Origin of the sequence: Flagellimonas profundi, from assembly GCF_017313275.1 — a bacterium.
In the GTDB taxonomy this organism is placed as follows: domain Bacteria; phylum Bacteroidota; class Bacteroidia; order Flavobacteriales; family Flavobacteriaceae; genus Flagellimonas; species Flagellimonas profundi.
Genome location: NZ_JAFLNM010000002.1, coordinates 708,812 through 766,482 on the forward strand (window position 1 = coordinate 708,812; position 57,671 = coordinate 766,482).

The 57,671-nt window shown below is 42.7% G+C and carries 42 protein-coding genes and 1 tRNA gene (1 of these 43 cut by a window edge); 24 read left to right on the top strand and 19 right to left on the bottom strand.

All coding sequences use genetic code 11. The features are described 5' to 3' along the window. Window positions 1-354 carry the beginning of a ribose-phosphate pyrophosphokinase gene (locus tag J0654_RS12155; RefSeq protein ID WP_207029328.1) on the bottom strand. It extends 588 nt beyond the left edge of the window, so only the first 354 of its 942 coding nucleotides appear in the window; its start codon is at window positions 352-354; the stop codon falls past the left edge of the window. Window positions 355-514: 160 nt separating this feature from the next. On the opposite strand from J0654_RS12155, the gene J0654_RS12160 reads away from it, so the two are divergent. The 10 genes from J0654_RS12160 to J0654_RS12205 all read left to right on the top strand — a co-directional run bounded on the left by J0654_RS12160 (window position 515) and on the right by J0654_RS12205 (window position 9,325). Next, window positions 515-596 (top strand) — tRNA-Leu (locus J0654_RS12160). A gap of 498 nt (window positions 597-1,094) precedes the next feature. Further along, window positions 1,095-1,379 carry a helix-turn-helix domain-containing protein gene (locus J0654_RS12165; protein WP_207029330.1) on the top strand — a complete coding sequence of 95 codons (285 nt, stop codon included), beginning with the start codon at window positions 1,095-1,097 and terminating at the stop codon, window positions 1,377-1,379. Continuing rightward, window positions 1,379-2,587 carry a virulence-associated E family protein gene (locus tag J0654_RS12170; RefSeq protein WP_207029331.1) on the top strand — a complete coding sequence of 403 codons (1,209 nt, stop codon included), beginning with the start codon at window positions 1,379-1,381 and terminating at the stop codon, window positions 2,585-2,587. Before J0654_RS12165 ends, J0654_RS12170 begins: the two co-directional genes overlap by 1 nt. Before the next feature lie 208 nt (window positions 2,588-2,795). After that, window positions 2,796-3,707, top strand: coding sequence for a CHC2 zinc finger domain-containing protein (locus J0654_RS12175; RefSeq protein ID WP_207029333.1), 912 nt, complete (start codon window positions 2,796-2,798; stop codon window positions 3,705-3,707). 12 nt (window positions 3,708-3,719) lie between these two features. Continuing rightward, window positions 3,720-4,049, top strand: a complete 330-nt coding sequence (gene mbpA / locus J0654_RS12180) for a mobilization protein MbpA (RefSeq protein ID WP_237685975.1) — start codon at window positions 3,720-3,722, stop codon at window positions 4,047-4,049. Window positions 4,050-4,054: 5 nt separating this feature from the next. After that, entirely contained in the window at window positions 4,055-4,915 is an 861-nt protein-coding gene (locus tag J0654_RS12185; RefSeq protein ID WP_237685976.1) for a relaxase/mobilization nuclease domain-containing protein, read from the top strand. 10 nt (window positions 4,916-4,925) lie between these two features. After that, window positions 4,926-5,381, top strand: coding sequence for a DUF6730 family protein (locus J0654_RS12190; RefSeq protein ID WP_207029337.1), 456 nt, complete (start codon window positions 4,926-4,928; stop codon window positions 5,379-5,381). Between the two features lie 277 nt (window positions 5,382-5,658). Beyond that, window positions 5,659-6,594: a TerC family protein gene (locus tag J0654_RS12195; protein ID WP_207029339.1), complete on the top strand. Its 936-nt coding sequence runs from the start codon at window positions 5,659-5,661 to the stop codon at window positions 6,592-6,594. A 156-nt stretch (window positions 6,595-6,750) separates the two neighbouring features. Further along, window positions 6,751-7,080 (top strand): hypothetical protein, encoded by a 330-nt coding sequence (locus J0654_RS12200; RefSeq protein WP_207029341.1) that lies wholly within the window; start codon window positions 6,751-6,753, stop codon window positions 7,078-7,080. A gap of 67 nt (window positions 7,081-7,147) precedes the next feature. Further along, window positions 7,148-9,325, top strand: a complete 2,178-nt coding sequence (locus J0654_RS12205; RefSeq protein WP_207029343.1) for a TonB-dependent receptor — start codon at window positions 7,148-7,150, stop codon at window positions 9,323-9,325. A 108-nt stretch (window positions 9,326-9,433) separates the two neighbouring features. Here J0654_RS12205 and J0654_RS12210 read toward each other — a convergent pair whose 3' ends face one another. From J0654_RS12210 to J0654_RS12225, 4 genes are all read right to left on the bottom strand, one after another. Beyond that, window positions 9,434-10,495, bottom strand: coding sequence for a site-specific integrase (locus tag J0654_RS12210; RefSeq protein ID WP_207029345.1), 1,062 nt, complete (start codon window positions 10,493-10,495; stop codon window positions 9,434-9,436). A 211-nt stretch (window positions 10,496-10,706) separates the two neighbouring features. Next, complete coding sequence (locus J0654_RS12215) at window positions 10,707-13,274, bottom strand: TonB-dependent receptor plug domain-containing protein (protein ID WP_207029347.1); 2,568 nt, start codon at window positions 13,272-13,274, stop codon at window positions 10,707-10,709. Window positions 13,275-13,277: 3 nt separating this feature from the next. Continuing rightward, complete coding sequence (locus J0654_RS12220) at window positions 13,278-14,198, bottom strand: FecR family protein (protein ID WP_207029349.1); 921 nt, start codon at window positions 14,196-14,198, stop codon at window positions 13,278-13,280. 43 nt (window positions 14,199-14,241) lie between these two features. Next, a complete protein-coding gene (locus J0654_RS12225) occupies window positions 14,242-14,763 on the bottom strand; it encodes an RNA polymerase sigma factor (protein WP_207029351.1) in 522 nt (173 codons plus the stop codon). A 113-nt stretch (window positions 14,764-14,876) separates the two neighbouring features. Between J0654_RS12225 and J0654_RS12230 the strand changes: the two genes are divergently transcribed. The 11 genes from J0654_RS12230 to J0654_RS12280 all read left to right on the top strand — a co-directional run bounded on the left by J0654_RS12230 (window position 14,877) and on the right by J0654_RS12280 (window position 30,390). After that, window positions 14,877-15,320 carry a thioredoxin family protein gene (locus J0654_RS12230; protein WP_207029353.1) on the top strand — a complete coding sequence of 148 codons (444 nt, stop codon included), beginning with the start codon at window positions 14,877-14,879 and terminating at the stop codon, window positions 15,318-15,320. A 37-nt stretch (window positions 15,321-15,357) separates the two neighbouring features. Beyond that, a complete protein-coding gene (locus tag J0654_RS12235) occupies window positions 15,358-16,374 on the top strand; it encodes an FAD:protein FMN transferase (RefSeq protein WP_237685978.1) in 1,017 nt (338 codons plus the stop codon). Window positions 16,375-16,382: 8 nt separating this feature from the next. Continuing rightward, complete coding sequence (locus J0654_RS12240; protein ID WP_207029357.1) at window positions 16,383-16,592, top strand: DUF4266 domain-containing protein; 210 nt, start codon at window positions 16,383-16,385, stop codon at window positions 16,590-16,592. A 7-nt stretch (window positions 16,593-16,599) separates the two neighbouring features. Next, window positions 16,600-18,093, top strand: coding sequence for a DUF3570 domain-containing protein (locus J0654_RS12245; protein WP_207029616.1), 1,494 nt, complete (start codon window positions 16,600-16,602; stop codon window positions 18,091-18,093). A 16-nt stretch (window positions 18,094-18,109) separates the two neighbouring features. Continuing rightward, window positions 18,110-20,077, top strand: a complete 1,968-nt coding sequence (locus tag J0654_RS12250; RefSeq protein ID WP_207029359.1) for an LTA synthase family protein — start codon at window positions 18,110-18,112, stop codon at window positions 20,075-20,077. Next, on the top strand, window positions 20,074-20,961 hold the full coding sequence (locus J0654_RS12255) for a diacylglycerol/lipid kinase family protein (protein WP_207029361.1): 888 nt from the start codon (window positions 20,074-20,076) through the stop codon (window positions 20,959-20,961). Before J0654_RS12250 ends, J0654_RS12255 begins: the two co-directional genes overlap by 4 nt. 399 nt (window positions 20,962-21,360) lie before the next feature. After that, complete coding sequence (locus tag J0654_RS12260; protein WP_207029363.1) at window positions 21,361-22,635, top strand: ribonucleotide-diphosphate reductase subunit beta; 1,275 nt, start codon at window positions 21,361-21,363, stop codon at window positions 22,633-22,635. Window positions 22,636-22,638: 3 nt separating this feature from the next. Next, complete coding sequence (locus J0654_RS12265; RefSeq protein WP_207029365.1) at window positions 22,639-24,429, top strand: ribonucleoside-diphosphate reductase subunit alpha; 1,791 nt, start codon at window positions 22,639-22,641, stop codon at window positions 24,427-24,429. A 217-nt stretch (window positions 24,430-24,646) separates the two neighbouring features. Further along, window positions 24,647-28,792: a T9SS type B sorting domain-containing protein gene (locus J0654_RS12270; RefSeq protein WP_207029367.1), complete on the top strand. Its 4,146-nt coding sequence runs from the start codon at window positions 24,647-24,649 to the stop codon at window positions 28,790-28,792. Window positions 28,793-28,825: 33 nt separating this feature from the next. Beyond that, a complete protein-coding gene (locus tag J0654_RS12275; protein ID WP_237685980.1) occupies window positions 28,826-29,737 on the top strand; it encodes a PorP/SprF family type IX secretion system membrane protein in 912 nt (303 codons plus the stop codon). A gap of 71 nt (window positions 29,738-29,808) precedes the next feature. Next, on the top strand, window positions 29,809-30,390 hold the full coding sequence (locus tag J0654_RS12280) for a precorrin-2 dehydrogenase/sirohydrochlorin ferrochelatase family protein (protein ID WP_207029371.1): 582 nt from the start codon (window positions 29,809-29,811) through the stop codon (window positions 30,388-30,390). A 3-nt stretch (window positions 30,391-30,393) separates the two neighbouring features. On the opposite strand, the gene J0654_RS12285 is transcribed toward J0654_RS12280, so the two are convergent. From J0654_RS12285 to J0654_RS12350, 14 genes are all read right to left on the bottom strand, one after another. Further along, the gene (locus J0654_RS12285; protein WP_207029373.1) at window positions 30,394-31,146 is read right to left on the bottom strand and encodes a LytR/AlgR family response regulator transcription factor; all 753 of its coding nucleotides are present in this window, start codon (window positions 31,144-31,146) and stop codon (window positions 30,394-30,396) included. A gap of 881 nt (window positions 31,147-32,027) precedes the next feature. Continuing rightward, window positions 32,028-32,693 (bottom strand): hypothetical protein, encoded by a 666-nt coding sequence (locus tag J0654_RS12290; protein ID WP_207029375.1) that lies wholly within the window; start codon window positions 32,691-32,693, stop codon window positions 32,028-32,030. A 220-nt stretch (window positions 32,694-32,913) separates the two neighbouring features. Next, complete coding sequence (locus tag J0654_RS12295; RefSeq protein ID WP_207029377.1) at window positions 32,914-33,285, bottom strand: hypothetical protein; 372 nt, start codon at window positions 33,283-33,285, stop codon at window positions 32,914-32,916. A gap of 230 nt (window positions 33,286-33,515) precedes the next feature. Then, window positions 33,516-34,523 carry a dienelactone hydrolase family protein gene (locus J0654_RS12300; RefSeq protein WP_207029379.1) on the bottom strand — a complete coding sequence of 336 codons (1,008 nt, stop codon included), beginning with the start codon at window positions 34,521-34,523 and terminating at the stop codon, window positions 33,516-33,518. Window positions 34,524-34,533: 10 nt separating this feature from the next. After that, window positions 34,534-35,478: a PorP/SprF family type IX secretion system membrane protein gene (locus J0654_RS12305; protein ID WP_207029382.1), complete on the bottom strand. Its 945-nt coding sequence runs from the start codon at window positions 35,476-35,478 to the stop codon at window positions 34,534-34,536. A gap of 14 nt (window positions 35,479-35,492) precedes the next feature. Further along, window positions 35,493-45,734 carry a T9SS type B sorting domain-containing protein gene (locus J0654_RS12310; RefSeq protein ID WP_207029384.1) on the bottom strand — a complete coding sequence of 3,414 codons (10,242 nt, stop codon included), beginning with the start codon at window positions 45,732-45,734 and terminating at the stop codon, window positions 35,493-35,495. 432 nt (window positions 45,735-46,166) lie between these two features. Next, entirely contained in the window at window positions 46,167-48,290 is a 2,124-nt protein-coding gene (locus tag J0654_RS12315) for a DUF5723 family protein (RefSeq protein ID WP_207029385.1), read from the bottom strand. A gap of 549 nt (window positions 48,291-48,839) precedes the next feature. Continuing rightward, window positions 48,840-49,169, bottom strand: coding sequence for a YegP family protein (locus J0654_RS12320; protein ID WP_207029387.1), 330 nt, complete (start codon window positions 49,167-49,169; stop codon window positions 48,840-48,842). 183 nt (window positions 49,170-49,352) lie between these two features. Further along, window positions 49,353-50,552 carry a glutamate-5-semialdehyde dehydrogenase gene (locus J0654_RS12325; protein WP_207029389.1) on the bottom strand — a complete coding sequence of 400 codons (1,200 nt, stop codon included), beginning with the start codon at window positions 50,550-50,552 and terminating at the stop codon, window positions 49,353-49,355. A 5-nt stretch (window positions 50,553-50,557) separates the two neighbouring features. After that, window positions 50,558-51,328, bottom strand: a complete 771-nt coding sequence (gene proB / locus J0654_RS12330; protein ID WP_207029391.1) for a glutamate 5-kinase — start codon at window positions 51,326-51,328, stop codon at window positions 50,558-50,560. Between the two features lie 3 nt (window positions 51,329-51,331). Beyond that, window positions 51,332-52,138 carry a pyrroline-5-carboxylate reductase gene (proC, locus tag J0654_RS12335; protein ID WP_207029393.1) on the bottom strand — a complete coding sequence of 269 codons (807 nt, stop codon included), beginning with the start codon at window positions 52,136-52,138 and terminating at the stop codon, window positions 51,332-51,334. A gap of 39 nt (window positions 52,139-52,177) precedes the next feature. Next, window positions 52,178-52,369, bottom strand: a complete 192-nt coding sequence (locus J0654_RS12340) for a hypothetical protein (RefSeq protein WP_207029394.1) — start codon at window positions 52,367-52,369, stop codon at window positions 52,178-52,180. Between the two features lie 30 nt (window positions 52,370-52,399). Next, window positions 52,400-52,597 carry a 30S ribosomal protein S21 gene (rpsU, locus tag J0654_RS12345; protein WP_207029395.1) on the bottom strand — a complete coding sequence of 66 codons (198 nt, stop codon included), beginning with the start codon at window positions 52,595-52,597 and terminating at the stop codon, window positions 52,400-52,402. Between the two features lie 8 nt (window positions 52,598-52,605). Then, window positions 52,606-53,049, bottom strand: coding sequence for a GNAT family N-acetyltransferase (locus J0654_RS12350; protein WP_207029396.1), 444 nt, complete (start codon window positions 53,047-53,049; stop codon window positions 52,606-52,608). Between the two features lie 724 nt (window positions 53,050-53,773). On the opposite strand from J0654_RS12350, the gene J0654_RS12355 reads away from it, so the two are divergent. The 3 genes from J0654_RS12355 (at window position 53,774) to J0654_RS12365 (ending at window position 57,462) form a co-directional block, all read left to right on the top strand. Next, the gene (locus tag J0654_RS12355) at window positions 53,774-54,577 is read left to right on the top strand and encodes a sulfite exporter TauE/SafE family protein (RefSeq protein WP_207029397.1); all 804 of its coding nucleotides are present in this window, start codon (window positions 53,774-53,776) and stop codon (window positions 54,575-54,577) included. A gap of 115 nt (window positions 54,578-54,692) precedes the next feature. Continuing rightward, entirely contained in the window at window positions 54,693-56,051 is a 1,359-nt protein-coding gene (locus J0654_RS12360; RefSeq protein ID WP_207029398.1) for a hypothetical protein, read from the top strand. A gap of 424 nt (window positions 56,052-56,475) precedes the next feature. Then, window positions 56,476-57,462 (top strand): S1 family peptidase, encoded by a 987-nt coding sequence (locus tag J0654_RS12365; RefSeq protein ID WP_207029399.1) that lies wholly within the window; start codon window positions 56,476-56,478, stop codon window positions 57,460-57,462. Window positions 57,463-57,671: the final 209 nt, after the last annotated feature.

The following is a 57,671-nucleotide window of genomic DNA, read 5'->3' on the forward strand; positions in this document are numbered from 1 at the left end:
CATTTTGGCCACCAATTTCGCGGCAATGGGAACACGGGGCTTATCCTTTCTGTCTTGTCTGGCCCAACCAAAGTAGGGCATAACGGCCGTAATGTGTCGTGCAGAAGCTCTTTTGGCGGCATCCAACATCAACAACATTTCCATCAGGTTTTCGGAGCTTGGGTTGGTAGAACCGATGATAAAAATCCTCGCTCCCCTTATAGATTCCTCGAACGATGGTTGAAATTCGCCATCACTATAACGTGAGAATTGGATTTTCCCCAATTCTGCACCATAGGAAGCTGCGATTTTCTTGCCCAGTTCAACACTTTGGGTACAAGCAAAAATTTTTGGTTCCGGAACTTGATAGGCCATTACAATCTCTTGTTAACTAGCGTTTTAAAGTACTTTTTAATAAGGAGGTGCAAATTTAAGAATTAATTCGGGTTGCTAAAGGATAAATCAAAGTATTTTTTGGTGATAAATAAAAAATATTTTTTAGCTTTGCACTCGCATTTGAAAATGTGGTGCCAATGCCTTGGTGGCGGAACTGGTAGACGCGCTGGATTCAAAATCCAGTTCCTTCGGGAGTGAGGGTTCGATTCCCTCCCAAGGTACTTTCAAACCCTGATAGTCAATTGATTGTCAGGGTTTTGTGTTTCTAGATGTGACGGTATAGTGACGGTTTTTATGAAAGAAACCGATAACTTTCGGAGTAACTTAACTAAGGGTGATTTACATAACTTTCCTGGCATATTCTTGACTCAATTTGGGTTTAGGTCAATCTAAACCTTGAAGTGTAAATTTGAGGTAATCACTTTTTATTTTTTCCGGTTGAACCCTTTTTCAATTGTTGATAACTCAAATCCAATCAATTTTTCAAAAAATAAATTGGTTGCAATTGATTCCAATTCCAACCGAATGGAATTTGCCAAATGAAAATTATTAGAGTTTAGCTCAAAATGATATAATCATCTGTTTATCAAATTATTGTGAATAATTAATGCTGCACGGCCAAGATCTGAGCTTCCCATATTTCTACCTTTATTCAAAGAATTCTACAATAGAAAACAAAAGTGCTTTTGTTCATTTTTTAATCTAAAAAAAGAAAACAAATGAACAATTTATTGATACTTGAACGACTCGATCGTTTGGAGCGGCTCATGATAGCCAACAAAGAAGTACTCACCTTTGATGAGACCTGTGACTATACCGGGATTTCAAGAAGCTATCTGTACAAACTGACATCTTCGGGAAATATCCCGCATTCCAAGCCCAATGGAAAAATGATATTCTTTGAAAGGAAGAAGCTGAATGATTGGCTTCTTCAAAATAGTAGGTTATCCCAGGACGAGATCAATGGGAAGGCATTGCAACACACATTCAAAAACAACAGGTAATGGGTTCGGCTAAGGATGGTAACAACCTGTACATTGTCAAGGATCCAAAGAAGAAAACGGTATATGATTATACGATGGAATATCTAGGAACCAAGTATGATATCATGTACAATGAGATTTCCCATGATTTCCAGATAGCATTTAAAGGTTCCAGGGAGTGGCAATATCTGAACCTGAACTCCCTTATCATAGAACTCGCTAAAGCGGGGGTGGATATCCCGACCGGAAAACTGGAAATTCTGATACGATCTGAGTGGATACCCAAATATAATCCCATCAAGGAGTACTTCAACAACCTCCCTAAATGGGACGGAGAGGACCATATCCTAAAATTAGCTTCCTATGTGCCGACCTATGAGAAAGAGGCCTTCAACTATCATTTCAAAAAATGGCTGGTCCGTGCCATTAGATGTGCCCTTGAACCCAATTATTTCAACAAGCAGGCATTTGTGCTTTCCCATCAGGGACAAAACTCGGGCAAGTCCACATGGTGCCGATTTCTGTGCCCGCCCGAACTTGCTGAATATATGGCCGAGGATATCAGTAACGACAAGGATGCACGGATACAGTTGTGCCGGAATTTTTTGTACAATCTGGACGAACTGGCCGTGCTGTCCAAAAAGGATGTGAATGCCCTAAAGTCATTTTTTTCCAAGACCTTTATAAATGAACGCCTGCCATATGATAGGAAAAACACCACCCTGTCACGGATATGTTCCTTTGTGGGATCCACCAATATGTCGTCCTTTTTGAACGATGAGACTGGGTCGGTCCGTTGGCTCTGTTTTGAGCTCAAGGCGAAAATAGATTTTTCGTATTCAAAAGAGGTCGATATCAACAAGGTTTGGTCACAGGCATATCATTTGGCCTACTCGGACCCCAGCTTTGACTCCGAACTTTCCATTGAGGACATTCAGGAGAACGAGGAAAGGAACAGGAAGTACACGAAATTGACCTCTGAACAGGAAGTGATTGCCAAGTACTATGAAAAGTCCAGTCATATGAAAGACTTCAGGACGGCTTCGGATATCATGGTAGAGATTGCATGTCTCAACCTTAGGTTGAACCACATCAATATCGGGAGAGCACTGGCCGGGTTTGATTTTCAAAAAGTAAAGCATCCCAAACGACAGGTATACGGCTATTTGTCCCGACCACTCTTTGGGGGGAGCCCATGGGAAATGGAATTTGCAAAGAAAGAAGAATAATACCTACCTAGTTACCTAAAGCAGGATAATGCCAATGGTCATGGGGCAAAACCTTAGGTAGGATATATAACTTCCATCTTACCTAAAGGTTACCTAACCTACCTAAAAGGTAAGATAGGTAAGTTGAAAAAACATCTAACCTAGCTTGTAAAACCCCGTCATCATTGGGCTAGGTAAGAAGGTAGGAGAAATAACAAAATTTGAGACAATGAGAGAAAAAAATATAAATACCATGGACTGCGAAAAAGCCCGCAACATTGACATCGTTTCCACGCTGGCCAAGTTGGGGCACTTTCCAGTCCGGAAAACGGAAAAAGAAGCTTGGTTCCTTAGCCCGTTCCGGAGCGAGACCCAAGCCTCTTTCAAGGTATCATTGAAGAAAAACTATTGGATAGACTTCGGGACCTTCGAAGGGGGCAGCACCATAGACCTGGTCATGAAAATGGAGAACTGTTCCGTTAAGGAGGCATTGGAACAACTGTCCGGGAACATGGGCCATTTTTCTTTTCACCGGCTGCCGAATCCAACCAAGAAGGAACACAGGGCCAATCCTATTGAAATCATCGAGGAAAAGGAAATCGAACACCTGGCCCTTCAAAACTATCTGATCTCCAGAAAGATATCGGCCGGAACTGCAAAGAAATTCTGCAAAGAAATCCATTATCGAATAGGAGGGCGGACATACTTTGCCATTGGACTCCAAAACAGGTCGGGAGGATGGGAGCTGCGGAACAGCTATTGGAAAGGGTCCACCTCACCAAAGGATGTTACGATTTTAGGAAACAAATCAAAGAAATTGGCCGTTACGGAAGGCATGTTCGATATGCTCACCCTAATGGAGCTGATGCCGTATATCGTAAACAGCCATGATCTACTGGTATTGAACACCACGGCCTTTGTAAAACGGATGATAAAAGAAATACGGGAATATGAAAATGTAGAACTATTTCTAGATAGGGATAAAACAGGATTGGGAATGACGGAACTTTTATTGGAAAAGCGCCCAAATAGTAGGGATATGTCCTCTCTCTATGGAGGATTCAAGGATATCAACGAATGGAAAGTAAAAAGCACTAAAGATGAAGTTCGGCAACGAATTCAAGATGTGTCATTGTCATGACAAATCTTGCTTTTGCTCCCGAAGGTCGCAAAAGATGATGAGAAAATGAAGAAAGAGTTCGTCCAGTTCCGCTGCTCGGTCTACGAGAAGAAACTGCTGAAGGTCAAGGCCCGAAAGAGCGGTCTTTCTATCAGTGAGTACTGCCGCCGTGCCGCTTTTGATGATAGGATAGTGGAGCGGATGACGGATGAACAGATAGAGGCCTATAAGCTATTGGTGAAATACCAACGGAACTTCAAGTTGATTACCAATATGTTCCGAAAACGGAACCCAAAGTTGGCAGAGGAAACGGCGCAGCTGGCCGAAGAGATACGACAACACCTTTTAAACTTCAGGAAATGATAGGCATGGGCAAATCCATATCGCACACCGCAGCCTCCATGAGCTACGGTATGAACCAGGAGAAAGAATCCGAGATCATCCACAGTCAATTTCTGGCCGGGGAGACCCCAAGAGAGATCACCGAGGAGTTCAAGGTCATCCAAGAGCAGAACGAACTGTGCCGAAAGAACACGCTCAGCTTTGTGCTGAGCCCCACCATAGAGGACGGAAGGAAACTTGAAAGGGAACGGCTGAAGGAAATGACCGAACGGTTCCTTAAGGAAATGAACCTCAAGCAGTACCAAGCGGTTGCCTTTGTCCACAGGGACAAGGAACATGTACACGTCCATCTGTATGCCAATCGGATAAACTTTCAGGGAAAGGCCTACAATGACAGTTTCATCGGGAAGCGGAGCCAACAAGTGGCGGAGCGGGTGGCCAAACAAATGGACCTTACCACGGTAAGGGAAGCACAGCAGGAAAAACTGTACCGGATGCAACATGTCCGCTCTGAAATACAGAAGATCCATGAAAAGGTCATGGCCAGGGACCGGCCAAGGGACTTTGACCAGTATATCAAATCGATGGAGCAGAACAATGTAAAGGTCATCCCGAGCATCAACAGACAGAACCAGTTACAGGGGTTTCGGTTCGAGTACAAGGGAACCAACCTAAAGGGAAGCGAGGTACATAGGTCCATGTCCATGGGCAGGATCGCCCGTCAAATGAACTTTGAAAGGAACATGGCACAACGGATCGCCAAGGACAAGAGCATGCAGCTTTTGGGCAGGACAGTGAATGTCCCGACAAGTCTGACCCAGACCATCATAAAGAAGACCATCAAGCTGGCCATAAAAGTGGTCAGGGATACGGGAATAGGAATCTAAATAGAACAACATGGCAAAACTGGACGAGATAGCGGAATTGTTGACCGAGGAGATCAATGGGTTTGAGAAGAGCATCGGCCGATTGGAAAAGGTGCATGAAAATTTACGGAACCTTCCGTTAAGGCCCGATACTTCTGAAATCAACACGCTTTTATCGGTATATGGCAGCAACCAAAAAAAGACCATTGACGAACAGCAAAGATTGATGCATAAAATCCTTTACAAGTTGGAGCGGTCAATCCTATTGCCCAGTTGGGCCATAAAACTGTCATGGGGATTGTTGGTCTGTATCCTTTTAGTTCTTGCTTTTTCGATCTATCAGGTGTCTAGGACATTCAAGAAGGAAGAGACTGCATATTCAAAAGGGCAGGAGCGCGCCATGGTTCATTACAGATTATTTTTTGATGAAAGCCCACAGGCAAAGGAACTCTATCAAGAATGGATGGAGGAAAAGGATAAAAAGTAGGGCGGCGCCCTAGCCTATTTTTGCTTGACGCTCATCTTCCCAAACGCTACAAAAATAGGCCAGGATCCCTGCGCTGAAGAAGTGGTAAGGTTTGGGACAATTATCAAATATGATTATGGAATTAATGCAACAGGAAATTGGACTAAATCAGTATCAGTTAGTAATGATTGTTCAATAATATTGTCAGGTCAAAATTGATATCGGTTCCATTTTATATCAAGGTTTTTTTACCCATCCGAGTACTTTAATTATTTTCGGCCTTTAAAATATAATCCATATGGCAGTCTGGGGCTTTTTTCTTCTGGGTATCTTTTTCTTCTTGGCATTGGATCTCGGAGTGTTCAATAAAAAAGCGCACATTATTAGCGTGCGTGAAGCATCGATCTGGACAGGAATTTGGGTAACGATGTCCATTTTGTTCTCGGTCGTCATTTACTGGCTGTATGGAAATGGAAGAATCGACAATGTTGATTCGCTGACTCCCATGGAAGCCAGTTTAAAATATATAACTGGGTACCTTATAGAGCTATCGTTGAGCGTGGACAATATCTTCATCATTGCAGTGATTTTCGGGTCGTTTCATATTCCACAGAAATATCAACACCGTGTACTCTTTTGGGGGATTTTGGGAGCTATCGTATTTAGGGCACTGATGATTTTCTTTGGAGTGGCACTGATCAAAAAGTTTAGTTTCATGACTTATCTTTTTGGTGCCTTTTTAATCTTTACCGCCATACGGATGTTGGTGTCCAAACAGAAGGCCTTCAACCCCAAAAGATCATTTGTCTATCGAAACTTAAGGAAGGTCATTCCTATTACCTCTCATATGCAAGGGCAGAAATTCTTTATCAAGCTGCGCCATATAACGGCGGCAACACCTTTGTTCGTAGCATTGGTGATCATCGAGTTTTCCGATATCCTGTTCGCCTTGGACAGTGTTCCGGCCATTTTGGCCATTACTTCCGACCCCTTTTTGGTGTTCAGCTCCAATATATTTGCCATTCTGGGCCTACGGTCGATGTATTTTTTTCTGGCCCATATGATTAATAGGTTTCATCACCTTAAATACAGTTTGGTGGCTATCCTCAGCTTTGTGGGGATTAAGCTTATACTGGCACATCACTATACTTTTCCGGAATGGTTTTCTTTGGGTTTCATTGCAGCGTCCTTACTAGTTGGAATTCTAGCCTCGATCAGGGACAAAGGGGAATAAATTGGCGATTAAATGGAGCTTGGAAGTGCCAAATTTTGGCTGTCAAAAGAAATGGTTTCGCTTATTAATCTTATTTTATATCGGGGGTTGAAAAACTTCAAAATATTCCCTGGACATATATTTACGAACGATTTTGGAATTTTATAACTTTGAAGTATGAGAGTGTTCGCAGTGATCTTGTCTTTGCTTACCATATTCCTTTCATCATATCCTTGTTGTTCGGAAACCGATACCCTTATGGGAATTTCCTCAATCCACGATTGCTTTGAGGACAGATCAAGTGAAGACCCAGATGAGGGCGAAACACCCTGTTCACCATTCTACACCTGTGGCAGATGTTCCGGCTTTACCTTGACCTATTATAGGGTAATGGATTTTGTTGAGTGTGAAATGATTATCAAATCCAATACAGATTATTATCAAGCATTAAACCCAAAAGAGGTCTATTTCCACGATTTGAAACCACCCCGAAGCCTTGAAGTATAGTTTACATTAACAAAATAAGCTTGGCCGTGGATTCGGCCAAGAAAATCATACTTCAAAAACCATAAAAATGAAATTCAAAGTATTTCTGGTACTCTCCCTTATGGGGATGTTACCTGTTCTAGCACAGAACACCCTTGACATTGTGGTCAAGGATTCCATTGATAAGGAACCATTGATCGGCGTGACCGCCGTTTTGCCCGCGTTGGATGTTGGGGCGATATCCAATGAGTCGGGTATAATTCATATTGAAAACATACCCAATGGAACGTTTCAATTGCAATTGAGTTATGTTGGATATGCAAAACTTGAGCGAAGTTTTCGTTTTCCCTTGGATTCTAAACAACAAAATCAGACCATTTATCTTGTTCCCCAGACCGAGGAAATGGAAGAGATCACCTTGGTATCCACTAGAAGTACCCGTACCATTGAGGACATCCCAACACGGGTGGAGGTCATTGCCGGGGAGGAGCTCTCAGAAAAGGGCAATATGAAACCAGGCGATATCCGTATGTTGCTCAACGAGAGTACCGGCATCCGAACACAGCAAACCTCGGCCACCAGTTATAATTCCAGTATCCGTATCCAAGGGCTGGATGGGAAGTATACACAATTGCTTCGGGATGGGTTCCCTTTGTATTCCGGGTTTGCCAGTGGGTTGAGCCTGATGCAAATAGCGCCTTTGGACCTCAAACAAGTAGAGGTGATCAAAGGGTCCAGTTCCACCCTCTACGGTGGTGGTGCAATAGCCGGCCTGGTCAATCTGATTTCCAAGACCCCTGAAGATGAGCCCGAACTCAGTTTCATGGCCAATGGTACTTCGGCCTTAGGCTTGGACCTGAGCGGCTTCTATTCCCAGAAATTCAAAAAGCTGGGAACCACTGTATTCGCCTCCTATAATTTGGGAACTCCCTATGACCCAGCCGATATTGGGCTTACGGCCATTCCAGAGTTCGACCGATTTACATTGAACCCCAAACTGTATTGGTACCTTGGGGAACAAACCGAACTGTTATTGGGAATCAATGCCATTTGGGAAGACCGTCTCGGCGGTAATATGGACTATGTAAAGGGAGAACCTGTGGACAATCCATATTTTGAGTCGAATCAAACCGAACGGGTTTCCACTCAATTGGGGTTCAAACATACATTTAACAAACAAAATCGATTGGAAGTCAAGAACAGCTTCAGTTTTTACGATCGTACAATCCAGATTCCGGATTTTAACTTTTCGGGTTATCAACGTTCTTCCTTTAGTGAAGTGAACTTTTCAACCAGTACAGAGGATGGTCCTGAATGGGTGTTCGGGACCAATCTATGGACGGAATATTTTAACGATACTAGGGAAGATCAGTCCATTGCATTGGACCAATCCTATCAAATCTTTGGATTATTTGCTCAAAATGTTTGGCAAATCAATGAAGAACTTGGTTTGGAAACCGGTCTTCGTACTGATTTTCATTCCGATTATGGTGCTATGGTCTTGCCCAGGTTATCCATACTCTACGAACCAAGTCAAACACTGACATTTCGATTGGGCGGTGGAATGGGCTATAAGACCCCGACGGTTTTTACGGAGGATGCAGAACGGTTACAATTTAGGAACGTACTCCCCATTGCTATCGATCAAACGGATTTGGAGCGATCCTTGGGTGGCAATTTTGATATGAATTACAAATGGGTGCCCATGCCGGGCATGACCATGTCCATCAATACGCTGTTATTTTATACCCGAATCGATGACCCTATGGTGTTGGAATCGGAAGGGAATGGTTTTTATTCCTTTCAACAACCTAATGGATATGTCGATACCCGCGGTGCAGAGGTCAATCTCAAAATCAAATACGGGGATTTTAAGTTGTTTACCGGATATACCCATGCCAATGTCAAGCAACATCAAAATGGAACAGTATCCGATTTTCCACTAGTAGCAAAGCATCGATTGAACAACGTGCTGATGTATGAGAAGGAAGGTGACTTATGGGTCGGGCTGGAAGGCTATTATTACAGTCCTCAAAAGCTCTCTTCCGGGGAGACAGGCCAATCCTATTGGATTGTGGGCTTGATGAGCGAAAAGAAACTGAGCGATAGTTTTTCCATTTTCCTCAATTTTGAAAACTTTCTGGATACCAGGCAAACAAGGTTTGATACTATTTATTCTGGCAATTTAAGCGACCCGCAATTTTCTGAGATATATGCTCCAGTGGATGGTTTCGTGGTTAACGGCGGATTCAAGATCAAAATTTGAAAGGATTAGGGGCAATTAAAAGTAGGGTGTATATATTAATAAAGGATGTCAAGACACTGTTATCTTGACGTCCTTTATTTTTTGGTTCCTCAATATTTAATAGAGTTATCAAAGAATTTGTAATTCAGGGAGCTTATCAATTGCTTCATCTTGTAATCTTTGCACATGGTTAAGATATTTCAAAGTACTTCTAGTTGAACTATGGCCCATAGCGTCAGCTACAGTTTTTAGGTTGGCCCCACTAATCAATAGTTGACAAGCAAAGGTATGTCTGGCACAATAAAATGTGATATGTTTATCAATTTTGGCCCGTTTTACCCAATATCGAATGGCTTTGTTGGCACCATTGTCACTAAGGGACTGTAAGTCAAAGATATAATCGTCTTTGTTTTTGGGTTTTCCAAGAATTTTTATGGCGGTTTGGCTGAGTCTGTTGTTAATCAGTTCACCTGTTTTGTTCCTATGGGTAATCAAACGGCCTTTGTTGATATTGTTCCATTTGAGATTACGGATTTCAGCAAGACCAAGGGAAGTGAAGCATGCAAACAAGAAGGCTTTTTTAACAGCGACATTTCCACAATTAGTATCTACAAGCTTTTGTAATTCATCTTTATCCAAAACTTGCTTTTTTAATGTGTCGTCTTTGTTGGGGTTCGAAAACTTAATGTCTGATGTCGGCATTTGATTTAGATAACCCTGAACCTTTGCAGCTTTTAATACCTTCTTAAATCTTGTGAAATAGTTATGAGCTGTTTCGCCAGCTAAACCCGCATCATAAATTAAATAGTCTTTGAACATGGTCATAGTTTGAGGACTGATAGCAGAAATGGTTAATCTCGGATTGTTGACCGCCTTTTTAAATTTCTCCACAGAACTGGCTATGATACGTACATCTTTGTTTTTATATTTAAGAATGTAATTTTCTGCAAAAACGAAAAAATTCATCTTCTTTAGATGTTGTGGGATATGGCCGGTACCATTGGAAAGAAGCTCTAATTCCCTATTGGCTCGAATTCTTTCGGCAACTCTTTTCTTTTCAATTTTAGAATTGTCTTTTGGGAGTATTTTTATTTTAAGGAATTCTCTCCATCTTTCACCATTGTGATGAATATCCAAATAGAGACTTTTTGCTCCCGATTTTAACGTTCTGCTTCGAAGTTGTACTGACATAAAAAAGTGACGTAAAAGTGACGGTTTTTGTCTAAAATTACGAAAAGAAGGGAAAATTCACAAACAGAAAAAACGTTTTAAATATTTGATATACAGTCAAATAAGTGCAAATCATATCAAATAAAATTATCTGCGAATACACTCCCAAGGTACTTTAAAATTAAAGCCCTGACAATTATGTCGGGGCTTTTTATTTTGGTGTACTTTGGGTTTAGAAAAATACCCTTATGGTAAGGTTTGGCGTAAAGCCCAAAGAGCTCCTCTGTATTACCTGTTCCAAAAGGAGCTGGTCGTTTTGTTGAGTGGTTCTATGCAGAATGGCGAGCGGAACAATGCGATTGTAAATGTTCAATGCGGAAAAACCGATCTGCATAAACGAAGAATTCTGATGCATCGGGAACTTGTAGGTTATGGAAGCATCCAATCTATGAAAATTAGGTAACCGACCATTGTTTAAGGTTTCAAAAACAACCTCTTTAGTTTCTTCATCATAGTTTTTTATTGGGGTAAATGGCGTTCCAGACCTGTATTGCCAACCTATTGAAAACTGAAAGTTATTTACATCCAAACTATTGGATATTCTAAAACTGTGGGGAATGTCGTTGTTACCTGCAAAACTATTTTCCTGGATCTGGTCAAAAGTAAAATTCACATTGCTATAGGAATAGCCTGTCCAGATTCTGTAGTTCTGAATGCGCTTTTTTAATAATACATCCATTCCTATAATGTTACTTTTTCCTTCGCTAAGGTAGGGTTGGGGTAGATTAAAACCTTGGCTGTAGGAAGTTAACCCTTTTAAACTTTTGTAGTAAGCTTCGGCATCAAGGGTCCAGCCATTTTTGTTAAAAAGCAAACCTGTCGAAAACTGCTTGCTTTGTAGTAAAGGGTAATTTGCATTGTCTGACAATCTCCATAAATTATTGTCCAACCTTAGCTCGGTTTGGTTGAACTCAATAAGTTGCGAAATGGGCTGGTTTCTCCGCTCTAATCCTGCTCTGATTTTAAGTGATTTGTTTACGGTAAGCTCAAAGTTTAGCCTAGGCTCCAGATACAAGTTTCCTAAACTGCCATAATGAACAGCTCTAAGCCCAAACCTAAAAATTCCCCCCTTGTTTCTTCTGAAGGAGTATTCCCCAAATAGAACATTTTTTAGGTTGCTATCCTGCACGGGCAGGCTCATATTGTTGTTTGGATCAATAGTTGATATACTGCTCAGGTCAATTTCCAGATTGGTGTTCGAGAGTTGGTAACCAAAGCTTAGCAGGTCATTGTTTTTAAAGATTCTATCCGATTTTAGCTCCAATCCAAAGTCACTTATCCTATTTCCCCTAATATTGGTTTCTTCCAGTGTTTCTCCTATATATTCTTCATTTTGATAATAGGAATCGTAGGAAGAAAAGTAGGCTGTGATCTGATCGGTTTGCGATGAAGAGGTGCTGTGGAGCCAATTAATGCTGATGCCCCCATTGCCTGTTGCCAATGAATCATTTTTGGTTTCGCCCTCACTGGCAAAGGAAAACAGTGTACGGTTCCTCGTCATTAATGCACTAATGGAAATCTTGTCTTCCGGCGATGGCCGGTATACATATTTAGCATTGACATCGTAAAACCTAAATTCATTTTCACTGGTGTCATAAGTATAGCCATCATCAGAATTTACGTTTAAGGGGTTACCGCTGCTATCGGTAATTCGACCGGAGTTATTGAAAATTTTCTTGGCATAGGCTTCATAAGTAGGGGTCTTGTAAATGTCCAAAAAGGCATTTCGGGCGTAAACCGATATCGACGACTTTTTTGAAATGGGTGCCTTTATATAGCCATCAATGCTCAATCCATCAATTCCAAGGCCTCCCGATAACGCTTTGGCCACATCATTGTCGGTACTAAGATCAATAATTCCTGAAACCCTGTCACCATAAGCGGCACTGGTGGCGGTCTTAAAAATAGTGGCTTTCTCGGTGGCATACGGGTTAAACCTGGATAACATGCCGTACAAATACCCTGAATTGAATACTCGGATATGGTCAAAAAGCACCAAATTTTGATCGGATGTGCCCCCGTGTATTTGTATTCCGGAAGCCGATTCGTCCAAACTGGAAACGCCTGGAATAAGTTGAATGCTTTGCAAGATATCGGGTGTGGTTTGTCCGGGGATAGACCCCAATGGCTCTTGGGTGACGGTTATAGATCCGTCCCGATTCCTATCGATCCCTGTAGTAATATAGGAGGTGACGACAACCTCTTTGAGCACCTTGTATGCTGGTGTAAGGTATATGGAGGTACAGGTTTCTTTGGGTTTAATGGTTATGGACTTATATCCGGCAGCTTCTATGCGATGCTCTGTCTTTTTGGAGTTTTCAAACTGGATCAACCCTCTTTTGTCGGTTTCAAGTACTATAGTTGAGTCCACTATTACCTCATTTTCAGAAATGGGTAAGCGCGTCTCTTGATCCAAAAGGTAAATACAGCTATTTTTTTTAAGTGGTACGGGAACAATGATTACCTGTGGTTGTCCATCTATTTTTTCAAAATGCAATCCTGTCTGGGCTTCCAGGAGACCTAAAACGTCATCAAAAGATAAACCTTCTGCAAAAACAGTAATGGTTTTATTCTCCACAAGGTCCTCGGCGTAAGAAAAATTAAGCTTTGTTTCCTTTTCCAGTTCTTGGATCACATCCTTTAAAGGGGTTTCTCTAAATTCAAGGAATAGATTTTCTTGGGCATGGGACGCGAAAATGCCCAGAAGGAACACAAATAATACAGTTATAAAACACCTCATTTCTTATTCAGACAAGGTAACAATTCTTTGGTCTGCTGAAACATGATATTTGATACCCATGGGTTCCATCGTGGTTTTTAGGGCGTTTTCTAGATTGTTATGAGTAAAATTTCCGGTGAATTTTCGGTTTACATCAATTGAGTTCCATTTGAACTCAACAGGGTATTGGAGCATAAGTTCGTCCAACACCTCCGAAAGTGGCTGCTCCGAAAAGGAGGAGTGTCCATTCCTCCAGTCGGGAGTGCTTTGGGAAATTTCCTTTTGATGGATTTTGCCATTTACCACTTGTATTTCCATTCCTTGGGTAAGCTCCAGTGCGGACAGATTTGCATTCATAGGCTTAAATGTGATGGTCCCTTCATAGCATTGTACCTTTAAGTCCTTACGGTTGTTAATGTTAAATTGGGTCCCTAAAACCGAAACCGTTCCTTTATTGGTGTTTACCGTAAACCCTTTTCCGGATTTAATGTTAAAAAAAGCTTCCCCATCAAAGTCGACCGCACGATCTTCCTCCCAATTAAAGCGTTTATAGGATAGTGTGGAATTGGCATTCAATGCAATTATGGACCCATCGGCAAGAAGCACTGTCTCTTTTTCGCCGATTCCGGTGGAATAGGTTTTGGTTCCATAAAAATAGGTGTAGGCTACAAATAAAATGGCAATACATGCCGCTGCGGCTGAAAACACCCACAAGCGTTTTACTTTATTCTCTTTTTGGGCATTTTGATTTTTGGAAGTAACAAGGGAGAGCGCCTTTTCCACATCAATTTCAGTTACGCTCAATGATTTGGCCGCATCGTCGATGGCCATAATTTCCTTATAGACATCGGATGTCTTGAACCCGGACAACTCTTCTTCGCTTAAGTCATCGGCAATCCAGCGGGCCAAAAAATCTTCATTGGCGTAGGTATCCTTCATAGGCATTTACTCTCTTATTTAAATGACAGTTTAACAACCATTTACCCTATTAAAATTTTAATTCTTTTCCAAGTTGGTCCCTTAACATTAATAAAGCCTTGCTCATTCTACGTTCAATGGCCTTTACGCCAAGCCCCAATATTTCTGCGATTTCGGAATAGGTTTTCTTTTCCACTCTACTCAAAAGATAAACTTCCCTTTCTTTTTGGGGCAAGGAAGCGATGGCGGTCTTTAGTTTTTCGTGAAATTCATCCATTTGCATTAAATATTCTGGATTTTCATTGTCCACGGAAGGGGCTGTCTTTTGCAAATGCTTCCATACAATTTTCTCATGTGCCACTTCATTGAGAAAAGAGTTGTTGGCCGCCCTATATAAGTATGCCTTTACTTTGGAAAAAGAGACAGTGGAACACAATTTCCAAAGTTTCACAAAAACATCCTGTACAATGTCCTCGGCCTGTTGTAGGTCCCCACATTTATAATAAACGAATCGTGTCACCGCCTCGTAGTGTGCACGAAATATTTGATTGTAGGTTTTTTGTTCACAAATGGATGGTTCTTCCTGTGTCATGTTCTGTTTTGGGCGAAACTACTTTAACATAGTGCACAAAAATAATTAGAAAAAAATAGGGTGTTCCGTTTTTTGGCTGTCTAAGTATTGGAAAAAGAAATTAATACTTAGTTATGGACAACAAAAAATGGTTTGCGCTCTTGGTCATCTGTTGCACTTTTTTCTCTCATGATCTCTTGGCGCAAGATTGGCAGACCGACTTTGATGAGGCTCAAGATTTGGCCCAGAAGAACAATAAAAACATTGTTTTGGTCTTCCAAGGTTCCGACTGGTGCGCACCATGTATAAAGCTGGATCGCGAAATATGGAGTTCCAGTGAATTTCAGGATTTAGCAAAGGATTATTTTGTGATGCTCAAGGCGGATTTTCCTCGAAGAAAAAAGAATCAATTGCCCGAAGCACAGGAGGCAAAGAATAAATCCTTGGCCGCAAAGTATAATCCCAATGGGTATTTTCCGTATGTGGTGGTCTTAAACCCATCTGGAAAAGTTTTGGGACAGGCCGGTTACGAAAAAACAAGTCCGAAAGCCTACTTCAACAAGTTGAACTCTTTTTAAGGATACCGTTATGTTGATAATAAGGCAAATCACCACCATGCTGTTCCTTCTCGTTTCGATTTTCGGGTATTCGGAAAGTTTGCAGACTACTTTAAGCGATACAACGCCTGGACCAAAGGTGTATCAGCGGACCTTAAAATTGATGGGAAGTCGGTTTGATCTTACCGTGGTGGCAGAAAATCAAGAAAAGGGCAATGAGTATATTGATTTGGCCATATCGGAGATTTCCAGAATCGAAAAACTTATTTCATCCTGGGACCCCCTATCACAGACATCTGCCATTAATCGCAATGCCGGATTAAAACCTATTAAAGTGGACCCGGAGCTATTTCAACTTATCGAAAGAGCGTTAAAAATTTCCAATTTGATCCAGGGCGCTTTTGATATCAGTTATGCTTCCATGGACCGTATCTGGAAGTTTGATGGTTCTGTTACGGAAATGCCCCCTAAGGAAACTATAAAACAATCTGTGGCCAAGGTAGGGTACCAAAACATCATATTGGACCGCGGTAAACAAACAGTTTTTCTGAAAAATAAAGGAATGAAAATTGGTTTTGGTGCCATAGGTAAGGGATATGCCGCGGACAAGGCCAAGGCATTATTGGTGGAGCAAGGTGTAAAGTCAGGGATTATCAATGCGTCAGGAGATTTAAATGCTTGGGGCACCCAGCCCAACGGTAAGGATTGGATGGTGGCCATTGTTAACCCATTGAACAAAAGCAAGGTTTTTTCATGGCTACCAGTAAAAAATCAGTCTGTCGTCACCTCCGGAAATTATGAAAAATATATCGTTCTCAACGGTGAACGTTACTCCCACATCATAGACCCTAGGACCGGGTACCCCAGCAAAGGAATTTTGAGCGCCACGATTTTCACAAAGAATGCGGAACTGGCCGATGCCTTGGCCACCTCAATATTTGTAATGGGAGTTGAAACCGGTCTTGATTTTATCAATCAATTAAAAGGAGTGGAATGCATTATTGTGGACCTGGACAATAAGGTGATTACCTCTAAAAACATAGCGTTGAAAGAAATAGAAAAGCAAACTAGATAAAGTTAAATATGAAGAAGATTTTAATTGCCTTGTGCGGTTTGTTAAGTATGTCGTCCTGTGTGGTACTGCACGAATATGATAAAGTAAGCATCAATGATCCGGATATGGTTCTGGCCGATAAAAAGCTCGCAAAGTTTGAAACCAATTATCAGGTATATCGCGAAGGTGCATCGGGTGGAAATGGAGGTAAAACAGGAGGTGGCTGTGGATGTAATTGATCTAAAGATGCAAAGAGCGATTTGGATATTGTTTTTATGCCCGCTAGTTGGTCTGGCGCAACAATCGAATACCGAGGGATATAAAAAACGTGTGTTGGAGTCCACTGAGGTGGATATTCTGTCCAGCTATTATGAACAAACCGGTAACAACGCTTCTGTTACAGGAGGTATTGGCACAGAACAATTAACGGATGTCGCACCATCCATTGTGGTAAGTATTCCATTGAATGACGATGATGTTTTAACAGTGGATGCCGGTATTTCGACCTATACCTCGGCATCTTCGAGTAATTTGAACCCCTTCGATCTGACCAATTCCGGCTCTGGTGTAAGTGGAGCGTCCGGTACTTCTGGTGTAGGGGTAGGTGGTGACGACGACGATGAATTTGATGATGACAACGGTAGTAATTATTCAGGTGCTATTGGAAGCCCTTGGGCCGCTTCTTCCGGAGCTTCCAGACAGGATACTTGGGGTGGAATAACAGTGGCATATGCCCATAGCTCGGATGATAGAAACCAGATATGGAATGCCAATGCGTCCTTTGCCACGGAGTATGACTACCTGTCTTTGGGTTTTGGAGGTGGAATTACGAAGCTATTTAATGAAAAAAACACCGAAATAAGTGTAAAGGGAAGTGTGTTTTTGGATACGTGGTTGCCCAGATACCCTACCGAGTTGGATAGTTATCTGGAAGCGGGAAACAACCTGAACAGTGGATTTTTCAATAGGGTTGATATTTTGGACAGTAGCGGTGCTGTGACAGATAAAAACGGAGCAGACACCTGGAGGCCTGTTAATGGGTTTAGTTTGATTTCAGATAAAAAACGGAACAGTTTTGCCCTATCGGTATCTTTTTCCCAAATCTTGGGCAAGCATACCCAGGTGTCTTTATTTGCCGATGTGGTGAGCCAACAGGGATGGCTCGCCAATCCGATGCAGCGTGTGTATTTTGCCGACGTTCCAAATTATTTTATTGGAAACCCGGCCAGTATACCGTATTACGCTTCTTCCAGAAACACCGATGTTTTTATGCTGGCAGACGATATGGAGCGGTTGCCGGACAACAGAATGAGGTTTCCTGTTGGGATACGCTTGAACCACTATTTTAATGAGGTGGTTACAGTACGCACCTATTACCGATATTATTTGGATGATTGGGGGCTGCAGGCGCACACGGCAAGTATCGAGGTTCCTGTTAAGGTTTCTCAGAACTTTACATTGTATCCTTCCTACCGGTATTACACGCAAAATCAGATAGATTATTTTGCCCCTTTCGACACCCATCTTTCTACAGAACAGTATTACACTTCCGACTTTGATTTGTCCGCCTATGATGCCCATCAGGTTGGGTTTGGGGTCAGCTACACGGATATTTTCACCAAGTTCAGGACATTGCATTTTGGGCTCAAGAGCATTGATTTTAAGTATAACAACTATCATAGGACTACGGGTCTCAAAGCCAATTATATTGGGCTGGGATTCAAGTTCGTAATGGATTAAAAAAAGTAGTTTACCAATGTTTAAAAATATTTTCCCATCACGTTTTTCAATTATCAATGCTTTTACAGTGTTGTTTTTGATGGTTTCTTCCCTAGTTAGGGTTATTTTTTTGACCCTGGATTTTTCACAGGTTGAACATTCATTTTTTGGATTGATCAAGGTTTTCTTCGTCGGCTTTTTCTTTGATGTAGGCACCATATCTTTTTTCTATGTTGTGGGTACCCTATATTTTTTAATGTTGCCAAAGCGGTTTTATGGTTCAATTTTTGACCGGGTATTGTCTTATTTTGGATTGGCGGTCGGTTTGTTGGTGGTTTATTTTTCCTTTTTTGCCGAGATCACTTTCTGGGACGAGTTCCAAAGAAGATTCAATTTTATTGCCGTGGATTACCTGATCTATACCTACGAGGTGGTCAAGAATATCAACGAGTCCTATCCTTTGCCTGTTCTTATTGGGGGCATGTTGCTTCTGGTTGTACTTACCATATGGTTTTTTAAGAGAAAAGGGGTTTTTAAAATGGCGTTTGGTTCAACAAACGGTTTTCGTCAAAAGTCTGTGCCTACAATTGTTGCGTTGGCTGTTATGTTGTTTTACAGTGGGATCGTGGAAAATGAGCAAGCCGAACTATCGAACAACCGATATAACAATGAACTCTCCAAGGCAGGTATATATTCATTCTTTGCTGCATTCAGGAACAACGAGCTCAGCTACACCGACTTCTATCGAACCTTACCGGAAAAGAAAGCCTTCGCTGCTGTGAAGAAACATCTAAAAGCTCCTTCGGATAGCCTTCTTTTTCCAGAAAAGAACATTCTAAGGCTTGTAAAGGGAGGCTTGGAAAAAAGACCCAATGTGATTCTAATATGCGTGGAGAGTTTGAGTGCGGATTATTTGGGTGTTTTTGGGAACCAAGACGGACTTACACCCCATCTTGACTCCATTGCCAAGGCCGAGACGTATTTTACCAATTTATATGCTACGGGAACAAGAACGGTTCGGGGAATGGAAGCCATAACCCTGGCGGTTCCCCCAACACCGGGACGGAGCATTGTGAAAAGGGAACACAACCAAGGCCTCTTTACTATTGGTGAAGTGTTTAAAAGTAAGGGATATAGTAGGACTTTTTTTTATGGGGGAGATGGCTATTTCGACAATATGGACAAGTTCTTCAGTGGGAATGGATTCAATATTGTGGATAGGGGAAGAGGCTTTTTACCATCAGGGGATATTGTTACCCAACGAAAGAACATCGAAGATGATGAGGTGACCTTTGAAAATGCATGGGGCGTGTGCGACGAAGATATTTTTAGCAAGGTCTTGAAGGAAGCTGATTTGGCTTCAAATCAAGGAACCCCCTTTTTTAACTTTATAATGACCACTTCGAATCACAAGCCCTATACCTATCCGGAAGGGCGAATAGATATTCCTTCAGGAACAGGAAGGAGTGGAGCGGTCAAGTATACGGATTATGCTATTGGAGACTTTTTTCGAAAAGCCAAGACCAAATCCTGGTACAGGAATACGGTGTTTATTGTTATGGCCGACCACTGCGCAAGTAGTGCAGGTAAATGGGAATTGGATGTGGCCCATTACCGTATTCCGGCCATACTTGTAAATCTTGATGGGTTTAAACAAGCACAGATTGATCGGCAATGTTCACAGATCGATGTAATTCCAACCCTTTTTTCACTTTTGGGTTGGGAGTATAAAAACAATTTCTTTGGAAGGGATGTCTTCAGTATGAAACCTTCGGAACAAAGGGCGTTTATCGGAAACTACAGGAAACTTGGGTTGCTGAGGTCAAATGATTTGATGGTCTTGGGAGATGGTAAGACGGCCAATCAATATAAATGGGACCAAAAGGACAATAGTTTGAAAAAGGAATCCGTGGATACATTTTTTTTGAACGAGACCATTTCTTTTTACCAATTGGCCGATTATCTCTACAACCATGGAGGGCTTGATGCAAACCTTGCGAAATGAAAAATATCCATTTTATTGTAAACCCGATAGCTGGCAAGGGAGGGGCTGTGATGGATATGGCCACTTTGTCCAAATACTTCGATCAAACGGAATACCAAATAACCTTAAAAGTCTCCGATTATGCTGGACATGCCACAAAACTTACCAAAGCGTCCCTTAATGATGGCGCAAAAATAATTGTGGCCTGCGGAGGCGATGGAACAATCAATGAAGTGGCTTCATGTTTGGTCCATACCAATGTTTTATTGGGAATTGTACCCATGGGTTCTGGAAATGGATTGGCGGAAAGCCTTAAGATACCTCGAAACATTAAAAAAGTGGTCCAAGTTATTAAAGGGGGCAAAACAAATAGGATAGATGTGGCCATGGTAAATGGCAGACCCTTTTTTAGTAATATGGGAATCGGTTTTGACGCAAAGGTAATCTCCAACTATAATTCCTGTGGGCAACGAAGACTTTGGGCCTATCTAAAAGCTGTCATAAAATCCATTAAGGATTTTAAAAATAATGAAAGGATCAAAGTAGAGCTCAATGGAAAAACATACAATACAAACCCTTTCATGTTTTTTGTATCAAACTCAAAAGTGATGGGTTATGATATTTCTTTGACCAGAATGGCTTCTTTGCAAGATGGATTGTTGGATGTGGTTATCATTGATAACTTGACAAGGGGTGAAATATTAGTTCTCGGATTTTTTGTCCTGCTCAGACTCAACCAGTATCTCAAAAAAGTAAAGTATTTTAAAGTAAAAGAGCTAAAGTTGGCTTTCGAGGAGAAATGTGCGGACCGTCTCATGCAAGCTGATGGGGAGCTACATCACTTAAATGAGTCTGAGCTGTGTGTCACCATTGAAGAAAGGGCTTTGAGCGTTCTGGTTCCCTAAATTTGGTCTTTTCTTTTTCCTGATTAACCGATGGTCTCAACCATTGTTGATAAGATCTTTTAATATGTGGATGCCCCAATCTTTTCAAGGTGATCTAAAAATTGTCTTGAATTCTTTTTCTTTTCTTTGATTTTACTCAATCCCACATACTTACTGGGTTCAATTCTCTTACTAACAGTTTTTGTTAAAAAACTGTGAAAAAAAATTTGAACCTTACAGTTGCTGGTGGCTTTTTTTCCGAGCCCTTATTCTACGTTTGTTCCGAAGGATTTTTGTTGTTCCAAAACACAAATGTTGATAAAAGTGTTAAGAACCTGATCGGGGCAACTTAAAATCGAAGTAAAGAAAATGTGAATTTTACGTTCAAGCTATTTTTTACAACTCCAAACCGTTTTCTTCATGCAGATTACTCATATAACTAAAAGGGATTTTAGTACGCAAGAATTTGATTTACACAAGATTACAAATGCAATCTTGAAAGCCATGACAGCTGTGGAGCATGGCCAGATCACCGATGCGCAGACCATTGCCAGCAACGTAAATAAAGTGTTGTTGGAGAGAAAAAGTCAAGATGAACATTATTTGCCGACCGTAGAGGAAGTTCAAGATGTTGTGGAGAACGAACTCATGGATAGTGAGTTCCACAATGCGGCAAAAGCCTACATTATTTATAGGAACAAAAGGGCTCAGATGCGTGAGTCGGATATTTTCGAGAAACGTATCAACCTGAAGCCTTACGAGTATCCACAATTATATGAGTACGTACCGGCAATCCGACACTCATACTGGATTCATACCGAATTCAATTTCACGAGTGACATCCAGGATTTTAAATCCGGGTTGACGGAGGTTGAGCGAAGTGCCATCAAAAACACCATGCTTGCCATTTCACAAATAGAAGTAGCGGTAAAAACGTTCTGGGGAGATATCTACCACAGAATGCCCAAACCAGAAATAGGTTCTGTTGGAGCCACCTTTGCCGAAAGTGAAGTTCGTCACCACGATGCGTATTCACACCTATTGGAAATTTTGGGATTGAACAGGGAGTTCGAGACCCTGAAGAAAAAGCCTGTGATCATGAAAAGGGTGCAGTATTTGGAGACTGCACTTAAAAATGCAAAAAGTGAGAACAACAAGGAGTATGCAGAATCCATTTTGCTCTTCTCTCTTTTTATTGAGCACGTTTCCCTATTCTCCCAGTTTTTGATCATTATGGCATTCAATAAGCACAAAAACGTATTGAAGGGGATTTCCAATGTTGTTGAGGCCACTTCCAAAGAAGAGCAGATCCATGGAGATTTTGGTATTGATGTGATCAACATCATCAAAAAAGAACACCCAGAGTGGTTCGATGATGAATACAAGGCAATGATTCAGGATATCTGTGAGAAAGCATTTGATGCGGAGAGTAAAATAGTGGATTGGATTTTTGAGGCGGGTGAACTGGATTTCTTGCCAAAAAATTTGGTGAACGAATTCATCAAAAACAGATTCAACAATTCATTGGAGAGCATCGGAATCTCCAAAATATTCGATGTTGACCAAAAACTATTGGAGCAGACCGAATGGTTCGATGACGAAATCATTGGAACAAAACACGGAGACTTTTTTGTAAAAAGATCCATCAACTATAGCAAAAGAACACAAAGTATAACTAGCGACGACCTTTTTTAAATTATGGAGAAGAGAACACAAATAACCCCGACCACTGACCAAAAACAAGACAACAAAACACAAGAACTTGTAAACGCAAGAAAGGATACCTTGTCCAAACTCAAAAGTGAAGAAGGCAAGGGATTTGAATGGTTGAACGAATATAGCCGCCAATTTTTGGCATCAGGATACCTTACCGAAGGGGTGAGCCCGGAGGAACGTATCCGTGAGATTGGAGATAGGGCAGAGGAGATTTTGCAGATTCCGGGGTATTCGGACAAATTCTACGGCTACATGTCCGAAGGGTTCTTCTCATTGGCTTCTCCTGTATGGTCCAATTTTGGGAAAAAGCGTGGGTTGCCCATCAGTTGCTTTGGCTCCCATATCGACGATGATATGGGGAACATCCTTTACACCCAGTCAGAGGTGGGGATGATGTCCAAACTTGGGGGTGGAACATCTGGTTTTTTCGGTAAGATCAGGCACAGGGGAGCACCTGTTAAAAACAACGGACAGGCTTCTGGAGCTGTGCATATTATGCAGTTGTTCGAATCCATGGTCGATGTGGTAAGTCAAGGATCGGTTCGTCGCGGTCGCTTTTCTCCATATTTACCTATTGACCATAAGGACATTATGGAATTCTTGGAAATCGGAACCGAAGGAAACCCTATCCAACAATTGACCCACGGTGTAACGGTGACGAACCAATGGATGCAGGAAATGATCGAGGGCGATCTTGAAAAAAGAACCATTTGGGCCAAAGTGCTGCAGCGTAGAGGAGAAATGGGATACCCATATGTGTTCTTCTCCGACAATGCCAACGATGGGGCCGCGGATGTTTATAAAGATAAGAACCACCGTATCCACGCCAGTAACCTGTGCACGGAAATCATGTTGCCATCCAACGATGACTGGTCTTTTGTATGTGTGCTTTCCAGTATCAACCTGATGCATTACGACAAATGGAAAAAGACGGATGCCGTGGAGACCATGGTTCACTTCCTGGATGCCGTGATCACCGAGTTTATCGAAAAATTGGAAACGTACAGGGATTCATCCGACAGGGATGACCAACAAACGTTCCTATTTATGGAAAGAGCCTACAATTTTGCAAAACAAAACCGTTCATTGGGTCTAGGTGCATTGGGATGGCACTCTCTTTTGCAATCCAAAAGATTGGCCTTCAACAGCCAAGAAGCCTATAACCTGAACAGCGAGATTTTTAGGGAGATCAAAGAACGCTCCTATAAGGCTTCGGAACAATTGGCGGAACGATTTGGAGAGCCCGAAGTATTAAAGGGCTATGGAAGACGCAACGCTACATTGAATGCAATTGCACCGACTACTTCGTCAGCATTTATTTTGGGTCAGGTGTCCCAAGGAATTGAGCCTATCTGGTCCAATTGTTATGTAAAGGATATCGCCAAGATCAAGACTACCATCAAAAACCCATTTTTAATGGAATTGTTGGAAGAAAAAGGACAAAATACGCCTGAAGTCTGGAAGAGTATCCGCGATATGGATGGTTCCGTACAGCATTTGGAATTCTTGACCGAAGAAGAAAAAGCTGTATTTAAAACGTATTCAGAATTAGATCAGTTGGATATTATCTATCAAGCGGCCAACAGACAAAACCATATTGATCAGGGACAATCGGTGAATATTATCGTACACCCCGATATGCCTACAAAAGATATCAATAAAATCCATGTTACCGCATGGAAACTGGGTCTAAAATCCTTGTATTACCAGCACAGCATGAATGCCGCACAAAAATTCAAACAAAAGAAAGATTGTGTGAGCTGCGAAGCATAAATAGCCAATAACCAATGCTAAAAAGAAAAGAGGTCCTGATAAAATCAGGGCCTTTTTTTGTTTTAAAATATGGTTGAAATGAGATGTTTCTTTCATCAGTAATGTGCCATTTCACAACAAAACCATCTTACCATACAACATAACTTCTCCATTCTACACTGTTCTTGATAAGTTTGGGTAAGCCTTACTGCGTAAGGTGAACCTCATCAACTAAGCTATGATCAAACCCCATTTCAACCCTTTTTCCAGGTGTTTTTTATTGATGGTTTTTCTTGTGCTCTTTTTATCCCAAGCAGGATATGCACAAAATTGTTTGGTCAATGCAGGTTCCGATCAAAGCTTTGATCAAACTACTTCGGTATTTTTAAGTGCCGATACACCACCTGTTGGCACAGGATCCTGGACACAGCTTTCGGGCCCCACATTGGTAACTTTTGATGATGCCAGCGACCCGAACACCCAGATTTTCAATACAACTTTGGGTACATATATTTTTGAATGGACCGTTTCCGATGCTACTTGCGACACAGCTTCCGACACAGTGGGCATTACCATTGAAGGAATAGATTTGGAATTGGAGCTCGTTGCCAGTAATCCGCTTCCCAATATCGGAGATGTGGTCACATTTACCATTAACCTGAGCAATTTTGGAGATGTGGATGCCACTGGAGTAGCCATTGAAAACTTTGTCCCTGCTGGTTTTAACAATGTTACAGCAATTGATAATAGCGGCACTTATAGCTTTTTGACGGACAATGTTACTTGGACGGGAATCAATGTCCCTGTTGGAAACAACACGGTATCTTTAAATTTTGATGCCACCGTTCTTACGCCAACAGGAGCTGCAGGGGAATACACCCATATTGCCGAAGTGATTTTCGCAGATCAGTTGGATATTGACAGCACACCAAACAACGATGATGGCGACCAAAGTGAAGATGACGAGGACAATATTACGGCCGCTCCGCTGCAGGCGGATCTATCGTTGATCAAATCGGTGGTGGGAGGTAATTTATCGCCTTATGTGGGTGAACAGCTCAGTTTTGAAATATCCGTATCCAACAACGGACCGCACGATGCCACCAATGTAAGGGTAGTGGATCAATTGTTGTCTGGCTTTGGCTATATTTCATATGCCGCTACAACGGGCACCTATGATCCTGCCAATGGTTTTTGGGAGGTGGGTACTTTGGCCAATGGAGATACGGAGACCCTTACTATTGATGTTGTAGTAAATGCCTCTGGAAATTATACCAATACCTCACAAGTGATTGCTTCTGATGCCTTTGATATCGATTCAACCCCTTCCAACGGAGTCTCCTCTGAGGATGACCAAAGTGATGTAGTGGTAACTCCTGAAGCATTGATCGACCTTTCTTTGACAAAAACAATTGATAAATCACCGCCTTTGGTGAGTGATAACGTAAGATTTACGCTTACCATAAACAACGATGGCCCAAGTGTCGCCACTTCTGTGGAAGTGACCGATCTGTTGCCATCAGGTTATACCTACGTCTCCGATAATAGTGGAGGTACTTACGATGAAAATACGGGAATTTGGAATGTAGGGTCCTTGGCCAATGGCAGTTCGGTCAGTTTAAATATCCTATGCACTGTAAACCCATCCGGAGATTATGATAATGTTGCGGAGATCACAGGCCACGATCAGGTAGATGTGGATTCAAGTCCTAACAACGATAGTCCCAGTGAGGATGATCAAGACGGCGTTTCCGTAGTTCCAGAACCTTTGGTAGATATTTCAGTGACCAAATCGGTGGACCAACTTATTCCAGAGGTAGGGGAGGAAATACTTTTTACGGTAACGGTCCAGAACGATGGTCCGAGCGATGCCACCAATATTGTGGTTACGGATTTGTTGGCATCGGGGTATCAATTGATCAATGCCACACCCTCAATCGGCACATACAATGAAACCAATGGTTCGTGGGTCGTAGGTGATTTGCCCAATGGAGTTTCTGAGACTTTGGACGTGTTGGTGGAAGTGCTGTCAACAGGAAATTATACGAACACGGCGGAGTTGACCAATGTTGGTGAAAACGATGTGGATTCAAGTCCAAATAACAATAATGAATCAGAGGATGACCAACAGACGGTAGAGCCCACTGTGATTCCTGTGGCCGACCTGTTGTTGCGTAAATCTGTGAACGTATTGAGTCCCTACGTGGGTCAAGAAGTGATTTTTACCATCAACATCACCAATTTAGGGCCAAGTGATGCTTCGGGAGTTGAAGTAATGGACTTGTTGCCCGACGGATATACCTATGTTTCCCACAGTACCACGGCAGGAATTTACAATGCCACTTCCGGGATGTGGTCGCTCAATGGTAGTTTGATCGATGGCAGTACAGAAAGCCTTTCCATTGTAGCTACTGTTAACAATACAGGCGATTATTTTAATGTGACAGAAGTATTTGCTGCTGATCAGTATGATCCCAATTCCATTCCGAACAACAACAATGTTTTTGAAAACGATCAGGACAATGCCGGTACCACACCGATTCCCTCAGCAGATTTAGCTTTGAACGTAAGTGTGGACAACCAATCTCCCGATGTGGGAACCCAAGTGACCTTTACCATCATTTTGTTGAATGAAGGGCCAAGTGATGCTATAGGAATTGAAGTTGAAAATATACTGCCCGATGGGCTTACCTATGTTTCAGACGATTCTGGAGGATTGTTTAATCCTTCCAATGGTCTTTGGGATGTTGGGAGTTTAGCATTGGAATCACAAAGAGAATTGAATATTGTAGCTGAAGTGAATTCTTCAGGTGATTATACCTTAAGAACCGAAGTGGTGGATGCTACTTTCTTCGATGCTGATTCCACACCGGACAATAATATGCTTTCAGAAGACGATCAAGATGAACAAACCGTCACGCCAAGACACGTAACCGATATTTCAATATCCAAAACGGTTAACGATATGAATCCAGAGGTGGGGGATGAAATTGTATTTACCATCGAGGTAAATAATGAAGGTCCCAACGATGCCTCAGGATTAATAATTGGGGATGAACTGGAGGACGGGTACCAATTCGTTGCTGCCACAACATCGTCTGGAATTTATGATGAAATTGCAGGCTCTTGGGATGTACCGACTCTTGCCAATGCCTCAACCGAAACTTTGGAAATAAGGGCTGTTGTCCTTTCGAGTGGTGAATACAAGAATACGGCCGAACTGATCGCTTTGGACACGTACGACCCGGATTCCGAACCTAACAATAATTTGGGCTCAGAGGACGATCAAGCAACTGTAACTCCAGTGCCTTATGGGCTGAGCGACCTTTCCTTATTAAAAACAGTCGATAATGCCAACCCGAATGTGGGTGATACGGTCCGTTTTTTGGTCAGTGTTACCAATAATGGTCCATCCGATGCTAGAAATGTGGAGGTAACCGATCTGTTGCCATTAGGGTATACCTACGAGTCCCATACTTCAACAGCAGGGGTCTACAATGCTGCTTCTGGGGTTTGGAACTTGAATAGAACCCTTTTGAACCAGGATACGGAAAGTTTGGAAATTTTAGCCGTGGTCAACCCCCCAACAGGTACCGAAGACGAGTATTTGAACGAGGCTTTTGTTTCTGCTAGTCTGTATGCCGACCCCGACAGCGATCCATCAACCGGTATCGTTGAGGACGATTTTGCAGATGGTATTGCAGATGATGATGAAGCAACCGCTTTTGTGGTGCCACAATCCACTGATATCGCTATTACAAAAAGTGTGAACGTTGCAATGCCCAATATTGGCGACGAGGTTATTTTTGAGATTACGGTGACCAATCAAGGTGTTGATAATGCAACAAATATTGGTATACAGGAAGAATTGCCTTTGGGCTATGAATTCATCAGTTTCGAGACTACAGTGGGAACTTATGATTCCGAATCCTCTTTTTGGGAGATTGAATCCTTGGCTGTTTCCGAAACAGCAACACTATCGCTTACCGTAGCCGTTCAGGATATAGAGGATTACGTGAACAGGGTGAGTTTGGCCTATGTGGATCAATGGGATACGGATGAAAGCAACAATATTGCCGAGGCTTTTGTAGAGCCTAGCTGTTTGGTAGTGTACAATGAGTTTTCCCCCAATGGAGACGGTGTCAACGATTATTTTAAGATCGATTGTATTTCACGTTACCCGGGCAATACACTTCAGGTGTACAACCGATGGGGCAATATTGTGTTCCAGACAAAATCCTATAAAAATGATTGGGACGGTACGCCCAATGGACGCGCCATGGTTCAACCTGAAGATCAACTGCCGGTGGGTACCTATTACTATGTTTTGGATTTGGGCGATGGCTCCGAACCACGAACGGACTGGCTGTATTTAAACAGATAAAAAATGGGGATTATAGCATCAAAATATAAATCAATGGGATGTAAGCAGCTATGTTTGCTGTTACTTGCCCTGTGCTCCATTTCCTTACATGCACAACAGGATCCTCAATTTACCCAGTATATGTATAATACTATGAGCGTTAACCCTGCCTATGCAGGCAACAATGCACATTTAACAGCTTTGCTTTTACATCGCTCACAATGGGTAGGCATAAATGGAGCTCCGAACACGCAGGTGTTGGCCGTGGATACTCCGTTGGAAAACAAGCTTGGGGTAGGGGGGATTATCTCTCGAGATGCCTTAGGGCCTTCTTCCGAAATATCGGTGGACGGAAATGTGTCCTATACCATTCAATTGGATAGTGCCAACAGCAAACTCTCTTTTGGGATGAAGCTGGGGGGACGTATTTTTGATGTTGATTTTTCCAAAGGCCTTACCGAAGATGAAGATGTGGCCTTTCAAAATAATATAAAAAGCAAGTTCTTCCCGACTATTGGTGCAGGATTGTATTATGATACGAAGAAAGGATATTTAGGCTTTGCCATACCCAATTTTTTTTCGCAGAAGCATTATGATGGCGAGGAACAGGAAATAGCTGCGGAGCGTTTGCACTATTATTTTATTGGAGGTAAGGTGATGGATTTGACCCCAGATGTGAAATTGAAACCCGCTTTTTTCGTAAAATGGGTGCCTGGTGCTCCGATTATAGCCGATATTTCGGTAAATGCATTGCTCAAGGAAACCTTCACGTTTGGCCTGGCCTACCGTTGGGACGATTCTTTTTCCACCTTGTTGGGCATGCAAATCAATCCAAATTTCAGTGCTGGCTATGCCTATGACCTGACTACATCCAATTTGGCAAGTTATACGGGAGGGTCACACGAATTGTTTGTTCGTTACGAGTTCAAATCTTCCAAAAAACAAAAAGAAGCCCCCACATTTTAGACCGCACTATTCTTCAGCCGGAAATAGTGAGTATCTTTAGCTTTGTAATATGGCGCTAAAATTGATTTGCTATGGAGAGGAATGAGCTATATCCCGTTTTTTTAAAGGTTTCCAACTTACAGGTATTGATTGTTGGCGGAGGAAACGTAGGTTTGGAAAAATTGACTTTTTTACTGAAATCGAGCCCTTCGGCCAAAGTACAAATGGTGGCTCCGGAGTTTTTATCGGATACCTTGGAATTGGCCAAAAAGCATGATGTTGAAATTACCAAGGATGTATATGCCAACAAGTATTTGGAAGGGAAGCATATGGTAGTGGCTTGTACGGACAAACCCAAGGTGAACGAGCAGGTGTACCATGATTGCAGAAAGTTGAGTAAATTGGTAAATGTGGCGGACAATCCACCTTTTTGTGATTTTTATATGGGTGGAATCGTGACGAAGGGCAATGTAAAGGTTGCTATTTCCACCAATGGAAAATCACCGACCACGGCCAAGAGGCTACGTCAATTTTTTGAAGATGTTCTTCCCGAAAACATAGACGACTTGGTGAAGAATCTTAACGAATACCGCAAGACCCTTAAGGGGGATTTTGAGCAAAAAGTAGAGGCCTTGAACGAGTTTACCAAAGGGTTGGTCAACAAAAAGGATTGAGTCTTACAACCGTTTCATTGCTTCAATTAAATCGTCTTTCTTTCTGGAAGAAATATTTACTTGCAGGTCGTTGCTCATAATAAGGTAGCCTCCGTCCGACTTAATGTATTTTTTCACCTTTTTTAAGTTAATTAGATGGCTGTTGTGTACCCTCATGAATTGGTGTTCCGAAAGTAGGTTTTCGTATTCCTTTAAGTGTTTGCTGACTAAAAGATTGTTGTTGTCCTCTAGAATAAAACTTGTATATGAGCCATTGGCTTTGCAAGCGATTATATCATCAATGGCAATAAATTCCATACCAGCAGTTGTGGCCAAGCAAATTTTTTCTGGTCGAATGTTTCCTTGCGAAATACTTTCCATCAGCGTGTCCAATTGTTCTCTATAAATATTGGTATCCATTCTGGTCCTTGCTTTTTCTACAGCTTCTTGCAGTTCATCAAGGTCAATTGGTTTAAGCAGGTAATCCAGCGAACTGAATTTTATGGCCTTTATGGCATATTTCTCAAATGCTGTGGTAAATATAACTTCAAAACTGGGCTCCTTTATTTGGTTGAGGACATCAAATCCTACCCCAGATTGTAATTCAATATCCAAAAAAACAATATCCGGGCTATAAATGGACAAAACTTTTACCGCCTCTTCCACAGAACCGGCCATTGCGATTACTTGAACGTCTTTACAAAATTCTTCCAACATGGATTTTAGGGTTTCCCTGCCATGTTTTTCATCTTCGATAATTACTGCTTTTAAAACCATAGGGCTATTTTAGGGGTTGAATATTTTTATTATTACTCTCGGGCCAATTTATTTTCCGTTAGTATCGAACTTGTCAATGATTTCATGAGCATTAAAGGAAACCCTATATTTTCAACTTCAAGATTTTTGTCAATTTCCAGGGTATGTTCAAACGAGGTGTAAAACCTTAAACACCCTAACTCAAGATAGGACGTTAAAAGAGTTATTCCTTTAGCAATGGTTGCAGTGATCATGTTAAAACTCTCGAAGATATTCCTGGCCAATTTACCAAATTTTGACAGGTAAGCTAAGGCGGGCAGCGTATCAATTTTAAGAATTACTTTGTTAGTCGATAAAAGCATTTAGTACTGTAGAGTTGAAAAGGATATTGTTTGGTTGAGTTTTGGTTTAATTTCTACGGATGATGCTTTAATCACTATCCGTTGCACGGCATTTTTGGACAACAAGGCATGTATTCATTTTATTAAATTTGGCTTACTTGGTCATTTTAAAACAAAATAGTAACTCACCACTTTCTTTTCTTATATAACTGTTGCGCAGCATAACCCCATACTTGCTTTCAGCTGAAGAAATTACTAATGGTGAGTTGATCAGATATATAGTTATAAATTTTGGGCTGCACTGTCTTCATCGCCAGAACTGAAGACAATAACAAAATATGTTTGTCATGCAGCCCGGTATTCAAAATAATTTAGGGTTAAATCTACCATGCTTTCCTTTAAAACTTGTATGTCATTTGATGTAGGTAGGTTTATAATTTATAGATGGCCCTTTTGGGTTTATTTCTGTTTCAATAATTGTAAAATGGGAATCCTGATAGCAGGAATTCCCATATTACGTTTACACGAGAACACTAAAAGTTTTAGTTAATGAATAATAGGTTAAGCAGTGTAAAATAACTCTCGCTCTTTTGGGTGAGGTTTAAGGGTTGAATTTCTTTTTTTCTTCTTGGGCATTTTAGCAATGAAATGGCCTTTGAAGTCTATGGTGGCGATGTTGCTGAAATATCCTAGAACCTCCTCATAGTCATTGATGTTTACACCGGCATTTGTTAAACTTTTATGTATGGTTGATCTATGTGGTTTAATGCCCCAGTCTGCGTAAAATTTTTGGTCTCTGGATTTAATAATTAAAATCTTAATTTTTTTTAAGTGCCAGTTTGGAACATAAAAATTGGATACACCATCTTTTATTGATTTAAAGGTTACATAGACTTTTCCCACATTTTTGTATACGTTTGCCGTGTATCCCATTCGCGCATTGTGCATAGGAAGTTTAATACAAGACCCATCTGATTCCAGATAGAACAATATTGGGCTCCCCTGAAGTATTTCTTCGGTAATCTGGGGAACATCCAATGTGAGGGACCAGCCAGGCAATTGTTCCCTAATATCAAAGGATAACAGTTCCACGATATCGGGTTCAATCCGTTGATGAAATTTTTTGTGGCTTCCCGTTAAAGGATCTGATTTGTTTATAAGATATACCGGGTATCCAATTATAATCGCAGCACAAATCAATGTCCATATGATGGTTAACAAAAGCATAACTTTCTTTTGGTTAAGTAATGGGGGGACTTTTAAATCACATCTCAAATAACAAAGAAAAATGCTAAGTTCAGCCTGTAAATGGACAGATGCGCCTTCTCAATTGATGAATGAGAATCAATCGATTAAATGCATTGTTTTTCCGACGAAACACTTTTTTTGATAGCTACAATTGAACAAACTGCAAGAGCTTATTGTGGGATTATGAAAAACCATGCCTTTATATGTCTTCCGATTTTTCCAATTGGCCTACAATCCCCATCACATCATAGTTGGCAATCTTTCTGGTGATATAACCCCGCTTAATGTGGTTGATGTAAGTGTGAATCTCTAGGGTATAGTAATTCTCTAGCTCAAATATGGGATCTTTGGCAATTTCCAAACTATCGTTCACCTTTTTTTTGTCATAGGACCTTGCATGATATACTATTTTGAAATTATTGTTTTCTTGGTCCATCCATTCTATTGTAACTTCTATGAAGTCATCCATTCTCTCTCTTTGTTTGTAAGATGCTTGTTTTGGGATTTTTCCAAATTCATATTCAGACTTTACTAGGTCTAAAATCCATTTTTCTAGAAACTTTTCTTTCATTATCATTTAAGTTTTAGGCGTTCTGGTTTTAGCTCAGCATTGAGCTATTGGTTCAATTTGTTTTATAGAGGTTGAGGATTTTGCTCCCAGATCGATGTTGTATAGGCCTTTTTCGAAATGCCTTGGACTTGTCGAAAATGTACTGTTTTATGTAAGGGGAGCACATGAAAACAGGAGGTTGAAAAAGATATTTAATTTTTAAAGCGAAGATTTTGGGACAAAGAACTTCATTATTCCATATGTAGAATTTTATTAAACCAGTTCAGTGTATTCAACCTAGCGATTGGACTTTGAGGATTGTCATCAAAATCGAACCCGTGCCCAACATTTTCGTAGATGTTGAGTTCAACGGCAGCTCCTTTTTCTTTTAACAAATCAACAAGACACAGCGTGTTTTCCGTTAAATAACCTTCTACGGGAATTTGAAATAATATTGGCGCATAGGGCATATAAATATTCCCCTCCCATGCATTGTTTCCACATGGACTTGCACCCCAATAGTTGTATCCGCCCGATCCTCCATAATAAAACACACCACCCGCAAATCCAAAATCAGGTTTCTGGTCAGGCGGCAGTACACCTGAGGAGGAATCATATTCCTTACCGTCAAAATTTTGGGTCCATTCCCAATCTTTTGGTGTAAGGTCAGTATCGTATAATGTGGAAGCCACGGCACTTGCTCCATCAGAGAAGCCCAACAGGGCTATATCCTTTTTTCGAACAAGAGGTTCATTATCTTCATTTTTCAGCTTTTTAAGTACTTCCAGAGCTGCATGGGCATCCTTAGGTCGAATAAACTGAGAGCTTATTTTAAAGTTGTCGGGAGCCGTTTTCCATTTTCCTGTTCGTGTGGACACTCCCCTTCCGGAATAACTGTCCACATAGGCTCCTATGATACAATTGGAATCAAATAACATTCGCCATTCTGTATTTTGACCGGACATTTTCCCAGTTGCAATATCATGGTCTAGCCACATTCCATCAGATCCGTGCATTACCACCACAGCAGGCAAACTATGGGTATTGCATCCTGGTGGTATAGAGATGTAAATCGGGACTTTTTCGTTGTCTACTGTAACATAAACAATGGTGTCCAGAGTCGAATTCCTCAGCGTAACCTCTGGATATTCCATTGATGGAAGAAAAGTATCCTCCTCCTTTCCACATGATAAACAACAAATGAAAAGGATGGCAAGGAGTACATAAAATTTTTGTAACAATTTAGATAATGATTTCATAAGCTCTCAATTAATAAGTACATGTACAGTTAGAAATTCCTTGGAAGAGGTCTATTCCAAGGGTTATTACATGGGTTCCGGTAGAATAACCCAGTATTTCGTTCATAATTACTTGGTAAGAATACCCAAAGTAAAAGTCTCCTTTTTTAAGTCCTACGATCGGGGCGATGTAAAGCGGTGAACCCAGTTGGTCATTAAGAAATCTATAAGTGAAGCCAGCGTAGTAATAGTCAAGGAAGTCAAACCATTTAAATTTTGTGTTTATATCTGTAATTGACCTTCCATCACTTTCAAAGTATTGAAAAAAAACAGATGGCTCTATTTCAAAATCCGTGCTTTTACTTTTTCTATACCTATACCCGGAATAAACATAGTAATTGCGTAAAGTATTGGGCTCAAATACAGGGTTGAACTTTTTAAATTCTTTGTTCAGAATATTGGAAGCATTGACACTGAGATAGAACCGTTCTTTCCGGTATAAAATTCCCACATCAAAGTTAGGATTGCTAGAGGATCTGTCATTTATAATGGCTTGATCATTATTCGGATCAAAGTTTTCAATATCGATCCTAAATTGATTGAGATTAAAGGAGAGAGCAAATGAGAAATAATGTTCATCATATTTGTCAATGGTGAGGTGATGCGCAAAGGAAACTTTTCCGCCCCGCTGTTTGGTTTCACCATTCGAATCATTATAGATGACCATTCCAATGCCCGATCGATTCCCCAATCGTACATCCGCCGAAAGGGATTGGGTATCAGGTGCATCTTGGATACCTACCCATTGCGTGACCCCGTTCATCCTCACCTTTACGTAATTACCTATGCCAGCAAAGGATGGAGACATTAAAAATGGGTTGTCGGACAAATATTGCGACAGTTGGGGTATGGTTAATTCTTGCCCTTTTACAAAGAATAAGTTCATACACAGTAAGAAAACTATAACGCTCTTCATTTATCAATCAAATTTTATCTATAAAGTGTAAAGTGTCCAACGAACTCACGTCCAGAGCCATCATTAGGTTTTACTATATACCAGTAATCTCCAGAAGGCATTGGTTTGGAGTCATATTCACCATCCCAATAAACTGCTGGGCCTAGAACCAGAATATTTCGACCATATCGATCAAAAATGTAGGTTTCAATATCAGGGAACAATTCGCTATTCCTGGGTCCCCAAGTATCATTTTGACCATCATAGTTGGGAGTGAAAAAATCTGGGATATCTATGTCTACCATGTTCATCGCAATACTTTGTATTACCTCACAGCCATTACTGTCCACAACCCTTACTGTGAAAGTTCCACTTCGGTCTATGGTATATGTATGGTTGGATGTCCCGCTATTATCATCGAAATAATAGGTGTATGGCTCGGTACCACCAGTAACATTTGCAGTGATTTGATTCGCATATTCGTTGGTCAATGCTAACCCTAATTGCTCAAAGCTTTCAATTTCAAATGGAATCTCTCCCATACAGCCATTGTTGTCCATTATGAACAAACTGTGATTGCCAGCACTGATATTTTCAAAATCAGGACTTAGGATGAAATCATTCATATCGGTTGAATCCAGGGCATAGAGCACATCATTACTTACTGAGGGGTCAGATAAAGTCACTACAATACTGTTTGATTGAAGATTGTTATCGCAGAAGTACATTACATCAACGGATCCACTGAGTTTGGTCTCCTCAGATTGGATTTCAAAACTCATATTGGTTTCACATCCAGTATCATCAATTATGTTCATTTCATAATTTCCCGGAGTCAGATTGTCTATTGAGAAGGAATCCGTATTGAATACCATAGGTTCCATCTGGTTGAGCTGAACGATAACTGGGAAAACAGCATCTCCAATCTCAACAGAAACGGAACCATTATTACTCTCCCAACACGTTTCATTCTGAACAATAGTGGTAACGCTAAATCCAGATATGGTCACTTGGAAGGAGTTTTCCACATCTGGACAACTTCCTTGCCCAGGGCTGAAGACATAGAGGGTTGTTGTTGTGGTGATGTTGTCCCCTGCAAACAGAGGGGTTCCAGTTCCACCACTTCCAGTAAAATAGTCACCGTTTGCCAGTGCGGGGAGGATATAGGCGTCACAGCTCTCGACGTCCGCTGGTGCATCGACCAGTGATGTGTCGTTGATGGTGACCTGGAAGGAGTTCTCCACATCTGGACAGGATCCCGTACCCGGACTGAAGACATAAATAATTTGTGTTGAGTTGATTATATCCCCTGCGAACAAAGGGGTTCCGGTTCCACCACTTCCAGTAAAATAGTCACCGTTGGCCAGTGCCGGGAGGATGTAAGCGTCACAGCTCTCGATATCGGTCAGTGCGTCTGCCAGTGGGGTGTTGTTGATGGTGACCAGGAAGGAGTTCTCCACATCGGGGCAGGATCCCGTACCCGGACTGAAGACATAAAGAGTGGTGGTTGTAGTGATGTTGTCGCCAGCGAAAAGGGCGTTGCCCCCTCCGTTGGGCGCATCAAAGTAGTTACCATTGGCCAGTGCCGGTAGGATGTAGGAGTCACAGCTCTCGACATCGGCCGGTGCATCGGCCAGTGGGGTGTTGTTGATGGTGACCTGGAAGGAGTTCTCCACGTCTGGGCATGACCCGGTTCCCTTACTGAATATGTATAGGGTGGTGGTTGTGGTGATGGCGTCGCCAGCGAAAAGGGCATTGCCCGCTCCGTTGGGCGCGTCGAAATAGTCACCGTTGGCCAAGGCTGGTAGGATGTAGGCGTCACAGCTCTCGACGTCCACCGGTGCATCTGCCAGTGGGGTGTCGTTGATGGTCACCTGGAAGGAGTTCTCCACATCGGGGCATGACCCGGTTCCAGGACTGAAGACGTAGATGGTGGTGGTTGTGGTGATGGCGTCGCCTGCGAAGAGTGCGTTACCCGCTCCGTTGGGCGCATCGAAATAGTCACCGTTGACCAGTGCCGGCAGGATGTAGGCGTCACAGCTCTCGACGTCTGCCGGCGCATCCGCCAGTGGGGTGTTGTTGATGGTGACCTGGAAGGAGTTCTCCACGTCTGGGCATGACCCGGTTCCCTTACTGAATATGTATAGGGTGGTGGTTGTAGTGATATTGTCCCCTGCGAACAGAGGTGTGCCAGTTCCACCACTTTCGGTAAAATAGTCACCGTTGGCCAAGGCTGGCAGGATGTAGGCATCACAGCTCTCTACATCGGCGGGCGCATCTGCCAGTGGGGTGTCGTTGATGGTCACCACAAAGGAGTTCTCCACGTCTGGACAGGATCCCTTACCGGGGCTGAAGACATAGAGGGTGGTGGTTGTGGTGATGTTGTCCCCTGCGAAAAGGGCGTTGCCCGAACCGTTGGGCGCATCGAAATAATCACCATTGGCCAAGGCTGGCAGGATATAGGCGTCACAGCTCTCGACATCGGCGGGCGCATCCGCCAGTGGGGTTTTGTTGATGGTCACCTGGAAGGAGTTCTCCACATCGGGACATGATCCCGTACCGGGACTGAAGACATAGATGGTGGTCGTTGTAGTGATGGCGTTCCCTGCTAAAAGGGCATTGCCCCCTCCATTGGGCGCGTCGAAGTAGTTGCCGTTGACCAAGGCTGGCAGGATGTAGGCATCACAGCTCTCGACATCGGCGGGCGCGTCGGCCAGTGGGGTTTTGTTGATGGTGACCACAAATGAGTTCTCCACGTCTGGGCATGATCCCGCACCTGAACTGAAGACGTAAATAACTTGTGTTGAGTTGATTATGTCCCCTGCGAAGAGTGCGTTGCCCGCACCGTTGGGCGCATCGAAATAGTCACCGTTGACCAGTGGCGGTAGGATATAGGAGTCACAGCTCTCGACGTCCGCTGGTGCATCGGCCAGTGGGGTTTTGTTGATGGTCACCTGGAAGGAGTTCTCCACATCGGGGCAGGATCCCGTACCCGGACTGAAGACATAAAGAGTGGTGGTTGTAGTGATGTTGTCCCCTGCGAAAAGGGCGTTGCCCCCTCCGTTGGGCGCATCAAAGTAGTTACCATTGGCCAGTGCCGGTAGGATGTAGGAGTCACAGCTCTCGACATCGGCGGGCGCATCGGCCAGTGGGGTGTTGTTGATGGTGACCTGGAAGGAGTTCTCCACGTCTGGGCATGACCCGGTTCCCTTACTGAATATGTATAGGGTGGTGGTTGTGGTGATGGCGTCGCCAGCGAAAAGGGCATTGCCCGCTCCGTTGGGCGCGTCGAAATAGTCACCGTTGGCCAAGGCTGGCAGGATGTAGGCGTCACAGCTCTCGACGTCCGCCGGCGCATCCGCCAGTGGGGTGTTGTTGATGGTCACCAGGAAGGAGTTCTCCACGTCTGGGCATGATCCCGTACCGGGACTGAAGACGTAGATGGTGGTCGTTATGGTGATGTTGTCCCCTGCGAAAAGGGCGTTGCCCGCACCGTTGGGCGCATCGAAATAGTCACCGTTTACCAATGCGGGGAGGATGTATGCATCACAGCTCTCGATATCTGCTGGTGCGTCTGCCACTGGGGTATTGTTGATCGTCACCTGGAAGGAGTTCTCCACGTCTGGGCATGATCCCGTACCGGGACTGAAGACATAGATGGTGGTCGTTGTAGTGATGGCGTCCCCTGCGAAGAGTGCGTTCCCCGCTCCGTTGGGCGCGTCGAAATAATCACCGTTGGCCAAGGCTGGCAGGATGTAGGCGTCACAGCTCTCGACATCGGCGGGCGCATCGGCCACTGGGGTATTGTTGATCGTCACCACAAAGGAGTTCTCCACATCGGGGCAGGATCCCGTACCCGGACTGAAGACATAAAGAGTGGTGGTTGTAGTGATGTTGTCCCCTGCGAAAAGGGCGTTGCCCCCTCCGTTGGGCGCATCAAAGTAGTTACCATTGGCCAGTGCCGGTAGGATGTAGGAGTCACAGCTCTCGACATCGGCGGGCGCATCGGCCAGTGGGGTGTTGTTGATGGTGACCTGGAAGGAGTTCTCCACGTCTGGGCATGACCCGGTTCCAGGACTGAAGACGTAGATGGTGGTCGTTATGGTGATGTTGTCACCTGCGAAGAGTGCGTTGCCCCCTCCGTTGGGCGCATCGAAGTAGTTGCCATTGGCCAGTGCGGGGAGGATATAGGCATCACAGCTCTCGACATCGGCGGGCGCATCGGCCAGTGGGGTGTTGTTGATGGTGACCACAAAGGAGTTCTCCACATCTGGACAGGATCCCGTACCCGGACTGAAGACATAAATAATTTGTGTTGAGTTTATGATATCCCCTGCGAAGAGTGCGTTGCCCGCTCCATTGGGCGCATCAAAGTAGTCACCGTTGGCCAGTGAGGGCAGGATGTAGGCGTCACAGCTCTCGACATCTGCCGGTGCGTCTGCCAGTGGGGTGTCGTTGATGGTCACCTGGAAGGAGTTCTCCACATCGGGGCACGACCCGGTACCGGGGCTGAAGACATATATGGTTGCACTCGCGGTGATGGCGTCCCCTGCGAACAGAGGGGTTCCTGTTCCACCACTTCCAGTAAAATAGTCACCGTTGGCCAGTGCGGACAGGATGTAGGCATCACAGCTCTCGACATCGGCGGGCGCGTCGGCCAGTGGGGTTTTGTTGATGGTGACCACAAATGAGTTCTCCACGTCTGGGCATGATCCCGCACCTGAACTGAAGACGTAAATAACTTGTGTTGAGTTGATTATGTCCCCTGCGAAGAGTGCGTTGCCCGCACCGTTGGGCGCATCGAAATAGTCACCGTTGACCAGTGGCGGTAGGATATAGGAGTCACAGCTCTCGACGTCCGCTGGTGCGTCTGCCAGTGGGGTATTGTTGATGGTGACCTGGAAGGAGTTCTCCACATCGGGGCATGACCCGGTTCCAGGACTGAAGACGTAGATGGTGGTCGTTGTAGTGATGGCGTCCCCTGCTAAAAGGGCATTGCCCCCTCCATTGGGCGCGTCGAAATAGTCACCGTTGGCCAAGGCTGGTAGGATGTAGGCGTCACAGCTCTCGACATCGGCGGGCGCGTCGGCCAGTGGGGTATTGTTGATGGTCACCTGGAAGGAGTTCTCCACATCGGGGCAGGACCCGGTTCCGGGGCTGAAGACATATATGGTAGCACTCGCGGTGATGGCGTCGCCTGCGAACAGAGGGGTTCCGGTTCCACCACTTCCAGTAAAATAGTCACCGTTGGCCAGTGCGGACAGGATGTAGGCGTCACAGCTCTCGACATCGGCGGGCGCGTCTGCCAACGGGGTGTCGTTGATGGTGACCACGAAGGAGTTCTCCACATCGGGGCACGACCCTGTTCCGGGGCTGAAGACGTAGATGGTGGTCGTTATGGTGATGTTATCCCCTGCGAAGAGGGCGTTGCCTCCTCCGTTGGGCGCGTCGAAATAGTAGCCATTGGCCAGTGCCGGTAGGATATAGGCGTTACAGCTCTCGACATCTGCCGGTGCGTCGGCCAGTGGGGTGTCGTTGATGGTCACCTGGAAGGAGTTCTCCACATCGGGGCAGGATCCCGTACCCGGACTGAAGACATAAAGAGTGGTGGTTGTAGTGATGTTGTCCCCTGCGAAAAGGGCGTTGCCCGCTCCGTTGGGGGCATCGAAATAGTTGCCGTTGGCCAAGGCGGGCAGGATGTAGGAGTCACAGCTCTCGACATCGGCCGGTGCGTCTGCCAGTGGGGTATTGTTGATGGTGACCTGGAAGGAGTTCTCCACATCGGGGCATGACCCGGTTCCCTTACTGAATATGTATAGGGTGGTGGTTGTGGTGATGGCGTCCCCTGCGAACAGAGGTGTGCCAGTTCCACCACTTCCGGTAAAATAGTCACCGTTGACCAGTGCCGGCAGGATATAGGAGTCACAGCTCTCGACATCGGCCGGTGCGTCTGCCTCTGGGGTATTGTTGATTGTCACCTGGAAGGAGTTCTCCACATCGGGACATGATCCCGTACCGGGACTGAAGACATAGATGGTGGTCGTTGTAGTGATGGCGTCCCCTGCGAAAAGGGTGTTGCCCGCTCCGTTGGGCGCATCAAAGTAGTCACCATTGGCCAAGGCTGGCAGGATGTAGGCGTCACAGCTCTCGACATCTGCCGGCGCATCGACGATCGGCATAGGCGTTATGGTGAAGGTCATGGAGTCGAATGTGGGCGGACAGCTCCCGTTCCCGTTGCCGGTAAGGGTAAGGGTTACCGAACCGTTGATGATGTCATTTGCTCCAGGTGTATAGATGGACATCAGGGCTGTGTTATCATCGAACGAGCCGTCGCCTGTGGAGGACCACAGCAATGAACTGGTGTCGGAGGCACTTGGATTTGTGATGGATGTGGATAGGTCGAGCACTTCCCCCTGGCATATTTCCTCGTCTGACCCTGCGTCCACTATGGGCGCTGGTGTTATGGTCACCTGGAAGGAGTTCTCCACGTCTGGGCATGATCCCGCACCTGGACTGAAGATATAGATGGTGGTGGTTGTAGTGATGTTGTCCCCTGCGAACAGAGGAGTTCCAGTTCCACCACTTCCGGTAAAATAGTCACCGTTGACCAGTGCGGGCAGGATGTAGGTATCACAGCTCTCTACATCGGCGGGCGCATCTGCCAGTGGGGTGTCGTTGATGGTCACCACAAAGGAGTTCTCCACATCGGGACATGATCCCGTACCGGGACTGAAGACATAGATGGTGGTCGTTGTAGTGATGGCGTCCCCTGCTAAAAGGGCATTGCCCCCTCCATTGGGCGCGTCGAAATAGTCACCGTTGACCAGTGCCGGTAGAATATAGGCATCACAGCTCTCGACGTCCACCGGTGCATCTGCCAACGGGGTGTCGTTGATGGTGACCACAAAGGAGTTCTCCACGTCTGGACAGGATCCCGTACCCGGACTGAAGACATAAATAATTTGTGTTGAGTTGATTATATCCCCTTCGAAGAGTGCGTTCCCCGCTCCATTGGGCGCATCGAAATAGTTGCCGTTGACCAGTGCCGGCAGGATATAGGAGTCACAGCTCTCGACATCGGCGGGCGCATCCGCCAGTGGGGTTTTGTTGATGGTCACCTGGAAGGAGTTCTCCACATCGGGACATGATCCCGTACCGGGACTGAAGACATAGATGGTGGTCGTTGTAGTGATGGCGTTCCCTGCTAAAAGGGCATTGCCCCCTCCATTGGGCGCGTCGAAGTAGTTGCCGTTGACCAAGGCTGGCAGGATGTAGGCATCACAGCTCTCGACATCCACCGGTGCGTCTGCCAGTGCGGTATTGTTGATGGTCACTTGGAAGGAGTTCTCCACATCTGGACAGGATCCCGTACCCGGACTGAAGACATAGATGGTGGTGGTTGTGGTGATGGCGTCGCCTGCGAAGAGTGCGTTACCCGCTCCGTTGGGCGCATCGAAATAGTCACCGTTGACCAGTGCCGGCAGGATGTAGGCGTCACAGTTCTCGACATCGGCGGGCGCATCGGCCAGTGGGGTTTTGTTGATGGTCACCTGGAAGGAGTTCTCCATGTCTGGACAGGATCCCGTACCCGGGCTGAAGACATAGATGGTGGTCGTTGTAGTGATGGCGTCCCCTGCTAAAAGGGCATTGCCCCCTCCGTTGGGCGCATCAAAGTAGTCACCATTGGCCAAGGCTGGCAGGATATAGGCGTCACAGTTCTCGACATCGGCGGGCGCATCGGCCAGTGGGGTGTCGTTGATGGTCACCTGGAAGGAGTTCTCCACGTCGGGGCATGACCCGGTTCCAGGACTGAAGACGTAGATGGTGGTGGTTGTAGTGATGTTGTCCCCTGCGAACAGAGGGGTTCCAGTTCCACCACTTCCGGTAAAATAGTCACCGTTGGCCAAGGCTGGTAGGATGTAGGCGTCACAGCTCTCGACATCGGCGGGCGCGTCGGCCAGTGGGGTATTGTTGATGGTCACCTGGAAGGAGTTCTCCACATCGGGGCAGGACCCGGTTCCGGGGCTGAAGACGTAGATGGTAGCGCTCGCGCTCATGGCGTCGCCTGCGAACAGAGGTGTGCCAGTTCCACCACTTCCAGTAAAATAGTTTCCGTTGGCCAAGGCGGACAGGATGTAGGCGTCACAGCTCTCGACATCTGCCGGTGCATCTGCCAGTGGTGTGTTGTTGATGGTGACCTGGAAGGAGTTCTCGTCAAAACAGATATCGGGTGCAATGCCAGTTTCATCATATATATAAAGGGTTGTACTAGTGTTGATCAAATCACCAGGAAAGAATAACGTACCACCTCCTGAAGGGCCTCCCGAAGCATCATAATAGGCTTCATTTCCAGATAAATCTGTTCCTGTAATTGGAGGTAATATATACGAATCGCAAGCTTCAATAGCTGCCAGGGAATCAATTTTTGGGGTCGTAAAAAGGTAAATTGTCTGTTGGACATCTGCATAGTTGCCATAGATATCCGTAACTCTATATGTACGTGCAATAGTTTCAGGATTTGAAAGTCCGTCCGAAATATCCCCTATATATGTAACTGTGGCCACAGCACAATTATCGGCCTCATCCGTTACAACATTGGGGTCTGGTGCAGGTGTTGTATCACAAACGGTAATCGGATCTGGATTGGATGCGGTAGGGGGGATGTTATCTGTAAATGCGACTGTAAAAACATCCAAGTGTTCAAAATCCACTCCATCAAAATATGCGTTTTTGGACGCATCAATACTTGTTACTGGAATGGTTGTTATTGGTCCAGTGAGAAAATCCCCATCGCCATCCGTATCAATAATCAAAGATAATTCTCCACAGTTGCCATTGTCAAGAATGTCAGATCCTGAAAGATCTATTCGGACACTAACCCCTAGAATCGGATCTACTCCTCCTGGAGAAACGGTTTTTTGAATTTTCCATTCTCTTTCTATCCTGGAAACAAACTGGGGTGGGAGTTCGGTTGCAACCTGGTTGAGTCCATTATGATCGTTTGCCCATAGCAAATAATTGTGTAGATATGAGAATAATGAAGGTGATCCCCAGGTTGTATTATCGATTTCAGTCCTGGATTGATCTAGATTATCTGTTGCAAAATTGGTGTTGGAAGACATGGTAACTATGGCTTCCGTATTTTCACTTTTGGAAATACGTTGGTGTAGGTTGTATCGCAATTTGAGGTCACCAACATTACCTGGTAAACCTGATTCAAAGTCTTCAAAACGGTCCCTACCTAAACCTGCGATATCGTATCGATAGTTGGGATCTACAGTGGGATCCCAAATCACTGTTCCGTCTGCGGCGAGATAATCATAGCCGAGATTACCCACAACACTGCCCAATTGTCCTCCAGAATTATTTAGTGTAACCCCATATTTTATGGCCAAATAACTTTCTATCCTTTGAATACTGTTGGAGTTGAGCGGGCCATCTGCCAGTAAAACTTCGGCAATGTGTCCGGTTAGATTTCGGTTTTGATTGGAACTGTTAAAATGTTTGCCAAGCCTATTGTACAGGTAAAGTTCTCTTTCCGCTCCAATAGCGTTTCTTATTACATTTAAATCTGGAAGTCCGTTGACCCATGTTGTAAATACTTCATCCTTCAAAAAAGGATCAAGATCAACCTTCCTGACCAATGTGCCTATGGTCGGTGCTTCCTGTAAATCTATGCCGCCGCTTTGAAAGTAATTCCAGGTGTTCCATGTACGACCTATGGAAAATCTGTTTCCATTGGAAATTCCTATGGAAAGGTTGGTGGTCGAACTATGGTAAGTGTCGATATCCCCTCCGAAAAGAAGACGCTGTGTTTGTGCGGAGTTTCCCATCCCCTTGCCTTTAAAGACAATAAATACGGTGATTTCCTTTCTGGAATTGGACCTAAAATGCAGGGCCTGTCCATTTCCACTGCCATCAAATTCCACTGATGGATTAAAGTTGAAACTGTTCCTGCGAAGCGTGGGTATACCGGGAATGGAACCGGCCGGGTTCAAATAGGCAGGTGTCCCGAATGAATTTGCCAATCCTGTTGGATATGCCAATGGATAATCTGCAGGGGCAGGGTGGGGGACTGCATCTTGCGCATCATAATCCACAAAATCGTACCAAAGTTTTACGGGAGTACCATCTGCGGGGGCCAATGGTGTAAACAGTTGAAATTGCCCGGGTGTAGGCAGCGGGGGAGAGTTGACAGCCCTGTCCGCTGTAAACCAGGTGTCCACTTGTTGACCAAATGTTTGACCGCTCAATAACAGCATAAATATTGTCCCCATTGTTAGGAGAATACTTTTCACTGGGCTATGAAATATGCCAAGCCATGAGCTTTTTTTAACACGGGTTTGGGTAAAAGAAAAGTGAAGTAAAGATTTTATCATAGTAAGTAGGTTTTTTGTTTTTTCTTGTTGAGGAAGTGACAAGAAATGATTTGGGAAGAATAAAATAAGCTACTATTCAGGTACTTGGGGACACTTAATTAACCTATGCATTGTTAGAATTGATGAATGGCATAAATGGATCAACGAACAAGAAATGAATTTGATTACCAGTGCATTATATTTATAGGTGTTTTCTTACTTATGTGTTTCGGATAAAAAAAGCCACCAAGAATTTCTTGGTGGCTTTACAACCCATGATTATTGGAGAACTAACAAGTTATACCAAACCATGGGTGCTAAAAAAACAGTCATCAAATATGGGTAGGAAGGTTATTTTATTAAGTTGATCTCTACTCTTCTATTCTGTTTTCTTCCAAGTTTTATAGTGTTGGAGGCAATAGGTTTGTCTTCTCCGTATCCTACTGCGGTGAGCCTGCTTCCAGAAATTCCTTCGTTGATCAAGAAATCCCTAACGGAATTTGCCCTTGCTTCTGAGAGTCTTTGATTGCTCTCATTGCTTCCCACACTATCGGTATGCCCTTCCACGGTGAACTTGGCATTCGGGTATTCGTTCAGGATCTGGATAATATCTACGATCACAGAAATGGATTCTGATTTAATGGAGGCCTTGCCTGTGTCGAACAGAATTGTTTTTGCATAGTCGTTCAATTGCTTTTGGACTTCTTGTGTTACCTCGGGACAACCATTATTGCTTATTGGACCAGCTACGTTCGGACATTCGTCGTCAATGTCCACCAAGGTGTCCCCATCGGTATCTGGGCATCCTTTATGTTCCAGGCTTCCAGGATTTTTTGGACAACGATCATCTTTGTCAATAATGCCATCCCCATCAGTATCTGGACATCCGTTATGTTCTATGGTTCCTGGTTCGTTGGGGCAATCATCATCCTTGTCCAGAACACCATCGCCATCGGTGTCTTTCCAAGGGCATCCATTGTTTTCTTTCGGCCCTGCTTCGTTGGGGCAGTCGTCATCCTTATCCAGAATGCCGTCACCATCGGTGTCTTTCCAAGGACACCCGTTGTTTTCTATGGGGCCGGGTATTTCTGGGCAACGGTCCACATCGTCTTTTAGGCCATCCTTGTCCTTATCCCGCAATTTGCTCTGATATATGGGAACTTTGACACCTGCATAGGCATCCAAGGATTTGCTCTGTCCAAAGAGGGATGTCAGGATTGAGCCAGATCCTAAATAAAATGGTCCTGCCCTGAGCCCAGCTCCCCAACGAAAGCCGGTTCCATTCATTACGCCGAAGGGTGAATAAATGCTCAACCAAGCTGTTTCCAATCTTGGTGTAAGTGAAACTTGGTTACGGATATGTTGGGTGTTGATGTTGTTTTTTCCCCTTAATGAAATATCAGAGTTCAGGTTTAAGTAGAATGTTGAATTTATGTTCCAATCCACATTGGCATGCAATGCGGTGGGCAGTACCGATTTTGATGATTTTTCTAAGGAAGCGATGGCATCAAAATTGTTCTCCAACGCTTCATCCAGCTTTAGGCCATCAAAATTATCCGTACTCTGTGTCTTATTAAGGTCGTAGGTGTCTTCCGTGCTTCTATGGTTGTTTATACTTCCAATATCCGAGATGGAAGCACCAAACTTTAACTTATACTTGTTCACGCCTCGGTTGGGAATGGGTTCACCGTCCATATTTACCAACTGCTGGTCTTCGTAATCAGGCCTCCATTCATAAACAAACCCAAGGTCTGTTCCAAAACCGATGGATCGACCATAATTTTTATCACCTTGAGTGTCAGTTCCATATGTCAATGTTCCGTTGGTGGTGACCTCATTTGCGACAGCATTATGGTCAATGGTCACTTCTGATCCATCAATATAGATATGGTGTATTCCGGTAAGGTACTTAAGGGTAAGCCCTCCTTTTAGGAAATGTTCACCTCCATCTGCCAATACCCTGGCATAGGATGCACCGATTTCTGTCCACAGGTTGAATGCTCCCGATATATTCCCTTCATCGATAAAGAAGTCCTCGTTCTCATCGAAACCACCTTCTTTGTCTATGGTGGCTCCGTTCATATCATCTACATTGAGGAAGATCCTGGCCCTTGCGTAAACGGCTACTGAGTGTTTTTCGGACAAGGTGAACATGGCCGATGGTCCTAAGACATCAACATTGGCAACCAAGAAATTATTTTCCTTTGGGGTTGTTTTGGCTTCATCAAAGGTTTTGTTGAAGTCATTGAAGGCATTACCTAAATTGACACCGAGATAATCGTTACCAAAAAAGGCACTTGCACCTATTAGGTTGATATCCAATTTTAGTCTGGAGTCCGCTATGTTGGCAGGGTTGGAAATAATACCATGTACCCCACTGTAATTATCAGTAAGAAGGCCTTCGTAGGATTGGGCTTTAAGCATGTACACTGATATAAAGAGTACCATGCCCAGTAAAAGTTTTTTTGAAAACATGTTTAAATACATTTTTGTTCGACCTAAAGGTTTAGGTCCAGGTTGTTTTTTTAAATCGACAACAAAGAGAGTACAAATAAGGGTATGACTACTAGGGGAATAAACGAATGGACACTTTCAATTGATGGATAGTGGTGTTGGATTTATGAAAGCTTGGAGAGCTAGGAGCAAAACTGGAGAATTGTGGGGCATGGGACAGTTACGGAGAAAACTAGGAATGGTGGGTTTTTGAATAAAAAACCATTACGACCAAGGAATTTAAAATTCCTTGGCGTAACGGAAACCTCAACTAAACTAATCACTTTTATGACCAATACTCGTCAAAAGTGAGTTGCTATATGTGCATGCGTTAAAAATTGTTTTTGTGTTTCAATTGTATTTAACGCTTTATTGCAGAACAAACATAAAATCAAAAAATGATTTAAAAGTAGCTTATTTCACGGATGAGCTGTTTCAACTAACGAATACCCTTTTTGGTTTGAGGAAAAAAATAAGGCAAAAAAAAAACAGCCCTAAAAGGGCTGTTCCATATGGTTTGAAAAGTATTGTTTATTCAACTTCTTCTACCGATGCATCGGGAGCATTCTTTTTAACGGAGGCAACACCGTTTTCCATAGCGGATTCGCTGGAATACATTTCGCTGTTTCCAATAACTTGGCCGTTGGATGCCTTTAGGTTGAAGTATGGGCTTCCGTCCTTTGCCTTGTTTCTTTCAAAATTTCCATCGTCCTGTGAATGTTTTTTCACAGACTCGATACCATTTTCACAAGCATCTTTGGATGAATATCCTTGGCTGCTTAAAATAACTTGACCGTTTCCAGCTTTTAAATTGAACCGGAACTTTCCGGCCTTATCCGTTTTAATCTCAAATTTTCCCATATTTATTCTATTTTAAGTAATAAATCTAGATATTTTCTTAAAAAATGACCAATAAAAGAGCCTAAAAATATCAATAAAATAAAGTTTCAGGCTTTTGGGTCTTGAAATTGTAATAGTACCCTAATGATTGTCATAAAAAAAGGAGGCGAATAGCCTCCCTTTTTTATTGTGCTCTCTTATCTGTTACACCCTAATTTGACCATCACCAAAAACATAGTATTTGTTGGTGACCAATTGTTTTAGGCCCAATGGACCTCTATGGTGTAATTTGTCCGTACTAATGGCGAGTTCTGCACCGACCCCCATTTGTCCACCGTCGGTAAATCGAGTGGAGGCGTTTTGGTACACAGCTGCACAGTCCACGTTTTCCATAAATGTTTTGGCAACATCGTTGTTCTCTGTCATTATGGAAGCGGAGTGCCCACCGGAATTTTTATTGATTTTTTCCATGGCTTCATCAATATCATTGACTGCACCGATAACACATTTCATAGCCAAAAACTCTTCTTGCCAAATGGATTCATCGGTAATGGTATCTTCATTCGTCAATACTTTTTTGACTTCATCGTCCACTATAATGGAAACATTGTTGGCGGTGAGTACCTGCTGCAATTCCTTGAGCTTGTCCTCGTAACCATCAATTTGGGTATCCATCAAAATTTTGTCCAATGCGTTACAGGCTGAAATCTTGTGCGTTTTTGCGTTCAAAATCACTTTTAAACTTTTTTCCCAATCAGCTTCCTTGTGAACATATAGGAAGTTGTTTCCCCTACCGCTGATCAGCACAGCGCACTTGGCGTGTTCTTTTACAAATGCAATCAAACGTTCGCCACCACGGGGTACGATAAGGTCCAAATCTTGGTCTGGATTCCTTAGGAACTCCTGTGTTTGTGTCCTGTCCATTTCCAAGAACTGGATAAAGTCTTCGGACAGCCCATTTTCTACCAAGGCCTGATGCCAAAACTTAACCAAGGCCTTATTGCTGTGGTAGGCTTCCTTACCTCCCTTGAGCAATATTTTATTGTTGGCCTTAAATGCGAGTACGGCAGCCTCAACGGTAACATCGGGTCGGGATTCGTAAATAATCATTATGGTGCCAAAAGGTGCTGTTCTGTTGATGATCTTTAGCCCGTTGTCCAGTTCTCTTGTCGAGATTTCCTTGTTAACGGGGTCATCCTGCAAGCGAACCTCCTTTACGGCCTGGATCATTTGATCCACTTTCTTTTGGCCCACTACCAAACGATCGTACAAAGCTTGATCGTCGCGGTTAAATGCGTCTAGATCCTTTTTGTTTGCTTGGAGCAATTCGTCCCGATTTTCATCAAGGATACGCTCCATATCTTGTAATACTTTATTTTTTAAATCTGTGTTTAATAATTTCATTACTGTTATTTTGAAACTTCTGTTCCTACGTTCTTTCCTTCTACAACATCCAGGATTACGTTTTCTCGTTTTCCGTTGACAATGTAAGATGGAATATTGTCGGCTGCTGCTTTTTGGGCATAGCTCAATTTTGAACCCATGCCACCACGGCCTTCTCCTTCTTGCTTGTTTCCTTCTTCAATGTATTTCTCCAAATCTTCTTTCGGCTCAACTTTGTCTATTACTTTGGAATCCTCTTTTTCGGGATGTCCATCGTAAAGGCCATCTATATCCGTCATTAGGATAAGTTTGTCGGCTTTCATCAATTGGGCCAACAAAGTAGCCAGCTCATCGTTGTCCGAGAACATGGACATGGAAACGGAAACTGCATCATCCTCATTGGCTATTGGGATAACCCCTTCGGAAAGGAGCCCTTCAAGGCAATTGATCATGTTGTCTCGGTGCACTCCAGGGTTAAAATCCCTTTTTGTAGGGAGTACCTGGGCACATTTCATTCCGTAATCATTGAATATGTTATAATAGTGCCTCATCATTCTGGGTTGCCCAATGGCAGAATAAACTTGCCTACGTTGGGTTTTATCTTTGATTTTTGCTTTTCCCAGCACTTCTTTACCGGCGATTACCGATCCAGAAGAGACCAAAATGGTCATGATGTCTCGTTCGTATAGCTCAGCAATTTGTTGTACCAAACTGTTGAGTACAGGTCTTACGATTCTGTTGTCTTTATTGGTCATCACATTTGTACCTACTTTGATGACCACTAGTTCTTTATACATGTTTTAGTATTCTTCACCCAGTTCCACAGCTCTACCAAATGCTGCGAAGGCGGCTTCTTTGATTAATTCATTTACATTATTGTCTTCCATGGAATCCAGGGCAGCCCTGGTGGTTCCTCCTTTGGAGGCGACCATTTCCATCCAAGTGTCGGGGTTTAGGTTGTTTTGGTTGAACAACTCCACCGCACCTGTAAAGGTTTGGCTTACCAATACCTTGGAAACGTTCTCCGAGAATCCCATTTGAAGCGCGGCCTCCATCATACTCTGCATAAAGTAGAATACGTATGCGGGACCACTTCCTGAAATTCCCGTTGATGCATCAATAAATTTTTCATTTTTCACCCTAAGGGATTTTCCAGTGGTGTCCAATAGGCCTTCTACCATAAAAAGTTCCAAACGGGAAACCTCTTCGGCGGATACATAGCTGGTTAGACCCTTGCCAACCTGAGCGGGCAAGTTGGGCATGGCCCTGACCACTTTTTTGATTCCTAGGGATTCTTGTATAAAGTTGATGGTAACCCCGGCCATTATTGAAATGAACAATTGCTCGGGATTCACCAATTTTTTCATGCGCTCAAAAAGTTCTTCGGCATGATAGGGTTTTACGGCCAAAAAGATGATGTCTGCTTGTGGTACGCAGTCTTCGATCTTATCAATGGCATCGAAATAGGCAATTTTACCTACTTCTTCTAATTTTTCTTTTGACTTGTCCAGCACCATAATGTTGCGTTTTTTCAACAATTTGGATTTAGACATACCTGTGGCATAGGTAAGCCCCATGTTACCTGCGCCAATAACCAATACTTTCATTGTTTATATTAAAGGGTTATAAAATAAATTATAATGGTGTTATGCTAATACATTGCATTCTTTGCAATCCTTGATTTTACCGTTGTAAGTTGCTCGGTATTTGTGCAAAGTGCGGACGGGAAGCCCCATAATATACCTTCTTACGTATGTAACACGGGTGGTAAGCTCCCCCATTTTAACGCTATAGCGTTTTTCATATCTGGTTTCCCTTTTAATTCTTGAAAGTCTCATTTTGTTGTTGATACTTTTTTGTTTTTGATGTTATTGGTCTTCCTGTTCGTTCAGGAATTTTTGTTTGTATTGTGCCTTTTTCAATGTTTTTCGGCGCTCTACTGATTTTTTAATGTATTCTTGACGGCTACGTATTTGGTCCAAACGCTTCGTGTTTCTATATTTTCTTTTATAGCGTTTTAGAGCCCTTTCAATACTTTCACCTGATTTAACTTCAATTTTTAGCATATAATGGTTTATCTGTTCAATCTCATTTCTAAATGGGTTGCGTTGAACCCTTTTTCTTCAAAAAACTTTTTGTTTGGATATTGGTTTTCATCTGTAATATGGATGGCAACGTCCCCCTTGCAATATTGGAGCGTATAATCCAATAGCTTCTTTTCAATATCGCCTCCCCTGTGCTCTCCGTGTATTACAAAAAACACCAGAAAGTTCTCGGGAATATAGTCTCCCATACCTGTCTTGTTCACAACGGCCAGCCCTAATATTTCATCTTTTTCCTCCATGGCAAAAACATAACCACCCAAACCAGGAATGTCTTTGGTGGAGTATTGAATGGCCTTCCTAATAGCTTTCTTCGTTGCTTTTTTTCCTTCTTGATGCTCAAAAAGGAAGTTGGCGAACCTGTTAGCTTCCATAGTTGAAAGTCTAGTATAGGCATCGTAGGTCTTGATTACCATGCTTTTGTTTTGAACGATAATAGTTCTGATTTTTTAGTTAATAGTTAACGGTTTCGAATCGGGCAAAATGGAAATACAAGTAAATCACACTTGGTTCCCAAGGTAATAGGCGCTACTTCCCAAAAGGGAAGGTAATTATAGGGTAGGCGGAATGAACTTATTGGGCTGGTTTCTGAACACCAGATAAGTAAAACTTAGAATTCTACAGTTTTTTCTCTCGTGGAGCTTAACGTTCATCGGTGCAAAGGTAAGTAAAACAGCCCTTAAATCCCAATAATACTGAGGTTTATGTTTTCTCTAACGTTTCTGCCAAAATTTTGGGAGTACATTTTGGGTTACTCGATGGATTATTATAAGGATTGCTTAAAGTTTAGCTATTGAACGTTAAATATTCTTAAGATCGATTTTACGGGATCGCCGTTTTTGAGTTTAGAGGTGTTTTTCTATTGAATACTTTTCTTTGTTTTGAATTGGTGTCACTTCCGGCTATGTGAATTATTGCTAACTTTAATTCGTTTAGCTTTAGGTACAATGGAATTGCTGCATGGAAAAGCCTTCAAGATTCCGTTGATCATTATATATGTAAGAATCATAAACTGCCCCCTGATATATTGAACTGTACAAGGACCTACCTATGCGTTATTAACCTTTTAAGCTCTTTGTAACCCATGTTACTGTAAGGCTTTCAAAGGCAAATTATCTTAACCGCACAACAATAATGAATATGGAAGTTTTTGAAATTCTTGGATATATTGGGGCTTTGTTAATTGGCGTAGTCCTTGGGTTGATTGGTGGTGGAGGCTCTATACTTACCGTTCCTGTTTTGGTATACTTAATGTATATAAACCCTGTAACGGCCACCGCATATTCACTTTTTGTGGTAGGAATCTCTTCGTTGATCGGCGCTTTTAAGAATATCCAAAAAGGACTTGTCGACCTAAAAACTGCCATTGTATTTTCTATTCCTGCTTTTATAGCGGTTTATGCAACAAGAAAATATTTGGTGCCCGCCATTCCGGAGCATTTGTTCAATATTGGCGATCTCGCCGTGACAAAGAACATTGGTATAATGGTGTTTTTTGCAATTATTATGTTGATGGCTTCCATATCAATGATCAGGGGCAGGTCCGAAAACGGTGATGATGACGAAACCGAGGTCCAATATAATTTTCCGTTTATCATTCTGGAAGGTGTTGTGGTTGGGGTATTGACAGGTATTGTTGGAGCTGGTGGTGGATTTTTAATAATTCCGGCACTTGTCATTTTTGCCAAGTTACCTATGAAAAGGGCAGTGGCGACCTCACTTTTGATCATCGCCATAAAATCGTTGATCGGATTTTTGGGAGATGTACAAAACCAAAGCATTGATTGGACCTTTCTACTATCGTTTACAGCTTTGTCAGTGATCGGCATTTTCTTGGGAATCTGGTTGAGTAATTTCATCAACGAGAAACACCTGAAAAAATCCTTTGGTTGGTTTGTGCTCCTTATGGGTATATATATTCTTTATAAGGAATTGTTCGGCTAGGACAGTTCTGTTTTAATATCCAGATCGGACTTACTTTATCTGCTATCCAGGTTTGTTGACGGCAGCGTCCTTTTCAAGTTGAGAATGATTTAATCCTTCCCATATTTTTTCTAAAATGAAACTAATAGTAAAACACAGTATTTTTTTGCTTTGGGGGTTGAGCTCCATGGCACAGCATCAAAAAGCACCTGATAAAGCGGAGAGCTTAAAGGAAATATTTGCGAATGGGGAAGTAGAAGGACATATTCGAAATTACTTTATGTCAACTATCAACGAGGGGTCTTTGAAAGATTATTACACCGATGCCATCGGAGGTTCCATATCTTTCAAAACAATGGAATACAAAGGTTTTGAACTTGGTGTAAAGGGCATATTCACGTTTGAAGCGTTCACGTCCAATTTAAATGATCCCGACCCAACAACCGGGAAGGTTTCAAAATGGGAACACGAGCTTTACGATATTAATGACTACAACAATCAAAATGACCTTGATAGATTGGAGGAATTATATGTAAAGTACAATTTTGACTCTGGGTATTTTACCTATGGAAAACTTGCCATTGAAGAAACACCTTTGCTCAATGAAACAGATGGTAGGATGAAACCATTTGCCTTCAAGGGTTTTTGGTTTCAATTACATCGAAAGAAACATATATTCAATATAAGTTGGTTGGACCGTATTTCGCCCAGAGGTACGGTGGAATGGTATAGCTTCAATGAAGCTATCGGGTTGTCGAACAACGGCTTTCAGCCAGATGGAACCCTATCGGATTATCGAGACAAAACAGCATCCAAAGGTATCGCCTCTTTACAATATGAAACACAACTTGACCAATTTGGATTTAGGGCCAATCACTACTATATCAATCATATTTCAAATACGAGTCTGATAGAATTGGATTATAAAAAGGGCGATTGGACCTTGGGTCTGCAATATGCATTACAGTTTTCCGATAGCTTCCAAAAAAGCTTGGACTACGCCGAAAGATATATGCAGCCTGGGGAAAACGGTCAGGTATTAAGTGGTCAACTGGCTTATGATCCACAGCATTGGCATTTTGGAGTTGCTTATACAAGGGCCTTTGATACTGGAAGGTTTCTGTTTCCCAAAGAATTGGGAAGAGACAACTTTTTCACTTCGCTCTCCCGCTCTCGATTGGAAGGTCTGGGGGATGTTAATGTTTTTACCCTGTACACTGATTACGATTTTGATATAGATGGATTGAACCTGGGCTTGGAAGTTACCGAAGTGTTTGGTCCCGGAATAAACGAGTTTGAATTCAACAAATACAATATTGATGAATATTATCAGATAAACACAAGATTACATTATGAGTTACAGGGCTTTTTTGAAGGCCTTAATTTTGATGTTCTTTATGTGTACAAAAGGAACCTGAACAATTCTGACCCTATCAACGTATTCAATCAGAGCAACTTACACCAAATTAATTTTGTGACAAACTATATTTTCTAGAAAAAAGCCGGTATTCAACATCCATGGTTCCAATGCAGGAACCGATCATGTGGAAGCTGGAAAAGAATTTGGGTATGGATTTTATGTGAAGTTGTTTTCCATTAAAATCATTTGCTAAAAACAAAAAAGCTCCGAAAAATCGGAGCTTTTTGCGGTCTGGACGGGACTCGAACCCGCGACCCCCTGCGTGACAGGCGGGAGGGGTTAAGTATTTAATTATCTGAAAAACAGGTATATAAGAGGTTGTTTGTTTGAATTTTAATGAATAACGCATGAATAACGCATGAATAAATTGGAGAAATAAGTACATATTAAGGCAGATTTTTGATTAATTACTGCTCTAATAAGAAGAGAATTATAGAGTTTTTAGTGGGTTGTTTAAGATGAGAAATGATGGATTACTTTTTTCTAGTAATTTTAATGTATGCAGAAAACTAAAAAATCTTTACAAGAGAAAAAATTTCATAAAACGATATTACATCGGTTCATTAAAGCTCTATCTTTTTTTATACTTACCATTCTTTATTTTAATTGTGCAAACTATTTGTTTTGTCAATCCCAGGCTGAGGATAGATATAGATTTGGAAATCTTGACTTCTCCGTGGTCAAAATTTTTGTAGATGATGAGAGTTTCGGTTCCGGATTTGTTATTGATGGTCCATACTTAATTACAAATTTCCACGTAGTTGAAAAGGTAATAGAAGCAAAACGAAATGACTCTAAAAACCCTCCGATCATTAAGTGGTTAAATGCCAAATTATCTCAAGATAAAATTTTTGCTATTGAGGATTATCCAACTGCCGAGGTTTTAAATGATTTTATATCAAACGATACAATTTATTACTATGGAAAAGCTTCTGATCTCATAGTCCTAAAACCAAATAGAAATATAAATCTTCATTCGAAACTTCCACTATCAAAACAATGGATGAATAGAGGAGACAAAATTTTGGTAGCTGGATTTCCTTTAGGTCTGGAATATATGACTATTAGTTCTGGGATTATCGGAAATCAAAGAAGCGAGTTAATTAGAAAAGATGTTTCTGATATGTTACCTGTATCTGCAATATTTAGAGGACAAGGTGATTTTATACTTGCAGCTGGTGGATCAGGTGGACCAGTTGTAAAAATTGGAAAAACGATTAGTAAAGATAGTGTGATTGGAATCGCAGTCGGTGGTAAAACAAAGAATGCTAAAAAATTAAAAAGGATTTATGATATCTATGATAACAAATTGGATAGTATCATTGCTACCCAAGATGGTTTTAACCCTCAAAATAAAATTCACAGTAATTATTATGAAAAATATTTGATTTTTTCTTCGTTTATTAATTCAAATGTTCAAATTCCTGAATTTATTCATGTTTCTCATTTAAGGGATTTGCTGGATTTACTTGAAATTGAACACTAGTTCATTTAATATAAAATCCGATATCTACTTCCGTTACCTCTAGGTTTCTAAAAATTTATTAGCTCTTTTCAAGTGAATATAAAAAGATGAAAGATTGTTTGTTAATGGTTGGCACTTTCTTTAGCAATGGGAAATACGTTTTTTAACGCATGAATAACGCATGAATAGGAGTGCATGAAAAATTGTGAAGAAAAGAGAAAATTAAAGAA

Excerpts from the sequence above, each read along its gene's own strand:
- J0654_RS12165 (WP_207029330.1), top strand. The coding sequence starts at position 1,095 with ATGAACAATTTATTGATACTTGAACGACTCGATCGTTTGGAGCGGCTC.
- J0654_RS12170 (WP_207029331.1), top strand. The coding sequence starts at position 1,379 with ATGGGTTCGGCTAAGGATGGTAACAACCTGTACATTGTCAAGGATCCA.
- J0654_RS12175 (WP_207029333.1), top strand. The coding sequence starts at position 2,796 with ATGAGAGAAAAAAATATAAATACCATGGACTGCGAAAAAGCCCGCAAC.
- J0654_RS12185 (WP_237685976.1), top strand. The coding sequence starts at position 4,055 with ATGGGCAAATCCATATCGCACACCGCAGCCTCCATGAGCTACGGTATG.
- J0654_RS12190 (WP_207029337.1), top strand. The coding sequence starts at position 4,926 with ATGGCAAAACTGGACGAGATAGCGGAATTGTTGACCGAGGAGATCAAT.
- J0654_RS12195 (WP_207029339.1), top strand. The coding sequence starts at position 5,659 with ATGGCAGTCTGGGGCTTTTTTCTTCTGGGTATCTTTTTCTTCTTGGCA.
- J0654_RS12200 (WP_207029341.1), top strand. The coding sequence starts at position 6,751 with ATGAGAGTGTTCGCAGTGATCTTGTCTTTGCTTACCATATTCCTTTCA.
- J0654_RS12205 (WP_207029343.1), top strand. The coding sequence starts at position 7,148 with ATGAAATTCAAAGTATTTCTGGTACTCTCCCTTATGGGGATGTTACCT.
- J0654_RS12210 (WP_207029345.1), bottom strand. The coding sequence starts at position 10,495 with ATGTCAGTACAACTTCGAAGCAGAACGTTAAAATCGGGAGCAAAAAGT.
- J0654_RS12215 (WP_207029347.1), bottom strand. The coding sequence starts at position 13,274 with ATGAGGTGTTTTATAACTGTATTATTTGTGTTCCTTCTGGGCATTTTC.
- J0654_RS12220 (WP_207029349.1), bottom strand. The coding sequence starts at position 14,198 with ATGCCTATGAAGGATACCTACGCCAATGAAGATTTTTTGGCCCGCTGG.
- J0654_RS12225 (WP_207029351.1), bottom strand. The coding sequence starts at position 14,763 with ATGACACAGGAAGAACCATCCATTTGTGAACAAAAAACCTACAATCAA.
- J0654_RS12230 (WP_207029353.1), top strand. The coding sequence starts at position 14,877 with ATGGACAACAAAAAATGGTTTGCGCTCTTGGTCATCTGTTGCACTTTT.
- J0654_RS12235 (WP_237685978.1), top strand. The coding sequence starts at position 15,358 with ATGCTGTTCCTTCTCGTTTCGATTTTCGGGTATTCGGAAAGTTTGCAG.
- J0654_RS12240 (WP_207029357.1), top strand. The coding sequence starts at position 16,383 with ATGAAGAAGATTTTAATTGCCTTGTGCGGTTTGTTAAGTATGTCGTCC.
- J0654_RS12245 (WP_207029616.1), top strand. The coding sequence starts at position 16,600 with ATGCAAAGAGCGATTTGGATATTGTTTTTATGCCCGCTAGTTGGTCTG.
- J0654_RS12250 (WP_207029359.1), top strand. The coding sequence starts at position 18,110 with ATGTTTAAAAATATTTTCCCATCACGTTTTTCAATTATCAATGCTTTT.
- J0654_RS12255 (WP_207029361.1), top strand. The coding sequence starts at position 20,074 with ATGAAAAATATCCATTTTATTGTAAACCCGATAGCTGGCAAGGGAGGG.
- J0654_RS12260 (WP_207029363.1), top strand. The coding sequence starts at position 21,361 with ATGCAGATTACTCATATAACTAAAAGGGATTTTAGTACGCAAGAATTT.
- J0654_RS12265 (WP_207029365.1), top strand. The coding sequence starts at position 22,639 with ATGGAGAAGAGAACACAAATAACCCCGACCACTGACCAAAAACAAGAC.
- J0654_RS12270 (WP_207029367.1), top strand. The coding sequence starts at position 24,647 with ATGATCAAACCCCATTTCAACCCTTTTTCCAGGTGTTTTTTATTGATG.
- J0654_RS12275 (WP_237685980.1), top strand. The coding sequence starts at position 28,826 with ATGGGATGTAAGCAGCTATGTTTGCTGTTACTTGCCCTGTGCTCCATT.
- J0654_RS12280 (WP_207029371.1), top strand. The coding sequence starts at position 29,809 with ATGGAGAGGAATGAGCTATATCCCGTTTTTTTAAAGGTTTCCAACTTA.
- J0654_RS12285 (WP_207029373.1), bottom strand. The coding sequence starts at position 31,146 with ATGGTTTTAAAAGCAGTAATTATCGAAGATGAAAAACATGGCAGGGAA.
- J0654_RS12290 (WP_207029375.1), bottom strand. The coding sequence starts at position 32,693 with ATGCTTTTGTTAACCATCATATGGACATTGATTTGTGCTGCGATTATA.
- J0654_RS12295 (WP_207029377.1), bottom strand. The coding sequence starts at position 33,285 with ATGAAAGAAAAGTTTCTAGAAAAATGGATTTTAGACCTAGTAAAGTCT.
- J0654_RS12300 (WP_207029379.1), bottom strand. The coding sequence starts at position 34,523 with ATGAAATCATTATCTAAATTGTTACAAAAATTTTATGTACTCCTTGCC.
- J0654_RS12305 (WP_207029382.1), bottom strand. The coding sequence starts at position 35,478 with ATGAAGAGCGTTATAGTTTTCTTACTGTGTATGAACTTATTCTTTGTA.
- J0654_RS12310 (WP_207029384.1), bottom strand. The coding sequence starts at position 45,734 with ATGGGGACAATATTTATGCTGTTATTGAGCGGTCAAACATTTGGTCAA.
- J0654_RS12315 (WP_207029385.1), bottom strand. The coding sequence starts at position 48,290 with ATGTTTTCAAAAAAACTTTTACTGGGCATGGTACTCTTTATATCAGTG.
- J0654_RS12320 (WP_207029387.1), bottom strand. The coding sequence starts at position 49,169 with ATGGGAAAATTTGAGATTAAAACGGATAAGGCCGGAAAGTTCCGGTTC.
- J0654_RS12325 (WP_207029389.1), bottom strand. The coding sequence starts at position 50,552 with ATGAAATTATTAAACACAGATTTAAAAAATAAAGTATTACAAGATATG.
- proB (WP_207029391.1), bottom strand. The coding sequence starts at position 51,328 with ATGTATAAAGAACTAGTGGTCATCAAAGTAGGTACAAATGTGATGACC.
- proC (WP_207029393.1), bottom strand. The coding sequence starts at position 52,138 with ATGAAAGTATTGGTTATTGGCGCAGGTAACATGGGGCTTACCTATGCC.
- J0654_RS12340 (WP_207029394.1), bottom strand. The coding sequence starts at position 52,369 with ATGAGACTTTCAAGAATTAAAAGGGAAACCAGATATGAAAAACGCTAT.
- rpsU (WP_207029395.1), bottom strand. The coding sequence starts at position 52,597 with ATGCTAAAAATTGAAGTTAAATCAGGTGAAAGTATTGAAAGGGCTCTA.
- J0654_RS12350 (WP_207029396.1), bottom strand. The coding sequence starts at position 53,049 with ATGGTAATCAAGACCTACGATGCCTATACTAGACTTTCAACTATGGAA.
- J0654_RS12355 (WP_207029397.1), top strand. The coding sequence starts at position 53,774 with ATGGAAGTTTTTGAAATTCTTGGATATATTGGGGCTTTGTTAATTGGC.
- J0654_RS12360 (WP_207029398.1), top strand. The coding sequence starts at position 54,693 with ATGAAACTAATAGTAAAACACAGTATTTTTTTGCTTTGGGGGTTGAGC.
- J0654_RS12365 (WP_207029399.1), top strand. The coding sequence starts at position 56,476 with ATGCAGAAAACTAAAAAATCTTTACAAGAGAAAAAATTTCATAAAACG.